The following is a 44,531-nucleotide window of genomic DNA, read 5'->3' as shown; positions in this document are numbered from 1 at the left end:
CAATCCTGGTGCGTACTCCTCAGGGACAAGTATATTCCTCCAGTGTCTACACAGTAACAGGAGCACCAACCATAACATCTTTTACGCCTGCCTCGGGTCCTGTGGGCACGGTGGTAACGGTTACGGGCAGCAATTTTACCGGAGCCACCCAGGTGTATGTGGGCAACGGCATGGCCACCGCCTTTACTGTGGTTAGCGATACCGAGCTTAAAGTCACTGTGCCGGCGCTGGCTTCAACAGGTGCAATCCTGGTGCGTACTCCTCAGGGACAAGTATATTCCTCCAGTGTCTACACAGTCGATATGCCTAAAATTACTCTCAGTGCAAGTCAGCTTACTTTCACTTCTGAGCCAAATAAATCGGTTACACAGCAATATGTAGTAGAAGCTAAAAATCTGGAAGACAATAAAGTTGCGCTTAGTGTTTCTGGAGCTGGGGAATATACTATTTCAGCATCTGAAACAGGTACATTTGCCAAGTCGCTTGTGCTTACAGATAATATCTCTAATAAAACTCTGGCACCAACCTCAATCTGGGTTAAATATTCACCAACAACTGCAAATTCTGCTCTTGATGGTTCCATTGCTCATTCTAGCCTAAGAGCGAACACTGAGAGTTTGACGTTACAGGCAGTGCCGAAACCGCTACCAGTTGAGTTAGTATCTTTTAGCGCCGGCAATCATTCGGATGCTATAATGCTGAACTGGGTTACAGCTTCAGAAAAAGATAACGACTACTTCGATATTGAGGTCGCACATAATCTGAAAACGGGCTTTGAGAAAGTAGGAACAGTAAAAAGTAAAGTAATCAATAGTTCTGTTACTACTAAGTATACTTATAAGCATTACACGGAAGGTGGCGGAACACGCTATTACCGCTTAAAGCAGGTAGATTTGGATGGCACATCTACTTATAGCAAAATTGTAGCGATAAACATTGCTGCAGTTCATGCTGAAGAAATAACCATCGCTCCTAACCCACTAAACTATAACTCCAAAGTATACATTTCAGCCATAAATGCTAGCAAAGGCAAATTAAGATTAACTTCCGTAAAAGGTAGTCTGGTATACTCGAAAGAAGTGCAGGTACGGGCAGGGCAGAATGAAATACAGTTGCCTGTTTATGATAAATTACAAAGCGGCTTGTATATTCTGACGGTAGAACTGGAAGACAAACTACATCAAATAAAGGTAATAAAGCAGTAGCCTACTTAAGCTTATACCAAAGGCCCGACACCTGATAAAGTGCCGGGCCTTTGTGCTTTTGGGGTGGTTTAAGTTATACTTTTTTGGCGGCCAATCTGCAGGCAGAGGCAACACCGTATATAAACTTCTGAAACATTGGTTTATTCCCAAGCATACTTTAATTTTGGACATTAAATAAAGCACAAAAGTGATGCAAAAAGATACAGCTATATTTGACCTAATTGCTAAAGAAAAAGCCCGCCAGATGCATGGTATTGAACTGATAGCCTCTGAAAACTTTGTTTCGGAGCAGGTAATGCGTGCAATGGGCAGCGAAATGACCAACAAGTATGCGGAGGGCTTGCCTGGCAAGCGCTACTATGGAGGTTGTGAAATAGTAGATCAGGCGGAGCAATTAGCTATAGATCGTGCAAAGGAACTTTTTGGAGCTGAATGGGTAAACGTGCAGCCACATTCGGGTGCACAGGCAAACGCAGCTGTTATGCTGGCAGTATTGCAGCCTGGCGATAAAATCCTAGGCTTTGATCTGTCGCATGGTGGCCACTTAACGCATGGTTCGCCGGTTAACTTCTCCGGAAAGCTTTACAAGCCATCTTTCTATGGTGTAGAGCAGGAAACAGGCCTTATCGATTTTGATAAAGTAGTGGAAACTGCACGACGTGAGCGTCCGAAGTTAATAATCTGTGGTGCATCGGCTTATAGCCGCGACTGGGATTATAAGAAATTACGCGCGGCAGCTGACGAAGTGGGAGCCTTGTTGATGGCTGATATTTCTCACCCATCCGGTTTAATTGCCCGTGGATTATTAAACAACCCGTTTGAGCATTGCCATATTGTAACCACTACAACCCACAAAACACTGCGTGGCCCTAGAGGTGGTATGATCATGATGGGCAAAGATTTTGAAAACCCGTTCGGCCTGAAAACTCCAAAAGGCGAAACACGCATGATGTCGTCTGTGCTGGATGGCGCCGTATTCCCGGGTACGCAGGGTGGTCCGCTGGAGCACGTTATAGCTGCTAAGGCTGTTGCATACTTTGAGGCCCTGTCAGATGATTACTTGGTTTATGTTAAGCAGGTACAGCAAAATGCACAGGCAATGGCCAAAGCATTTCTGGAGCGTGGCTATAACATTATCTCAGGCGGTACCGACAACCACATGATGCTGATTGACCTTCGCTCAAAAGGCTTGACAGGTAAGCTGGCTGAGAACACACTGGTTAAAGCAGATATCACCATTAATAAGAACATGGTGCCTTTCGATGATAAATCTCCGTTTGTAACATCTGGAATGCGTGTAGGTACTGCTGCCATTACAACTAGAGGCTTTAAAGAAAACGATATGGCCCGTATTGTTGAGCTGATGGATGACGTATTGACAAACCATGACAACGACAGCAAACTTGAGACAGTGCGTAAAGAAGTAAACAACTGGATGCAGCAGTATCCGCTGTTTGCATACTAATCTAAACATACATAACATTATACCCTTTTGATGGACCAACCATATTTAGAAGAGGCGCAGCAGAACGAGATGTCCTTTGTGGATCATCTTGAGGAGTTGAGGTGGCATATCATCAGGGCTTTAGGCTCAATTGCTGTTTTTTCAGTAATTGCTTTTTTAGCTAAGGGCTTTGTTTTTCATGATATCATACTTGCCCCATCAAGGCCGGATTTCTTTAGTTACCGGATGATGTGCGAGCTGGGTAATAAATTAGGTACTGAAGCGCTCTGTATCGATAAAATGACCTTTTCGATTCAGAGCCGCCAGATGAGCGGGCAGTTAACGATGCACATGATGGTATCGTTTATACTTGGCCTGGCTTGCGCTTTTCCGTATGCATTCTGGGAGATATGGCGTTTTGTAAAACCGGGGCTATACCCACAGGAGCAGAAAAGCTCTAGAGGCGCAGTGTTTTTTGTATCTATACTTTTCCTGATGGGGTTATTATTTGGTTATTATGTAGCCTCTCCTATCTCAATCAACTTCCTGGCCGGTTACCAGGTTGATCCGTCTATTGTAAACGAGTTCGACCTGACCTCATACGTATCTACACTTACAACTATGTGCCTATCATGCGCATTAATGTTTGAGATGCCCGTTATCGTATACTTCCTTACAAAAGCCGGATTGCTATCGCCAGAGATAATGAAGGTTTATCGCAAGCATGCCATTGTAATTATACTTGTGATTGCAGCCATTATCACGCCTCCGGATGTAGTAAGCCAGTTATTGATAGGAATGCCGCTGATGCTGCTCTATGAGGTAAGTATAAGTGTGTCGAGCTCGATACGCAAAAGTGATCTAAAGAAATTAAACCAGAATAACGCATAAAACTATGGCTTACAAAATTGCTATTGGAGGAGACCATGCTGGTTTTACCTATAAAAACCTGATCAAAGAAATACTGGCAGAAGGTGGGCACGATGTAAAAGATTTCGGGCCATTTTCTGATGCATCGGTAGATTACCCTGACCATGTGCACCCGCTGGCAAAATCAATTGTGAACAAGGAAGCTGATTTCGGAATCCTGATTTGCGGAAGCGGTAACGGCGTAGCCATGACGGCCAATAAGTATAAAGAGGTGCGTGCGGCACTTTGCTGGAAACCAGAATTAGCGAAACTGGCACGCGAGCACAACGATGCCAATATACTTTGCATACCAGCTCGTTTTGTTTCGGAAGAAGAAGCAGCAGAGATGGTAAAAGTATTTTTAACTACTGCATTTGAGGGCGGCCGCCACCAGAACCGCGTAGATAAAATAGCGGATTGCTAGAAGTATAAATTAACGATTTCTTTTGTAAACTGCCGTTGTTTGCGTTGGCTCGTATGCCGCAAAAACAGACGGCAGTTTATATTTTAACTCCTTCATTAACCCGGCTTTATCTACAATATAAGCTGGGGCTTCATTCCGGAAATTCTGGTAGATTTCGTAAACAGACTGGTATTGTTTCAGGTTGCCAAAGTGGCGCTGCGATAATTGCCAGTTTAGGTATGGTGTTGCAATTTTATTATGCTCATAATAGCTGATATCATCGCCCAAAACTAACACGGTAGAGCCGCTGATTTCGGGAGCCGGATTTTCAGGTAATAATAAAGCCGATTCGTTAACGGAAAGTATAGATGAAAGGCCCAGCCATTGCCGGTAACGCAATACTACTACACCTATTAAGAGTAACATAAAAAACACATTCAGCATCCATACTTTCCGGAAGCTATAGAAAAAGAAAACGCTGAAATAACCTAATGTCGGAAGTACAACCATAAAACTGCCCGCTGATACTTCTGTTCGGGTTAAGGCAACAAAGAGGCTTACAACCAACCAAACCACCATTAACTGCTGAAACTTAACTTGGAAAACAAGGCGTTGTGGCAGCGATGCCATGCTGAAAAGTGCCAGCGCCAAAACAAGCCCGGGTATAGCTACTATTTTAATGATATCTGCAGGCGGAACTATAAAGGTTGGTTTTAAATGCCAGGGTTGTAGCAGTTGGAACTCTAGGTAATATGAAAGAGCGCCCGTGTACAGGTAATAGGTCATTAACACTATAAACGGAAAAGCAAAGCCGCAAAGCATCAGTAAAAAACTTCTGAAAGTGCTGGATGCAAAGAAAATAATAGCAAATGCACCAACCAGCAGAAATAAGGTGAGCGGCAGGTAGCTGAGTGCTGCCAGGCCAAGTATAAATCCACCTATAAACAAACGGCTGTTATCCAACCCCTCCCGCGCCATAGTTACCAGGTAAGGCAGCGAAAGTATAATAAAAGTATTGCCTATAAGTAAGGGCGTCAGCATATCCGACTCCATCGTTATACTTCCCATAACCAGGTATAACAGTGCCGGAATATAATTCTTGCTGGCGTAAACCTGGTAGCGGTTTAAGGTAGCATTAAAAATAAGCGCCTGGGCCAATAGCAAAGCTGCCGCTATAAGCCGGTAAGCCAGATACGACCTGCCAGTTAGCAAATCTATTATCCAGTAAAAAAAGGCCGACAGCGGTGCAGTATTGTCATATACATCGCGGTACATCGCAAATCCATCGGCCATTCGCTCGCCCACCAGCATAAATAACAGCTCTGGCCGGGTGGCAGGAATACCCAAAAGTATAAGCGGTAATCGTATAGCTAAGTATAAAAAAATTAGCAGGATCAGTCGGGAAGGCAGTATGCTTCTGAAGTAACTAATCAAGTGAAGACGGGGTTAGAAAAAAGTATAAACCTAAAAGCCCTAAAATGAGTCGGGCTCTTTTGGAGTAAAAATGCGAAATTAATATGATATTTGCATCTTCATATGGAAAGTAAAAGACAACAGAAATTTTCACGTCTCATTCAGAAGGAATTAGCAGAGATCTTCCAAAAGGAAGTTCCGCACCTTTTCGGGGGGGCTTATATATCCGTGAGTGTGGTACGAGTGTCGCCGGATATGGGTGTAGCTAAAGTATACCTTAGCGTAATGATGGCCCAAAACAACGAGGCGCTGCTATTAGAGGTGCGTACGAATACAAAAACCATCCGCCATTTGCTGGCGCAGCGCATCAAAAAACAGGTTCGTGTTATACCTGAACTCATATTTTACCTGGACGACAGCGCTGATTACGCTGCAAACATTGATAAGCTTTTCACTGGAATAGAGATTCCGCCTGCCGATAAAGACTACAATACAGACGATTATATCGAAGATATCGATAACGACAATAAATAGCTTTAGCTTACCACCCTTATGCAGTATGACCCGATTAAGCGGGTGCTTGGTGATGTTTTCAACAAGACTCCGTTTTTGCGCCGCGTATTTTTTAACCTTTTAGACCTGCTTCTGCTGCGAACGTGGCATGTGCACAAAGAGCTTAGAAACTGGGCTGCTTCAAATAAAAACTCACAAAGCCAGATATTGGATGCCGGTGCGGGTTTTGGCCAGTATACTTATTATCTCTCCGGTATGAGCCACAAATGGAACATACTGGCAGTAGATGTAAAAGAAGAGCAGGTATCTGATAATAATAACTTCTTCAGGGCTATTGGCCGCCAGAATGTAATGTTCCGTATTGCAGACCTGGTGCAGTTCCGTCAGCCTGAAACTTTTGACCTCGTATTGTCTGTGGATGTGATGGAGCACATCCTGGAAGACGTAGAAGTGTTCAAAAACTTCCATGCTTCCATGCATCCGGGTGCCATGTTGCTTATCTCTACTCCTTCCGACCAGGGTGGCTCTGATGTGCACGGCGATGGCGAAGCTTCTTTTATAGAGGAGCACGTACGCGATGGCTACAACATCCAGGAGATTCAGGATAAACTATATTCGGCTGGTTTCAGTAAGGTAGATGCACGTTATTCGTATGGCAAACCGGGGCAGATATCCTGGCGCTTATCCATGAAATACCCGTTGCTGATGCTGGGAGTATCTAAAATTTTCTTCCTGTTGCTGCCGTTCTACTACCTGCTTACTTTCCCGGTTTGTCTGGTGCTTAACTGGCTCGATGTAAATGGTAATCACCCATCCGGTACCGGACTGATTGTGAAAGCCTGGAAGTAATTCAGTTGTTAGAAAGATGATTGTTAAATTGCTGTTTCAGCATGATAAACACTCGCAATTAACAACAGTACCATTAACAATTAACAATCAGTAAATATCAATTAATGAATGTACCTTTTCTGATAGCGAAACGATATTTTTTCTCCAGAAAGAAGAGGAACATCATTAGCATTATCTCCAATATTGCTATGATTGGGGTAGCCGTTGGCTCCATGGCCCTGATTATTGTATTATCGGTTTTTAATGGCCTGGAAGACCTGATCCGTGAAATTTACAGCAGTTTCGATCCAAACCTGAAGATATCAGTTGTTGAAGGCAAATCTTTCGAAACGGACACCGAGTTTATGAACCGCATTCGGCGCACGCCCGGTGTGGCTGTAGTTTCTGAAGTAATAGAAGACAACGCCCTGCTACGTTACAACGACCGCCAGATGGTGGTAAAAGTAAAAGGCGTAAGCGAAAACTTCTTCCAGCAGAATGAAATTGATTCCGCCGTGGTGGCCGGCCACAGCCAGCTTATTATGAATGGTACATACTATGCCCTAGTGGGCCGTGGTGTGCAGTATCAGCTATCCATCAGGCCGAACAGCCAGTTTGTGCCACTTCAGTTTCTATACCCGCGCAATACCAAATTTAACCCTCTTAACCCGGAAGGGGCATTTAACAGCAAGAATATTACGCCTGGTGGTGTATTTGCCATTGAGCGGCAGTACGACGATGCCTATGTTTTTGTGCCCCTTAACTTTGCCGAAGAATTGCTGGAGTATGGCCGCCGCCGTACCTCGCTGGAAGTGAAGGTAGAAGAAGGCTACCGCGTAGAAACTGTAAAGCGTGCGTTGCAGGAAGTGCTCGGGAAAAAATTTAAAGTGCAGAACAGCGACGAACAGCATACCAGCCTGTTGCGTGCCGTTAAAGTAGAGAAACTTTTCGTGTTCATCACCTTTGCCTTTATACTTCTTATTGCCTCGCTTAATATCTTCTTCTCGCTTTCGATGTTAGTTATCGATAAGAAGAAAGACATTGCCATACTTGCCTCTATGGGCGCAACAGCTACTACTATCCGCAATATTTTCTTGTTTGAAGGGGCGTTGGTTGCATTTATTGGCGCAGCCTATGGTTTATCGATGGGGATGCTGGTATGCAACCTGCAGCAAACATTCGGGCTAGTATCTATGGGTATGGCCACATCGGTAGTAGATTCTTATCCTGTTAAAATGGAGATCGAAGATTTTGTACTGACAGGGGTTGCCATTATTGTAATTACACTGCTGGTATCCATCAGGCCGGCACGCAAGGCCGCCGCCATGTCTGTTACCGAAAACATATAACAGATTCATACTTCATATTTTCCTCTTCCTATACTTTCTTGCAATGCCGGCAGCATAATTTTGCTGCCGGATCAGATGCCGCTTTTGTACCTGAACAGACTATTGCAGGTAGTAGCTGTTTTTAGCCCGAAAATTTAGCCAAACAACGCAGAAAACCCGATAGAAGTAGCTCTTTAAGGGTAGGATTTTAGCAGCTTTAGGACTAAATTTGAAGTCCTAAAAAAATGTCTTCGGCATGAAAGTATACACCACACAGCCTTTTCAGGCAGTATACTCGTTGTTTGAACACGAGTACCTGGGTTATCTGTTTGAGTCTTTTGTGGTGCAGGTGAACAGCAAAGGCCAGTTAACCTTGCAGCACCAGAATATTTCTGCCAAAAACGCCCAGGAGTTTGCCGCCAGGTTTGATGCCAACGACCTTAAGCTTATTTCGCTCATCGACCAGATTCAGCAGGATGCTGTGCTGAAGAAGTTCTCCACCAAAAAAGTTTCTGCCGCCGATTTTTTCCTGAAAGTATACGACCCTGAAAAAGGCGACAAAACGCTGCAGGAAAGTATAAGCCATTACATCCAGAGCCGTATGGGCAAGATTCTGGAATTGCTGCGCGGCAAGCAAACCTTTATTATGGGTAAGGACGGCGAACCAACCTGGAAGAAGATCGGCATTGCACCGGAAAAGGCTACAGTATTATTCCATTTCAGGCGCAACGAAGACAATACCCATTATTTTCCGACATTAAAGTATGCAGGCGATAAACTGGAGTTTCAGTACCGCGATGCAGCCCTGATTTGCTATGAGCCAGCCTGGCTGATGGTAAGCAACGTGATCTATAGCTTTGCGCAACCGATTGATGGTAAAAAGCTGCAGCCTTTCCTGAACAAGAAGTTTATTGCCATCCCACGCTCTGTAGAAGAAAATTATTACCGCAAGTTTGTAGCGCCGCTGGTAGAGTCGTTTGATGTATATGCCAAGGGCTTCGATATAAACTCAGAGAAGTATAAGCCATCGCCCTACCTCACTTTTACAGAAGTTAAGAGCGCTAGCGACGCACCTGCCATATTCGCTGGCACAGATGCTAAAGCTGTAGTTTCTGATAAAATACTTTTTGACCTCTCGTTCAAGTATGGCGATTTTATGGTGTCAACGCAGGAGGCCAAGCGCGTGAGTGTGAGTGTAGAGAAAACCCAGGACTCCTATATTTTTCATCGCCTTATCCGGGATGTCAATCATGAAAAAGAGTTTGTAAAAGAGCTGTCGAAGCGGGCGCTGGAAGTAAAGAACGGGCAGGCTGTACTGGATAAAAATGCTGCTTTTAGCTGGCTTGGCAATAACCTGCAGGAGTTGGAGCAACTTGGCTTTACAGTGCAGCAATCTGAAATGAGCGGCAAAAACTACTTTATCGGGGAGATATCAGTAAATGTAGGCATCACAGAAAACAACGATTGGTTTGATATTTACGGTACCGTGCGCTTCGGCGAGTTCGAGATTCCGTTTATCAAGCTGAAGAACCACATACTTACCAAAAACAACGAGTATAAACTGCCAAACGGGCAAATCGCTATTATTCCGGAAGAGTGGTTTACGCAGTACATAGAGCTTTTTGCTTTTTCAGAAGGCGAAGATGCGCTTACGCTGAAGAAGCACCACATGGCTTTGGTAAACGATTTGCAGAACGGTAACCTGGCCACCGTAACCATGAGCCGCAAGCTGGAAAAGCTGCGTGAGTTTGAAACAATAGAAGATAAACCGCTGCCAGTTGGCTTCCGGGGCGAGCTGCGGCCTTACCAGAAAGCGGGCTATAACTGGCTGCACTTTGTAAAAGACTATAAATTTGGTGGCTGCCTAGCCGATGACATGGGTTTAGGTAAAACTGTGCAAACATTGGCCATGCTGCAGCACCGCAAGGAGAACGGCGCCGAGGCTGCATCTTTGCTGGTAATGCCAACTTCGCTGATCTACAACTGGCTGAATGAGGCTGCTAAGTTTACCCCGGACCTGCGTGTGCTCACCTATACGGGTACCTACCGCGATAAAAACGTAGACCAGTTTAAGGATTACGACTTAGTGCTTACCTCCTATGGCATAGTGCGCCTGGATGCGGAGCTGCTGAAAAGCTATTACTTCGATTATATTATCCTGGATGAGTCGCAGGCTATAAAAAACCCGGATTCTACCACTTCGCGAGCGGTACGTGAGCTTAAATCGAGGCACAGGCTTATACTTACCGGCACGCCTGTAGAGAACAGTACCATGGATCTTTGGTCGCAGATGTCGTTCATAAACCCCGGCTTACTTGGCAACAAACACTTCTTCCGCAACGAGTTCCTGAAACCGATTGAGAAGAACAAAGATGAGCATAAAACCCGCAAGCTGCATGCGCTCATCAAGCCGTTTATACTTCGCAGGCATAAATCGCAGGTGGCCAAAGAGCTTCCTGAAAAGATTGAGCATACCACGCTGTGCCGCATGACGGAGGAGCAGGAGCATGCTTATGAAGAAACGAAATCATACTACCGTAATAAGATCCTGACGAACCTGGAAGAGCACGGTCCTGGCAATACGCAGTTCATGTTATTACAGGGCCTCACGAAACTCCGCCAGATAGCCAATCACCCCCTCATGACCGACCCGGGCTACGAAGGAGAATCAGGTAAGCTGAAGGAAGTTCTGCGCATGACTAAAAACGTAGTAGGTAAAGGGCATAAGGTGTTGATATTTAGTCAGTTTGTGAAGCACTTGGAGATTATAAGACAAGCCCTGGATGAGCGCGAAATAACCTATACTTACCTGGATGGCAACACAAAAGACCGGCAGCAACAGGTAGAGCGTTTCCAGACCGATGAAAGTATACGCGTGTTCCTGATCTCGCTGAAGGCTGGTGGCGTAGGGCTAAACCTAACTGCTGCGGATTATGTGTTTATACTTGACCCATGGTGGAACCCGGCTGTAGAGGCGCAGGCCGTAGACAGAGCGCACCGCATCGGGCAGCAGAATACGGTATTTACCTATAAATTCATTACCAAAGATTCTGTAGAAGAAAAGATCCTGGCCCTGCAAAGCCGCAAAATACAGCTTGTTACAGACCTGATCAGTACCGATGAAACCATTATCAAAAGCCTGAGCAGAGAAGATATTGATAACCTGTTGAGTTAAAAGCTTTGTTGTTGATTGTTACTTGATAATTGCTGATCAGTAACAAGTATAAAATATAACCGCCGCTGCAAGTATAACTGCAGCGGCTTTTCTTTTGCCGTAAGTATAACTTTAGCTTCAGAAAGAGGTTATACTTTATATTAGTAGTATGTGTAGCACTCATATAGCTTACCCTATAGTTATACCAGCGCCAGGACCAGCAATAAATAATTTAACAAGCAGCAATTGAATCGTGCAGATCCATCTTAAAACTAACGTTAGCCAAAACTACCTGCAGGTTTTTAATGCTTTTGATGAGCAATTGTTTCGGAAACTGGCGCCTCCTTACCCTAAATTAAAACTGAACAGGTTTGATGGCTCTGAGCCCGGCGATGTAGTGGAAGTAGAACTGCAGACAGGTATAAAATCCTTTAAATGGACAAGCCTGATAACCGACCGAAGTATAACTGATACCGAAGCTTATTTTGTAGACGAAGGCCAGATCCTGCCTCCCCCGCTAAAACTATGGCACCACAAACATTTGGTAACAGAGTATGGCGCAGGTTCCACCATTCACGACATCATCACTTATAACACTGGTAACAAATGGCTTGATTTGTTGCTTTACCCGCTTATGCTGGCGCAGTTTAGTATGCGGAAACCGGTTTACAGGAGGGTATTCGGCAAAGTATAAACCTTTCTGCCCTATTTCAGTTTAGCACACAGGAAGTATAAATCCGTAACTTAAAGCATGGCAAAGGCAGTAGTTATTGGCGCAGGCATTGGCGGTATTGCAGCAAGTATAAGGCTGGCTGTAAAAGGCTATGATGTTACTGTATTTGAAGCTAATGAAAGCTTTGGCGGCAAAATGCACGAGTTCTGGCTGGGCGAGTATAGGTTTGATGCCGGGCCTTCGCTGTTTACCTTGCCGCATTTGGTTGATGAGCTATTCATACTTGCCAACCGAAACCCAGAAGACTATTTTACCTATACCCGCCTTAACCCGATAACGCATTATTTCTGGCCTGATGGCAGTAAGTTAAAAGCCTACGCCGACCCTGAACAGTTTGCCCGCGAAGCTGAGCAGCAACTGGGTGTGCCGCAGCAAACAGTACTAAATGCCCTGCATAAAAGTGCCCGGCTCTACAACGGTACCGCCGATACATTTCTGCACAAATCGTTGCACAAGGCAGGTACTTACCTAAGCCCGGATGTATTAAAAGCATTGGGTTGTCTCAGCGACCTCGGCCTTACTACGACCATGCATACTGCCAATGCGCAACAGTTTTCGGACCCCCGCTTTGTTCAGCTGCTCGACAGGTTTGCTACTTATAACGGTTCCGATCCTTACCAGGCTCCGGGCACCCTAAACCTCATTCCGCACTTAGAACACAATATAGGCGCTTTTTACCCTAAAGGCGGAATTTATGCCATAGCCAGCAGTTTGGTAAAACTTGCTGAAGAACTGGGCGTGGTATTCAAGTATAAGCAACAAGTAGAGCGCATTATTACCAAAGGCAGCCAAGCGGTTGGCGTGCAGACTGCAAATGGCAAGTATGAGTCGGGAATTGTGGTAAGCAACATGGATATAGTACCTACCTACCGGAAGCTGATGCCTGACAAACCTGCGCCGGAGGCTACCTTGCAGCAACCACGCTCCAGCTCTGCGCTGATTTACTACTGGGGAATAAAGCGGGAATTTCCGGAGCTGCATGTGCATAACATCTTCTTCAGCCAGAACTATAAAGAAGAGTTCGAGCACATTTTCAAGTATAAAACCATAGGCCCCGACCCTACGGTATATATCAACATCACGTCCAAAGCGGAAAAAGATGACGCGCCGGCAAACGCGGAAAACTGGTTTGTGATGGTAAATGTGCCGCATAACCAGGGCCAGAACTGGGAAGAACTGGTAACTACTACGCGCGAAGCTATACTTAATAAACTAAGCAAAAGCCTGAAAACCGATATTGCCTCTTTAATAGAACACGAACAGGTATTAGACCCCTTGCTGATCGAAAGCCGGACATCTTCTTACGCAGGCGCACTTTATGGCAGCAGCTCCAACAACCGCATGGCTGCTTTTCTGCGGCACCCTAACTTCAGCTCTAAAATTAAAGGCTTATACTTTTGCGGAGGCAGTGTGCACCCCGGTGGCGGCATCCCGTTATGTCTGTTATCGGCTAAAATTGTAGGCGAGCTTGCTCCCAAAGTATCAACACCTGAGAAAGTATAAACTGTAATGCCCGAAACAACACAAAAAGCTCCTATGCCTCCGGCTATACTACTGCGCTATCAAAGTTATACTTTGCCTGCGGCTATAGCAGTGCTGGTTATTTTCCATGGGGTTGGTTTCTGGGGTTTGTTGTTCAGCAATAACCCGGGTTATTTTCAGGAGCTTACGCCGCTTAATTTGCTGCTTACCAATTTGCTCCTATTCAGCTTTCACCGGCAGTGGAATGGCGCTTTTATACTTTTTGCAGTAGTTGTGGCAGCAGTTGGTTTCCTGGCGGAGGTGGTGGGCGTGCACACTGGCCTGCTATTCGGCAACTATACTTATGGCGCCGCGCTTGGCCTGAAGCTTTGGAATGTGCCCCTGCTGATAGGGCTAAACTGGCTGATGCTGGTATACGTTACCGGTCACCTGGTAAATCTTACAAAGTTACATTGGCTGCTTAAAGCTATACTTGGAGCTATGCTTATGGTGCTGCTGGATTTCTTTATAGAGCCTGTGGCCATGAAGTATGATTTCTGGAGCTGGCAGGGTAATACTATTCCATTCAGTAATTATGCTGGCTGGATGGCGCTGGCTTTTTTGTTACAGGTATACTTTCAGCAAGCATCTTTCCGCAAGCAAAATAAGCTCTCCGCCTATGTATATGCCGTGCAGTTGCTTTTTTTTATAGGACTGTATCTTTTTTTGTAAAAGCTTGCTTGTGCTTCAGTAAAAGTTCTTGTATCAGCAGATTATATGCAATACTTTTACAGGTGTTTCAATTAGGTACGCGTAACACTTTACGGTTATTTATTACGTAATGTAGTTGGCACCCCGATAAGAGACAATGAGACGGACAGGCAAGATGACTTTTTTAGAAACCATTTTAGGGGAAATACTTCAGATTTTTAAGCGGGAAGGTATAGAGGCAAACTCGGAGGCTGATATCATTAAGAAGCTTGATATCCGGTCATCGACTTTCCATGAGCTGTTTGCTGATAAAGCTGATATGGTGCGGCAGGTTACCATTTTTGATATTGAGCAACAGAAACAGGAACAGGCCCGCATGCTGGCGAAAGCGGTTAACCCTGTAGAAGAAATCATGATGCTTTTGCAGGACGGAATTCAGAAGATGAAGGAGATTAACCCGGTGTATATTTTAGATATGCAACGCTACCCTGAAGCCTGGCAGTTAAGTATGGAGCATGTAAGCACCAATAACCAGATCGTAAATGCTGAAATCTTAAACCGGGGTATACTGGAAGGTTATTTCAGAAGAGATATTAACCTGCAGCTTGTTACCAAAATTATCCTGGAGCAGTTTTTAATGATGATAAACCCTGCGGTTTTCCCTCCTCAGAAGTATAACCTGTCGGAAGTGTTCCGGAGCATTTACCTATACTATGTGCGGGGCATTTGCACCGATGCCGGCGGTAAAATGGCAGAAGAGTATTTCTCCAGAAACAACCTGTAATATAAAAGCAAAGGCCCGAAGTATAAACTGCTTCGGGCCTTTGCTTTTATAGCTGTACGTTAAGTTATTAGCTAATAGAAACGCGTACTTTTTTGGTATACTCACGCAGTGCTGTTTTAAAATCAGACTCTTCGTCCTGCATGTGGTTCAGTATCCAAACGGCGGCTAACACGTGTGTCAGTTGTTCGCCTTCGTCGTCTCCGGCAACTTCTATAGCAAGTTGCTGCTCTTCAATAATAGCTGCCTCAGCGGCAACCAGGTCTTCTAATGTGTAATTTTCGACTAATTGTTTAATCGCAGGTATTTTCATATCAGTTTTTAAGCAAGTTTATGAATCAAATCAAGTACAGCCTCTTCTTTGCTGGCTGCCACCGTATCTACCAGTTTACCGCTTTTAAAAATAGCGAAGAACGGTAGGTTTGTTACTCCGGCAACTTTACGGGCTTCCGGGTTCTTTTCAGCGTTAACATCCACAAAAGCGACATTTGCAAACTGATCGGTATCAGACAAACGTTTGAACTTTGGGGCAAACAAACGGCAACTACCGCACCAATCGGCATAGTATTTTACTACCACATTCTGGTTAGAATTAATTACGCTTGTAAAATCGTTGTCAGTTGCTTGTATAACGGCCATAATTTTAAATCTTATAATTGGAAAAATGGTTCAAAGTTAAAATATGCTTTACTCTTACTGGCAGCAAAATTAAAGGTTTCAGGCCAGAATATCGTGTTTCAGGTATATAGAAAGTATAACAGCTGCCTTGGGCAAATGTTACCGGCGCCTTCTTTTTTTAGGCTGATCGTTTAAAAAAGTTACCAATTCTTTCTTGTTAAAGGTAATGTGCCACATGCCACGCAGCTCACCCAGTTTATAGTTTATGGCTGCATCGGCGGGGTATTTTTGCTTAATCTTTTCATAAGCTGCAGAAGTTATTTCGTTACCAACAGTACCGTGGCATTGCAGGCAGTTTTGATTGCGGATGTAAATGGGCGAAGTATAAAGCAGCTCGTTTTGGTTCAGGGCTACTACCTGCGGCTCCTTTAGCTGGCCTTTTTCATACTTGGCAAGTATGGCAGCTATAGTTGCATCTGGTTTATTTTGTGGGTTGCGCAGGCGGGTGCCGGTGCGGTGCGGTGTGCCCCCGAATTTATGGGCCAGTTCCTGCACTTCGGTATAGTTTTCGGGCTGGCAGTAAGGTATAGCTGTAGCCACGCCGCCTTGTTGCAGGCCTGCCTGTAGTTTTGCATCCAGCTGCTGCTGCGCCACTGTTACCACCGAGTCGCCGGCTTTTTGGGCCGCCGCCAGTATGTCTTTTTGCGTAAGGCGTTTTATCTTGTGGCGTTCAAGTTCACGGGCTATTTCCTTGCCTCCTTCAATGGGTTTTACTTTTACATCGCACCCTGAAACTATAAGGGCAGCGGTAAAGGTTATGTAGGTGAGCAAATTGCGCGGTTTGAACATCTTTTTATTCATATTTGTATTAAAGAAACTATACGCCAATTTAGTATCTTTGCACTTTAAAACCATAACGGAACAATGTTAGATAAATTAGAAGCCATAAATCAGCGATTTGAGGAAGTTAGCCAACTGCTTATCCAGCCTGACGTGGCCAGCGACATGAAGAAATTCAAGGCGTTGAACAAGGAGTACAAAGATCTTGACAAGATAGTAGTTGAATATAAGAAGTACCTGAACATACTTAGTAACATCGATAGCGCAAAGCAGGTTATCGCTACTGAAAAAGACGAGGACTTCCGCGAGATGGCAAAAGAGGAGCTTGACTCCCTGTTTCCGCAGCGTGAAGCCATGGAAGATCACTTAAAAGAACTCCTGATCCCGAAAGATCCGAATGATAGCAAAGACATTATCATGGAGATCCGTGCGGGTGCGGGTGGCGATGAGGCTTCTATTTTTGCCGGCGACCTTTACCGTATGTACAGCCGCTTTGCTGAAAAGATGGGCTGGCGCACCGAACTGATTGATGCCACAGAAGGTACATCGGGCGGTTACAAAGAAATTATCGTAGGCATGTCGGGCGAAGATGTGTACGGTAAACTGAAGTTCGAATCGGGTGTACACCGCGTGCAGCGTGTACCAGCTACCGAAACGCAGGGCCGTATTCATACTTCAGTAGCTTCGGTGGTAGTATTGCCGGAAGTAGAGGAGTTTGACATCGAGCTTGATATGAACGATATCCGCAAGGATCTTTTCTGTTCTTCGGGCCCGGGTGGTCAGTCGGTAAACACGACTTACTCAGCCGTTCGTTTAACGCACATCCCAACAGGCCTTGTGGCGCAGTGCCAGGATCAGAAATCGCAGCTCAAAAACTTCGATAAAGCGCTTGCGGTACTTCGTTCGCGTATTTACGAGCAGGAACTTGCCAAGAAACTGGAAGCCGAAGGTGCACAGCGTAAGAGCATGGTAGGCGGCGGCGACCGTTCGGATAAGATCCGTACGTACAACTACCCGCAAGGCCGTGTTACTGATCACCGTATTGGTTACACTGTTTACAACCTGCCTGCCGTAATGGATGGCGGTATTGATGATTTTGTGGAAGAACTGCGTATCGCTGAAAACGCTGAGAGGCTGAAAGAAGGCGCTACAGCTTAATTCTAAAAGTATAAACTATAGCATCAGGAATGTAGTAAGGGACAAAATCCCAAAGCTGCATTCCTGATTTTGTTTACACATTTCGCACTGATTGTTTATCTTGTTGAAGTATAAACCTAACGTATACTCTCCGCTGAAATTTCTAAGCTACATATGGCCCCTGTTGTTATTGTTGTCGGCACTGGCTTGCAAACCAGATGATGAAATAATAACCACAGACCCGGAGGCAAAGCTGGAGTTTTCAGGCGATACCGTTTTGTTTGATACTGTTTTTGTAACCCAGGGCAGCATTACCAAGCGTCTGAAAGTATACAACCCTAACAAAAAAGCAGTCCGAATCAGCGATATTACCCTAGCCGGCACAAGCTCCTCGCCTTATAAACTCACTATAAATGGCATAGAAAGCCCCCTGGCAAACAACATTGAGCTACGCGGAAAGGATAGTATTTACATACTTGTAAAAGTAACCGTAAACCCTTCCGATGTAAATCTCCCCTTTTTGGTAGCAGATTCTATACTTTTTAACACCAACGGCAACAGGCAGCAGGTAAAGCTGGTAGCTTACGGGCAGAATGCCTATTTCCACCGCAAAGTAGCCATTGGCACCACTACCTGGCCAAACGATAAGCCTCATGTATTGCTGGATACTGTGCTGGTGCAGGAAGGCGCTACTTTAACTATACAGAAAGGTACGCGCGTGTTTGCAGCCAGCAAAGCCGTATTGCTTGTAAATGGACGACTGCTGGTAGAAGGCACACCAACCGAGCGGGTAAGTTTTAGTGGTTACCGCCGCGAACCACTTTATACCGAAGCCCCGGGCCAGTGGGAAGGCATCAGAATACTTACCAAAAGCGAAAACAGCAGTATAAAGTATGCTGATATCAACAATACGGTTTATGGTTTGCGCATTGGCAACCCGGGTAAGGCCGGTACTTTAGTAGAAGGCTGCACCGTGGCTTATACTTTTATGGATGGCATTGTGAGTTATACTTCGGATGTGAAATTGGTAAATACATTGATCCGCAACTTCGGACAGTATGGTTTTGGTGGCCTGGGCGGCGGAAATTACGAGGTGTTATATTCTACCATTGTGAGCTACAGTAACCAGTTGCCCCGCGAAACGCCAGCCTTTGTAGTGGCAGATTTTATACCTGGCACCGACATTAAGAATCAGCCAACCAGCCTTCGGTTAATTAACTCGATCGTATACAGCGATAGTTTCCGGGATGAAGTATTGCTGGAAGCAGGCGCAGCTGCCCATCTGGAAATTACAAACAACATGCTACGCACCGAGAAGTATAAAACCAGCCTTAACGCAAACGGCAACAAGCTGAACATAGAGCCAAAATTCAAAGCTATAGGTAAGCTTGATTTCTCTTTGGATACTCTTTCGCCGGCCAGCTCCGCAGCCAGGTTTTTACCAGAAATTACAACCGATATCAAAGGCAAAAAGCGCAGCGCAACTACCCCGGATATAGGTGCCTATGAGCGAAGTATAGATTGAGGCCTTTGGAATTTTGAATAACTGACTTTTGAATGAGTGAATATATCCTGTAGTTTATACTTGTATATGTAAGAGGATAGGCTGGCAAAGGGTATCAGTCATGGTTTAAGCTTCTCTGTTATTCTGTCCTTGTTAGCATTGCTATTTAAGGCCGTATTGCTTGCTGGAGAAAATACGCAGCAAGGGCTAGCATGAGTTAATTTATACTTCATTTATTGAGTTATTCAATTATTCAAAATTCAGTTATTAAAAAAGTATGTGGTTTCAGAAAGAACTAAGGTTGCCGGCTGTTAAACGTGGTTTTCACCTGATCACTGATCTGCTGGAATCGCAACTGCCGGAGCTGGAGGACATAAAAACAGGCTTAGCGCATATTTTTATCAAGCACACCTCGGCAAGTTTAACCATAAGCGAAAACGCAGACCCAACCGTACGGCAGGATTTTGAAAGTCATTTTAACCGCATGGTACCCGAAAATGCTTCTTACTACCGCCATACTTCCGAAGGCCCCGATGATATGCCGGCCCACCTGAAAGCAGCTATACTTGGCACATCGGTAACTATACCAATCACCAATGGCAGGTTTAACTTAGGTACATGGCAGGGCGTTTATTTATGCGAGCACCGCAACCACGCATCTAAGCGCTGGGTGGTAGTTACGCTGCAGGGAGAGTAAATTTAATTTTGAATTAATGAAGGCTGAATAACTGAATAAGAGGTATAGTTTACTTCGATTAGCCGCTTACTTCAGGATGCTAATCTTCTTGAGTTCAGTGCCATTGGTACTTTCGATGTGCAGGAAGTATATACCGGCAGGCAGATGGCGGGTATCAAACCTTATGATGCGGCTACGTACTTCCTCATCCAAAACAGCAACACCTAAATTATTCAGCAGTTGCACCTTTCTTACCAGTACTTTGGCAGGCTGTTCAATTGTTATAAAATCAACGGCAGGATTCGGGTACACTGCCAGGTCATCCACGGTTACGTGTATGTAATCTTCTTTTACTTCTGTGCTGCTGAGGTTGCCATTAGAGATAGTTAAACTGACATTATACTTGCCGGGTTTTGTATACCTGACTACCGGATTTCTTTCAGTCGAAGTAGCAGGCGTGCCTCCTTCAAACTCCCATAACCACGAGGTAGGGCGCACGCCCAGCGAGGCATCAGAATAGCGAACAGAAGTACCTGCTATAACCAGTGTGTCGCGCTCATTAAAAGCTCTAAACTCAGACCGAAGTGTATTACTGCAAACTACAGAATTAAAGATGGAGGAGCGTGAGGTATTTAAAACTGCTTTCATATAATTGGCCTGGCCAAATGTGAACAGGTTCATGCAGGCATCGTTGCTGTAATCCATGTAGTTTTGCCACATATTGCCGTACGGGCTGTTATCGCACGATTGCACAATACCATCCGGGCAGCCCACTGTTTCCTGTTCTTGATTTGGTGTATCGGTAATGCCGTCGGAGTCGGTGCAGGTAGCGCCACCCCCGCCCCAGATGTGGCGCAAGCCCAGCCAATGGCCCACCTCATGTGTGGCGGTTCGGCCCATGTTATAGTTAGTAACAAAGGGGTTGGCAGGCGCAGCTCCGATAGTTTTATAATGCAGTACTACGCCATCAATATCCCTGGCAGCGCCCGGAGGCGTGGCGTAACCTATAATTTGTCCGCCCTCAATGTTACAGATCCAGATATTCAGGTATTGGCTAGGGTCCCAGCCGTTAACACCGCCTTCCTTCGAGAATTTTACATCGTCGGTGGTATAGCTGAATTCTTCTTTTGTGGAGCGTGTGCGGGTAATGCCGTTGGTTGGTTCGCCATCTGGGTTGGTGGTAGCGAGGCAAAACTCTATCTCGGCATCAGCGGCAAAAGGAAGGAAGTATGAAGGGGTCTGTCCTGCATCGGCATTTTGTCTTCTGAAATCATCGTTCAGTACCCGCAACTGCGATAGCACCTGTGCATCTGAAATGTTCTCTGCAGCAGAGTTGTATACTACATGGAAAACTACCGGAACCGTAATTACTGCCGACCGCAGGTTCTGCCCCTGCTGTGGCCTGCTTAGTTCCTGTTGAATAACCTGCTCTGCCTCTGATTGCCTTTTGCTAAAGCCGGCATCTTTCTGTTTTAGCAGCTCGATATAAGCAGTTGTAGCGCAGGCTCGCCCTTTATCAGAATTTATACTTTGGCCCAGGCAGGCTGCAGCAAAGTATAAACTGAAAAGAAAGGCAAGTATAAACCTGTGCATAAAACCGGCAACTAAACAAGTATAATTGAGAAGCTTATCATGTTTATTCAGCAAAAATCAGAAGAAGTATAGCAGTCTGCTGAGCTGGTTAATGCTCCTGAATAATAGCCGTAACGTTATAATGCAGCGAGTCGCCGAACACAAGCTTTTGTACCCCGTTGATCTGGTAACCGGTAATGTTGCCGGTAGCAGGGTTTGTGCTTAACGTTACTTTACGTTTAGAGTAAAACAGCATGTTCTCCTCCAGCAGCACTGCCTCCATACCTTGTAATTTCTGCTCCCGGTTTGTTTGCAGGGTAAGGTGTTGTACAGGTGCTTCGGCTTCGGCAGTTTTGGTATAAGTATAAGCTGTTAGGTTATTACCAAACGGCTGCTTTTCTTCTGTATAGTACTCGCGCAACGAAGGTTTTGAAATATCTACGTCCTGAAAAATGGCAAGCTCATCTTCCCAGTCAACTTCAGAAGTTTTTATAGTTTCGGCAGCCTTGTCTTCGGTTTTAGCCCGCTTAATAACAGTTGGCTTTTCGGCCTGCAGGCGTTTTGCCTGTGCCTGCAGGTAAGCAGCCAGGTTATATGCAGCACCTGCTGCATTTCCTGAAGCAGGCGGTGTTGGCCGCTCGCAGGCAACAGCAAACCCTAAAAGGCCAAACAGTGCTATAAATTTATACTTACTCAAGCTATATCTCATTAAGTATAAGCGATTTGCCCGTCATTTCTACAGGTCGCTCAATGCCCATCAGTTCCAGTATAGTTGGCGCTATATCACCTAGTTTGCCTTCTGCTAAAGTGCCCTTAAAATCGTTGCTTACCAACACGCAAGGCACCAAGTTAGTAGTGTGTGCCGTGTTTGGGGTGCCATCCGGGTTTATCATGTAATCGGCGTTGCCATGGTCTGCAATCACAATAGTGTCGTAGCCGCTTTCGAGTGCGGCAGCAACTACCGTCTGGGCGCAGGAGTCTACCACTTCGCATGCTTTAACGGCTGCTTCAAATACACCGGTGTGGCCTACCATATCAGGGTTGGCAAAATTAAGGCAAATAAAATCAGCGGTCTTGTTATGCAGTTCCGGTACTATAGTATCACGAATTTCGTAAGCGCTCATTTCCGGTTGCAGGTCATAAGTGGCAACTTTTGGCGAAGGGCACAACAGACGTCTTTCACCTTCGAAAACTTCTTCGCGGCCACCCGAGAAAAAGAAAGTTACATGCGGGTACTTCTCGGTTTCGGCAATACGGATCTGCTTTTTGCCCGCTTTTGCTATTACTTCGCCCAGCGTGTTGTTCAGGTTGTCTTTATCGAAAATAGGCTCTACACCTACAAAAGTATCGTCGTAGTTGGTGAGGGTAATGTAACGCAGGTTCAGTTTGTGCATGTTCTGCTCCGCAAAATCATGCTGGGTTAGGGCCTGTGTAATTTCGCGCCCGCGGTCGGTGCGGAAGTTAAAGCAGATAACCACATCCCCTTCTTTAATAACCGCAATTGGCTCCTGCTGGTCGTTTACTTTTACAATTGGCTTAATAAACTCATCGGTTACGCCCTCGTTGTAAGAATCCAGAACCGATTTTATAAGATTTTGCGATGGCGTTCCGATGCCGTTTACCATCAGGTCGTAAGCCAGTTTTACTCGCTCCCAGCGGTTATCGCGGTCCATGGCATAGTAGCGGCCAACTATAGACGCGATGGTGCCGGTTGTGTTCTCGAGGTGTTTTTCCAGGTCGTTAATATACTTTACGCCGCCTTTAGGGTCGGTATCACGGCCATCGGTAAAAGCATGAATGTATACCTGCTTCAGCCCTTCGTCGTTTGCGGCGGAGCAGATCGCTTTCAGGTGATTTATATGCGAGTGTACGCCTCCGTCAGACAAGAGCCCGATAAGGTGCACATCTTTATGTTCTTCTTTTGCAAAGGCAAGTGCATTGGCCAGTACGGGCATCTGCGCCAGTTTATGTTCGGCAATAGATTTGTTAATGCGTACCAGGTCCTGGTAAACTACGCGGCCGGCGCCTATGTTCATGTGGCCAACTTCGGAGTTCCCCATCTGCCCGTCGGGTAAACCTACCGCCTCGCCAGATGCCTGCAGTTTGGTATGCGGGTACTTCTGAAGTATAGAATCGTAAAAGGGAGTATACGCTTTATTTATAGCAGAAACAGACAGGTCAGTGGCAATGCCCCAACCATCTAAAATCATTAAAAGTACCTTCTTATTCATGCTGCAAATATAACTATAAACTTCCAAAGCCTGCTTAAGCCAGCCGGGCAAAAGCTTTCTGAATACAATGCCTGGAAAGTATGGCAACAGCCGGAAACTAACACAAACGAATCAACGTTGGCTATAGTATAAAGTTCTGTATGTATATATTTAGAGAATCCTATTAACTTTAACGTCTCAAGTGTACATCAGGGAGTTGGCATAGTTTTGGCTATTACCAGTGCAAGATTACAAACATCACTTATGAAAAAATTTAAACACATTACCATCGTATTTTCCTTGTTGTTGGCTGCGGCGTTTTTATCGGTGGGCCAGGCTGTTGCACAAGGCGATGTTATGGGTAACGTAAAATCAGCCATCAAAATTGGTTCTTCAAAAGACCTTGCCCGCAACTTTAACAGCGTGGTGGAGCTTACACTGGATGGGCGCGAGGCCACAAGTTACAGCAGCACCCAGGCAGAGTTCGTGATGAAGAACTTTTTCAATAAAAACGCACCTGTTGATTTCTCTTACAGCCACCAGGGCGCTTCCGACAAAGGGCAGCGTTATGCCATCGGTACCTATACTTCTAAAGGTGGTACGTATACTGTTCTTGTACGCATGAAGGAGTCGAAAGGCAAATTTCTGATACAATCGATGAACTTTATAAAAGATTAAGCAGATAATAATGAGATTTTTAAAAAGGCTCGGAGTATATCCCGAGCCTTTTTTTATTTTTGCACTGTGAAACCGACATACCTTACCGAACAAAGCATTAGCGAGTTTATATCGCGTGCCTTAGCCGAAGACATCGGCGACGGAGACCACTCTTCGCTGGCCTCTATTCCGGCCGATGCCCAGAACCAGGCGCGCTTGCTTGTGAAAGGCGATGGCATACTGGCGGGCGTGGAGCTGGCTGGTTATATTTTTAAAGCCGTAGACCCGGAACTGCAGCTGGATGTACTGTTGCAGGATGGTGCCCAGGTAAAGTATGGCGATGTAGCCCTGACCGTAAAAGGAAAGGCACAATCTATACTTACAGCCGAGCGCCTGGTGTTAAACTGCATGCAGCGCATGAGTGGCATTGCTACCTTTACGCACCAGCTTAACCAGCTGATAGCCGGTACTGGCGCCAAACTGCTGGATACCCGCAAAACCACGCCAAACTTCCGTATTATGGAGAAATGGGCAGTGCTGATTGGTGGCGGCGTGAACCATAGGTTCGGCCTCTTCGACATGATCATCCTGAAAGATAACCATGTGGATTACGCCGGCGGCATTCGCGAAGCTATTACAGCAACGCAGCGCTACCTGCAGGAAAAAGGCAAAGACCTGAAGATTGAAGTAGAAACCCGTACCTTGGATGAAGTGCGTGAGGCTTTGGAAACAGGTGGTATTCACCGCATTATGCTGGACAACATGAGCCCGGAAATAATGCGCGAAGCTGTAGCCATGATTGCTGGCCGTTACGAGACAGAAGCTTCCGGTGGTATTACAGATGCAACTATACGTGCCGTAGCTGAGTGTGGTGTAGACTATATTTCGGTGGGCGCGCTCACACATTCCATCAAAAGTATGGACCTAAGCCTGAAAGCATATTAATTTAAAGTACCTTTGCCAAAAGTTTTAAGGCAATTGCTGAAGCTACCTGGCATTCCATCTGCAGCCAGGGCATGAGGGGAAATTTTGCAGAGGATTTAGTATTGAATTTTTATTAGTTTATGCAGCAACCAAATCAACGCGGTTTTAGGCAGCCACAAGGTTCGTCCCCGATGGCAATCCGCACAAAAAAGTATCAGTTCGACAAGAAGCTTTACACGAACTTAGCGCTTACACAAGTATGGCGCAAAGACTGGTGGCAGGCAATTATTCCGCTGGCACTTTTTTTAATACCGGCATTATTCAGTTTTTCGTGGTGGTGGGTAGCCATTGCTATTATTGTAACCATACTTTTTGTGCTGTTGCGCTCGGCCCAGGTAATGGGTGTAACGCAAATGGAACAAGGCAATCCGTTGTTCGAGAAGATGACGTATGAAATTGACCAGCGCCAGATCCTGATGAAACGCAACGACCGTGAAGGCATGGCTCTAACCTGGAACATGATACAATCTGCGCGTAAAAAAGACGATGCCTTTATGTTGTGGTTGCAGCCGCCAACACAAGAGCAAATGCCTACCGGCTGGAAAGGCTGGCTGGCACGTACTTTCCAGGTGCCGGTTTTTATTAACCTGCCCTACCGTATATTTAACAGCCCGAACGATATTAAGCTGATGGAATCGATGCTGCGCCGCAAGAACCTGCTGGCATAAGCACCTGATAACCTTTAACCTGTAACCGGGCGTAAGCAAAGAAATGATGCCTTTAATTTAAAGTATAAGGCGCAACTATAAGAAGTATAAACACAACAAAGATGAATAAGAACGTATTAGCAGTTTTTGCCGCCGTGTGCGGGTTATTTATGGTTTCTTGCTCTACTCCTTCTGATCAAAGACCAGAGGAGAAAGTTTCAGTTGATACGGTAGCGCCGGGAACGCGTAATACCAACAACATCGAAACTGAACACGCACCAATGGGCCATGAAAATGAGGATGAAGCCATGATCAATCATGTGCAGACTGGTGGCGTACATGCTGAAGAAAACAAGGCAAACGAAGCTGACAGCGTAAGCAAGCCAGGCAACACTGCACCTAAAGCAGACAGCGTAAAGCACTAAGCCTGCCCGCTTAAGAAAAAGCCTGCCGTTGCCATAGCAGCGGCAGGCTTTTTTATGACGTTATTTTCAGGAATCAATAATATAGAGCATTTATTACCCAAGCCGTTTAACTGCGCGTATAAGCAGTTTCAAAATAAAGCCTATATTTGCAACATTATTGCTTTTACCCTTAATATGGCACAACAGGAAGATTGGTTTAGTACCTGGTTCGACTCTCCGTACTACCACATACTTTATAACAACCGCAACGAAGACGAGGCGCAGTTGTTTATAGATAACCTGCTGGCTTACCTCCATCCTAAACCTGAACACAAAATACTGGACCTGGCCTGTGGCAAAGGGCGTCATTCGGTGCAGCTCAACCAAAGGGGCTTCGATGTTACCGGCATCGATCTTTCGGAGCAAAGTATAGCCTATGCCAAACAGTTCGAAAATGAGCATTTGCATTTTGAGGTGCACGACATGCGGCAGGTATACAAACCAGAGGAATTTGATTTTGTGCTCAACCTTTTTACCAGTTTCGGGTATTTCGAGAACGAAACCGAAAATGTGGTAGCCCTTTGTGCCGTAGCCAAAACATTAAAGCATGGCGGCAAGCTGGTAATTGATTTTATGAACACCGACCTGACCATTGCCAACCTAGTGGCACACGAAGAAAAAGAGGTGTGCGGCATTAAATTTAATATCAGCAGGGGTGTTGAGAATGGCTTTATAGTTAAAAAGATCTGCTTTACAGATAAAGGGCAGGATTATGCTTTTGAGGAACGTGTGCGGGCACTACGCGAAGAAGACTTTATGGAGTATTTTGGAATGGCGCAGTTGCGGCTTGTAGAAATCTTCGGCGATTACAACCTTGCCCCATATAACCGCGAAAGCAGCGAACGAATGATCTTTGTACTTAAAAAATAGATAGGTACATGATCACAGCTATACTTGTCCTGTTCTTTACGGTTGTACTTTCCAGTTTCCTGGTTAAGGCTTTTCCGCCACACAACAATAAATGGCTGAAGCTGGCTTTGGCATTCAGCGGGGCTTACCTGTTCAGTATCACTATCATTCATCTGTTGCCAGATATGCTGCTGGGGAGCAGCAAGCCACATACTGTTGGCTATTGGGTGTTGGGTGGTTTTTTTCTGCAGCTGTTGCTGGAGCAATTTTCGGAGGGTGTAGAGCATGGGCACATACACTTACACAAACATGACCATGCAGGCCCCATGCCATTTCTGCTGCTGGGGTCGTTATTTCTGCATTCTTTTCTGGAAGGAAGTATACTGATAGATAACGAGAACAGGCATTTGCACCAGGGGCATGAGCAGGACAATTTTTACCTGGTACTCATGGGAGTTGCAATCCACCACGTGCCGGCAGCATTTGCCCTGATGTCGGTGCTGATGTCGCGGCTGGGTAGTTTCAATAAAGCCTTTATGTGGTTACTGATATTTGCAGTAGGTTCGCCGCTGGGTATTATTGTAAGTAACACCGTTTTAGCATCAGGGCCGGATAGCACACTTTATAATGCCCTTACCGGCCTGGTGGTAGGTAATTTCCTTCATATTTCTACTACCATACTTTTCGAAACCAGCCCTGATCACCATTTCAACCGAAATAAACTGATGGCCACTTTTCTGGGGCTGTTCCTGGCGCTTGTAAGCAATTTTATCTAAAATTTATACTTGCCGGGCTTGTAAGTATTTTTCCTCTTGCGGCACTGCCTATACTTTTGTAACTTCCTTTGGTTACAACAATGGCATTTATGGCTCCGCAACCTAAAGTTTATACTTCTTTAAAAGAATTTTAACCTTACTATTTATCTGAACATCAGCATACAACAAGCCGGGTGCTGCATTTTGCAGGGACGGGGCTTTTATTGCTTATTGCCCTAGCGACCATAATATGGAAGCAGTATAGTTGGCTATGGCTAGTGCCGCTGGTAGGGTATGGTTTTGCTTGGGTGGGGCACTTCTTTTTTGAGCGTAACAAGCCTGCCACTTTTAAATACCCGTTTTATAGTTTGGCTTCGGATTTTATGCTGTTCTTTGATATACTGCGCGGAAAGCAAGGCTTTAAGAGCAAAGCAGCTGAATAGCAAACAGGTATAAAGTATAAGGCAGGAAGTAAAACAGGAATTAGATAATTGTAGAAAGCAGTGTAGCCACAATTACCTTTACCGCATTCATTAACGGATCGGTGCCGTGAAAAGTGTCAGAATCATCTTCGCTTTCTTCAGAACCCGTAATGTCCTTAAAAGAAAACGACGATTTGTTCAGGTCTGAAGCATTTACAGGAGCTTTTTCCTGAGGTTTTACCGGTGCTTTTGCCTTTGTTGTGGTTTTGCTTTTATTCTGAGCAGTTACTGAAGTTTGTTGCTCGGTCTGGTTATTAGGCGAGGTGGTAGTTGTGCAGCCATTATTACTAGCTTGTACGGCAGGCGCAGTAGCCATGCTAAAGAGCATAGTAGCTGCTAAAGGCAATACAAAGCGAATATGTAGGCGCAGTTTAATCACAATCAAATGTACTATCCTGAATTTGAAAATACAATAATTACTTAGGATATTTTAGGGAAACCTCTAACTACGTGTGTAAACGATGTGTACACCGGGGCAAGTATAGAATTAGTGTAAAAGTTTAAAGTTTATTTACCAGCTGCAGGCCGTATAACCTTGACTTTTACAGGCACTACGCCGGCATTAATATAGCCCAGCTTGCGGGCCGCAGCTTCTGATAGATCGACTACACGGCCTTTGGCATACGGGCCTCTGTCAGTGATTTTAACTTTAACAGTTTTATGTGTTTGCAGGCTGGTAACTTTAACTTTAGTACCAAGCGGCAAAGTACGGTGGGCTGCTGTTAGCTTATGTCGCTTATAAGGTTCTCCGTTAGCCATTTTGCGGCCCTGCAATTTTCTGCTATAATAGGAAGCTTTACCCTCTTCGGTGTAGCCACGCTGCCCATGCGATGGCGCTGTGCTGGTGCATGATGCCAGCAAAAATATACTTATGATTATTGCTACAAAGTATGGAAATCGCAGGTGAACAAATGATTTGTGAAGTATAGATAATAACATAGATCAGGCTTTTACGAAATAGTAACGTTTTTAGGAGCCAGGAATTGCCTGATGGTTTGTGCAAGTATACCTGGACTAACCGCTTCAAGCGGGTGTCGGGTATCTGGTAATACCAGCAGGCTTGCATTGGCTAATTGCCTGTATGTCCAGATCGTTTCTTCGGGCGTTACCATATTGTCACGATCGCCTACTGCTACTAACACGGGAACCTGTATTTGCGCCAGTAACGAGGCAGTAAGGGCCGGACTATCTCCGAGATGCCGCATCATTTCAGCAGTTTTCAGCATAACGTCCTGCCACCGCTGTGGTGCATGGCGCTGAGCAAGTGTCTGCGCAAAGTGCGGTACTTTTTCCTGTATCTTTTCTGGGTTCAGCATTTTACCTTCTTTCTCAGCCGCCTCCGCCGACCAGGCAAATTTTGTAGCCAGCGTAAAAATGCTCTTAACCCGCTCCGGATATTGCAAGGCAAAGTATAAAGCAGCGTACCCGCCCATACTATAACCGAAAATATGAGCTCTTTCCAGTTGTTCCTGCTCCATCAGTTGCAGAATATTCTGGGCAAAAAGTGGCATAGCAAAAGGCGATTCTGGTAACGGTTTGCCACCATGGCCGCTAAAATCCAAGGTATAAATCCGGTAGTTTGCCTCTAGCTCATTTTTTAAAGGTGCAAGCGTAGCTGCAGAGCCCAGAGCTCCGTGCAAAAGTATAAGGTTTTCCATTTTCAGGAGGTAGCCTGTGAATAATAGTTTGTTGGCAGCTTTATAGGGTATTTTACTGCTTTATCTGGTAGTTGTAAAGTTCGATGGCCTGGGTGAGTTTATCTTTCTGGAAAAGTTGCAACACAAACGGGATGGCGGCTACCCCAACGCCCGCATACACAGCCGGTGATAAACTGCCATTACTGTTGTTGCTGGAACTGTATACTCCAAAAGCCGCGATACCGGCCCCTAAAACAGATAAACCTGTAGTCAGAAAGCGTTCGCTTTTATAACGCTTCAGCATTACCATACTCGATGCATTGTCGGATAGCGCTTCCTGCAGGTTACCATAGTTAAAAGACTGTAGCGGGCCATCATCTTTCGAGAAAAAGTATACCCTGCGGCGCGACGGAGCACCCATACCATACCCATAAGGCGAGTAACCCATGTTGTAATAATCGTAGGTAGTGGTATAGTACTTAGAAATGCGCGGGCCATGAAGTATACGCTTGGCAAAGGCATTGGCGCGGCTGCCGTAACCTACACGTGCATAATAACCATCAGCATTCTGGTAAGCTTTCACAGCATCCAGCCTGAATTGCATCGAGTCGTTGAGCAGAAAATAATCCTGCTTAAAGATTGGGGTCTTAAACTTAAGCTTATCAGCGTATACTATCTGGCCATTCTGTAATTGCACATAGTAGCGGCCCTGCTGGTTTGGTTCGTTCTGTGCATTGGCCTGCAGGCAAAAAACCACAGCAAACAGCAGTAACGTCAGTATCTTTTTCATAGGTTATACTTGGTTAAGTTAAAGCGCTTTATACTTAATTATATCAATAGAACTTAGAAATACAATTTAGTTAAAAAGCAGAAACAGCATAGGTACTAAACCCAGCAATGCCAGGTATACCCAGCGCATAAGCTGCTTACGGTGCCTGGCAGGCACATAGTTACTTACCAGCGCAAGGGCACCCAAAAGGCAAATAATATATAACAGGATAAATGTTACTGCTTTTACCCAATTGGGCACTATCGTATTTTCTGGTTGTATTTGGTTGGTCATGCCCATACCTGAAAGCAGGCTGCTCAGGCTAAGGTACACTACTACCTCAAAAAGTATAAACAGCAGCCAGCCATACAGGCCGGTTATCTTGTTTCTGCTTTCCATAAGCTACAGGCTTTTGTAAAAATGCAGGCTCTTGATATGAAAGCCTTCTCTAAAATAAAACTTATGGGCCGCACTATTGGTAACGTACGCATCCAGCATTATTGTGTCGCAGTTAAGCCGCTGTGCTTCAGTATGCATCCAGTCAGAGAGCAGTTTTCCAATTCCTTCAGACCGGTAGGCCTCGTCTACTACAAAATTATCAACCTCAAGGTATTTGCCGCTGTATAACTTGGCGCTAACCCAGAAACCTGATAAGCCAACACAGCTGTTTCCTATAAAAGCGCCCACCATACGGTAGCCATTGGGCAGCATTTGTTGCAGCAGTTCCCGGTAGCGGCTTTCTGCCATGCTGGGGTTAAGCTGAAGTATAAGATGGTACTGTAACAGCATATTTTCCAGGCCTGTAATCTCCTCAATTCTTATACTCATCTGGTTTGGTGCAAATTTCTTATTATCAGCATGTTATGCCTTGTTCTGTTTCTGTGCCAGTAGCCTGTACTTTACAATAAATGTACTGCTTTTAGAGGTATTTTTATACTTAGAGAAGTTACTAAATTAAGCAATCTATATATAACTATCTGTAAAACAATAGTATAACTTTAAGAAGAAAGTGATTGTATCTCTGACGGATTTGAAACATTCTGGGCTGTGAGTGCCGTTAAAATATAAATAAGATGTTGGGGTATGAGGCTATTGAAGAATATTAAATTAGATACATATAACTTTTATGAAGATAAGAACAGGAAGATTTTCAGCATTGGCTACGAGGATCTGACTACGCTTATCTTCTATCAGGATACGAATAACAATTATACGTTAGTGGTCGCAAAAGACGACGATCCGCCGTTGATTCTTGAAAAAAAAATATCACGAGCGGAAGCATTCAGAATAATGAACACCCGGCCCTGAAAAGCCGGGTTTTTTATTGCCCTGCTTTTTAGGCCATAGCGCCAGGTATAAGCTGCCCATATATCTTTGTTTAGTTTAAAAGTATAAAGTATAGATTGAACTATAGCATGTTTTAAGCCTTCTGCTATAAAATAGTGCAAGTGTTGCGGCACTTTTTTTGCCAATATTTTGCTCTAGCAATAAGTAGCCAAAGATTAAGATTATGCTGGAGCAAGACACCACCATGACAGACGTAAACCAGGTGCAACACATGTTTTTGCACGTGGAGAGCAGCGACGCCATTTGCGTACTAAATGTAGCCGGGCATCCGTACCGCCTGCGCGAGTTAATATTTATGATGATTGAGAACGGTTGTCGCGTTATGCAAACCACCGCCGATCAGTACAATATTTTTTCGTTCGATAAAGAATCGGTGGAAGTATACGATTTCTTAACCTCTATTATAAAAGCGAAGTTTATTTAAACAGCAGCACTATAAAACAGAAAAGGCTACTGAAACCAGTAGCCTTTTCTGTTTTATAGTTGTTTTATCTCGATTTCTTTGGGCCTGATGGCGGCATCGTGGTACGGTAGTTTTACGTGCAGTTGGCCCTCTTCATACACGGCCTCAATGCGGCTTATATCTACCTGTGGCGGCAACAGGAAAACCTGGGTAAACATTGGTACGGTTAAGTCAGCACTATTCTGGTTTTGCAGCAGTGAGAAAATGGTAAGCTGGTTATTTTGCAATACAACCTTAAAAGCCTCCGGGTTTACACCCGCTGCCCATACCTGTATTACAGCTCCTTTTTTATACTTCTTAATATCAACATAAGTCTCACTGATACCGCCACCTATTGTATTAAACAGGTTTATCTGGTTGGCAATACTGCGTAAAAACTCTCTATCTTTTATCAGTTTCATGTCTGTCTCCTCTTTCTTTATAAACCAATTAAAGCAAACAGAATGCCAGTTAACTCTAGCTTAAAGCTACAGACATTATGACTTACCCTGTAAGTAGAAAAAATGCGCTTAAGGCCATTCTGTCAGGGTTTTGTGGTGTTTTTTTCATGCTAAAGCTTTAGGGCCGGCTTATACTTGTTCTAGTTTATTCATACTACCACGGTTGCCGGCTTTATCAACTAAAGTATAATTAGCCCGTATGGACTTCTAGCGTAAAACAAACACTATAAAACTATGAAAAAAGCTATATTCTGCATGGCATGTGCTACCATCGGTTTGCTAAGCGCCTGCAACGATATGAACAAGAAAACGGAGGAATCGAAAAACGAAGCAACTGAAGCAACCGCTGATACCGCTGTTGCTTTCGAAAATCAGGCTTCTCCGGACTCTGCCGCAGATGGTTCTATAGTTGATGTTGATGCCAGTGGCGATGCAGACTGGAACGATATAGACATGAACGTACCTACTGTAAACTGGCCCGAGTTTAAAGACACTGATGTTGAAGTACGAGGTAACGATAAATACAGCGTGTATGCTTTAGGCGAGAACGTTTTATTCGACACCGATAAATCTGATATCAAAAAAAGTGCAGAGCCAAACCTGCAGAAGATTAGTTCTTCTATTATGCAGCGCAGCAAAGATGGTAAGGTTAGAATATATGGCTATACCGATGCTCAGGGTAGTGCCGGCTATAACAAAGAGCTAGCCGAGAAACGTGCCGAAGCTGTTAAAAACTGGCTTCAGAAAAATGGTAAGATCGATGCTTCACGTATATCGATGCACCCGGTTGGCGAGGCTAAACCTTTAGAAACAAACGCTACAGCACAGGGCCGCCAGCAAAACCGCCGTGTAGAAATTGTGGTTAGAAATACAAAGTAGTAAAAACACTGCTATAGCAAGAAGCCACTGTATGTTGCAGTGGCTTTTTGTTTATCCATGTTTCTGCCCAATGTTGTTTAGTATGCCATTTCGGGCTACGGGAAGAATCTGGTGCAGCTATCCGTGGAATTACTATTTGTTAACTCCTTGATTGATAAAAATATATGTGTTTACTCAGCAACAACTAACAAGTTCACTAAAGTATAACTGCCTCAGGTATAGTGCTAAAGTGCAATTTTAGTGGCTGAGCTTTAAGTATAATGTTTAACTTTGCAACCTGCTATTAATTTACAGGCAAAATTTACGCTATGGTTTTTACTTACTTCCAGAATCATGTGGTTACCATCCTTTACGACGATGAATTACAATTGGGAACTGCTATTTGGAATGGGTTTTTGAGTAGCGAAGAATTTAAAGAAGCCGTTTCTGCATGCCTCCAGTTAATGGAAGAGTATAAAGCTCTGAGGTGGCTGGGCGATAATCGCAAACTAAGAGCCATCAGGCAGTCAGATCAGGAGTGGTTTGTAGAGTACGCTTTCCCGAGGCTGGCTGCCGGTACGCTTAGACGTAATGCTACTGTAGTGTCTGAAGATGTGTTTAATAAAATGGCAGTTGAACAATTGATTAAGCGCGCAGATAACTTAGGTGATATGGTAATCAAAGAATTCGATAGTGTAGAAGATGCAATTGCCTGGCTTAATGAGCCAATCTCTTTCCAGGACAAGGAATAGCCCCACCTGTTTATATTTTATCTGAGTTTCCAGTTTTACCAATACGCTTATAATGCAAGTATACTTTAAGAATAATTTTGTTAGCATTTACTATAATAAAGAATCTCGTTTAGGGAAAGCAGTATGGAATGGGCATTTAGAAGGCGCTGAACTAAGAGAAGCTTTTCTGCTTTGCCTTGAACTGATTGACCGTTTTATGCTTACCCGCTGGCTGGCCGACGACCGCCTGATGAAATCCATAGAGCCTGCCGACCTGGAGTGGAGCAAGCAGAATTACATTCCCCGGATAGGCAATAGCTCGTTGCTGCGTTTTGCCCGCCTTCCCTCTCAGTTCCAGAAAAATCTTGAAGCCGTAAATGCAATGATAGAACAAAGCCATACCTTAAAGACCAAAGTTGTGCCACTCGATTTCACTGATGAGCAGGAAGCGATGGATTGGCTGATGGAGCCGTTGGAGGTTTAGCAAGTATAAAGTATAGATTTTAAAAAAGGCACCTGAAATATAAATCAGGTGCCTTTTGTTTTATGGTAAAGCCCTGGCGGCGTTCGCTCCTGCTAGGTCTTAGTTTGCAAATTATGCTACAAGCCCTCTATTATTAAGACAAAGGTTGCTATTCATAATATCAGGCATAAAAAGATGATAAAGTAGATCAATCAATTGTTTCTCATTCTCTATAGACTTTGTTGTAAATTGAAATATTTCTTTTTGATAACAGTCTTTTAATTCATTAGCAACTTCTTCCGGATTAAGAGAGCAAACAATTACCTCCGTGCCTATTCGATTGAAATGCTGGCTTATCAATTCTTTTAGATGCGGCTCATTTCTAAAAGAGTTACCAATTATAACTAACCGATTATAACCTTTTAATCTTTCTGTGAGAGCTCTATAGTATATAGATAGCACTTGGTCCTCTAAAATTTCTTTCTCCTTTAAGAATGGGTTATTAAATACTAAAACAGGCTCTTCATTAAAGATATCACCTGTTAATTTATATGTACTGCTCCCTCTCTTTGTAAACTTATAAGAGCCATGTAAATGCACCATACACCTTTTTACATTTCTAAGCATATATTCATTTAATTTTAGGTGCCCTTCAATATTACTTCGTCCAAAGCAATCAGGATAAATGAAATTTGTACCATTGATTCTTACTGGTGATGTTAAGAGAGTATCTAGTATACCGTCATAGTTAGTAGTGCAAATAAATAACTCCTCTACTTCATTATAGTTCAACATGTTATCGAAGCCAATTCCAAAACATGGAAATAGCTTGCGTATGACTTTGTTTCCTGATATATCTTCAAAACGTTTAAAGTCTGATGCGACTTCTCTCAAGCTATTTTTTCGAGCAGTGTCAACTCTTCCTGCTAACTCTTCTATTTTGTCTTTAGGTATTACTTCTTTAAAAAATTCTTCATTAGATAGTTCATTGAGTAAACATAATATTTGCTCGTCACATAGGTTAGGATGAGACCGCTTAATTTTAGGAAACGCATCTTTAAATCTCTCCCATAGACCCGCAACATCATTGATGTTATTTGATATTGTTGCTAGGTCAGTTTTAAGATCTTTGGGTTTATTAACTTCCGGATAATTTCTTACCAAACTTGCTAACAGCTTATTGAAGCCGTTGCCGAACAATACAATTGATTTCAATTTTTTTATTATAACATTTTGGGCTAAAAGTATCAACAACAGGATTGCATCCACTAACAGGGTGTTAGCAGTAACATAGGATACACGTGCTTCGGGTAAAAAATAAGGAGGACACTAAGCCCTCCTTATTCAGTTAGTTACGATCCGCAAGCTTCGCAAGCGTCTGGGTTGTCAAGGCTACACGCCATATCGCTGCGGTTCTGGTCCTGGTTATAAACCGGCTCCAGGGTTTCAGTGGCTTGTTTCTCTACTGTAAACTTAATGGCATCTACAGCGGCTTTGGTGCGCAGGTAGTACATACCTGTTTTCAGGCCTTTCTTCCAGGCATGGAAGTGCATAGAGGTCAGCTTACCAAAGTTCACGTTCTGCACGTGCAGGTTCAGCGACTGGCTCTGGCAGATGTAAGCTCCACGGTCGGCACTCATATCTATAACCGTACGTTGGCTTATCTCCCATACTGTTTTATACAGGTCTTTGATATTCTGCGGGATGTTCGGGATATCCTGAACAGAACCGTTGGCAGCGATGATCGCATTTTTCATGTTATCATTCCACAAGCCCAGGTTGATCAGGTCTTTCAGCAGGTGTTTGTTTACCACCATAAACTCGCCAGAAAGTACGCGGCGCAGGTAAATGTTAGAAGTATAAGGCTCAAACGATTCGTTGTTACCTAGGATCTGCGCAGTAGATGCAGTTGGCATAGGCGCTAGTAAAAGCGAGTTACGCACACCGTGCTCCATAACCTCTTTGCGAAGTTCTTCCCAGTCCCAACGGCCGCTATCTGGCGTTACATTCCACATATCAAACTGGAAGATGCCTTTTGATAACGGAGAACCTTTAAATGTTTCGTATGGTCCATTCTTCTTTGCCAGGTCTTTAGAAGCTGTCATCGAAGCAAAATAGATCGTCTCGAAAATATCTTTATTCAAGCCTTTTGCCTCTTCGCTTTCGAATGGCATGCGCAACGCAATAAAAGTATCGGCAAGGCCCTGTACACCCAAACCAATAGGCCTGTGGCGCATGTTAGAGTTCTTGGCCTCTTCTACAGGGTAATAGTTAATATCAATAACCTTGTTCAGGTTTTTAGTTACATGGTATGTTACATCAAACAGCTTCTGGTGGTCGAATACCTTATGGCCGTTCTCTTCTTTTACATAGCGTGGCAATGCCAGCGATGCCAGGTTACAAACCGCAACCTCATTCTCGTCGGTGTACTCCATGATTTCGGTGCACAGGTTCGAGCTCTTTATAGTACCCAGGTTCTGCTGGTTTGATTTGCGGTTAGCAGCATCTTTGTACAGCATGTATGGCGTACCTGTTTCTATCTGCGACTCCAGTATATGGAACCACAGATCCTGCGCTTTTACTGTTTTGCGGGCACGGCCTTCGCGCTCATACTTCTCGTACAGGCGTTCAAAGTCCTGTCCCCAGCATTCAGCCAAACCAGGTGCTTCGTTCGGGCAGAACAGGCTCCATTCGCCGTTTTCTTCCACGCGCTTCATAAACAGGTCTGGCGTCCACATAGCATAGAACAAGTCGCGGGCGCGGTTCTCTTCTTTACCATGGTTCTTTTTCAGATCCAGGAATTCAAAGATATCGGCGTGCCACGGCTCCAGGTAAATAGCGAAAGCACCTTTGCGCTTGCCACCACCCTGGTCTACGTAGCGGGCTGTGTCGTTAAACACTTTCAGCATAGGTATAATGCCGTTAGAAGTACCGTTGGTACCTTTAATGTATGAGCCCGTTGCTCTTATGTTATGAATACTAAGGCCTATACCTCCAGCGCTTTGCGAAATCTGGGCACATTGCTTCAGCGTATCGTAAATTCCTGGTATACTATCGTCTTTCATGGCCAGCAGGAAGCACGACGAAAGCTGTGGCTTTGGTGTACCGGCGTTAAATAAGGTTGGCGTAGCGTGTGTAAACCACTTCTCCGACATCAGGTTGTAAGTCTCGATGGCAGACTCGATATCTTCTTTATGTATACCTACAGCAACACGCATCAGCATATGCTGCGGGCGTTCTACTATTTTACCATCCAGGCGCAGCAGGTACGAGCGCTCCAGTGTTTTATAACCAAAGTAATCGTAGTTGTAGTCGCGGTCATAAATGATAGAAGAATCAAGCGTGGCAGCATGTTTACGGATAATCTCATATACATCTTTTGCCAGTAATGATGCATTAGCGCCTGTTTTAGGGTCCTCGTAAGTATAAAGGCGCTTCATGGTATTAGAGAACGACTTGCTGGTAACCTTATGCAGGTTAGAGATAGCAACGCGTGCTGCCAGTACTGCATAGTCCGGGTGCTTGGTCGTAAGTGAAGCTGCCGTTTCTGCTGCCAGGTTATCCAACTCAACAGTAGTAACACCATCGTAAATACCATCGATCACTTTCTTTGCTACTTCAATCGGCGATACATAATCCATGTGTAAACCATAGCACAGTTTTTCGATGCGTGCTGTGATCTTATCGAATTTGACGGACTCGCGTCTACCGTCTCGTTTAACTACTAACATAGTGTATATACATTAAGCGAGGTTAAAGGCCCCGGGTTATCAACAGGTATAAAATTATATGATATGCCACTACCAGGGCAGTGGGCTGAAACATGCTAATATATTCATAAGGCAATACGTAAATACCCACGTAAGCCGTTGAAATACTATACTTTATAGGTAAAGCCTAATGCTTTTACTTGTGATGAGGCCTGTAGCCCCTTATTGATAGCAATTGCCAGCTATGGTTCCGTAACCTGAAGCGGTCGCTTCTGCCTTTACAGGTGGTGCCGGAAGTATAAAGGTATAAACCAGTAAGGGAAAAGGTAGGATGTCTTTCCCCTTTGGTCTTATAAACTTAAGAACTAAAATCTGATCTTAAAAGTCTTCGTCGAGTGAAAATACATTTTTATCAGAACCGCCTAAAACACCGGCTTTCTGGTATTCGCCCACGCGCTTTTCGAAGAAGTTTGTCTTACCCTGCAGCGAAATCATTTCCATGAAATCGAATGGGTTGGTGGCGTTGTATACTTTGCTGTAGCCGAGCGCTACTAACAGGCGGTCAGCCACGAACTCGATGTACTGGCTCATCAGCTTGGCGTTCATCCCGATCAGGTCTACCGGCAGGGCGTCGGTAACAAATTCCTGTTCTATACTTACTGCGTCCTTAATTATTTCGTGTACACGAGCCTCAGTCAGCTTATTTTGCAGCATAGAGTATAGCAGGCAGGCAAAATCGCAGTGCAGGCCTTCGTCTCTTGAGATAAGCTCGTTAGAGAAAGTAAGGCCAGGCATTAAGCCACGCTTCTTCATCCAGAAGATAGAGCAGAACGAACCGGAGAAGAAAATGCCTTCCACGGCAGCAAATGCTATCAGGCGTTCCACAAAGTTTTCGCTGTTGATCCATTTAATGGCCCACTCTCCTTTTTTCTTCACGCATGGCACCGTCTCCAGCGCATTAAAAAGGTGGTCTTTCTCGCTTTGCTTCTTTATATAAGTATCAATCAGCAGAGAGTAGGTTTCAGAGTGGATGTTCTCCATCATGATCTGGAAACCATAAAAGCAGCGCGCTTCCGGTATCTGCACCTCCTGCATAAAGTTTACGGCCAGGTTCTCATTCACGATGCCATCCGAAGCAGCAAAGAAGGCCAGAACATGGCTGATGAAATGGCGTTCGCCGTCATTCAGGTTTTCCCAGTCTTTCAGGTCCTGGCTCAGGTCGATCTCTTCAGCGGTCCAGAAACTGGCTTCAGCCTTTTTATACATCTGCCATACCTCATCATGCTGAATTGGGAACAGTACAAAGCGGTTTGGGTTCTCTTGTAGTATTGGCTCCATAAACTTGTAAATAAGCGTTTTATTGGTTGAAGGGGTAAGCAATAAGCTTAGAAAACACCCCAGATAAATTTAAGCATTGCACGGGTGTCTGCATAACGCCCGGCAATATTGTGAGTTCAAATATAGAGAATTGAACTTGAAATAGGTATCCAAAGTTGTTCAATTTCTCCACAAATTGTTAAGCAGCTAATGGTCAGGTTTTTATGCTGTAATCCACAGTGTTATAAACATAGTTGATAACTTATATAGTTGTGTTAAAATATTGTTATTTATCTATTAATTCGATGTTAAATACAGTAAAATAGAGTTTAAAATGGCCTTTAGAGCTTATGCGGGCATAGGCAGGGTGTGTAAAGTATAATTTTGTGGTAACACAGCGGGGTAGGGTTTTGGTTGATGAGGTGGTTTGATGTGCAATTTGTGGATAAGATGATTTTTTGAATTTAAGGATAAATGCCTTTATTTTAGCTTGTTAGAACAAAGTTTTGAGGTCTTTTGGAAATGGTGTGTAGATTTCAACAATGTTTTCCACATAAGTGTGGAGGAAGCTGTGAAATTATGGAATGAATTAAAAAGCAATGGTTTGCATATTAAAAATAAGTCCCTTACTTTTGCAAACTTAAATTTTCATAAATATACATTGAAGCTGATGTACGCAATTGTAGAAATCGCAGGTCAACAGACCAAAGTAGAGAGCGGTAAGTTCATCTACGCTAACAAGCTTTCCGGCAATGATGGTGACGCCGTTGAGTTCGCCAATGTTCTTCTTACTGATGATAACGGCACTATTACTTTAGGTGCTCCTTTCGTTAGCGGTGTTAAAGTGGTTGGTAAAATCCTTGGCAACGTGAAAGGCGATAAAGTAATCGTTTTCAAAAAGAAGAGAAGAAAAGGCTATCGTAAGAAGAATGGTCACCGCCAGCAGTATACGAAAGTCCTGATCGAGAGCATTGGATAAGCAGTAAGAAGAAATTAATCGTAAAATCTTTTCGGGCTTAGTTTACTAACCCGGAGTAAATAGTTAAAAAAATGGCACACAAAAAAGGAGCTGGTAGTTCTAATAACGGCCGCGAGTCACACTCTAAACGACTTGGTGTTAAGATTTACGGTGGCCAGGATATCATCGCTGGTAACATCATTGTAAGACAAAGAGGTACTGCACACCACCCGGGTAAAAACGTGGGTATTGGCAAAGACCACACACTGTTTGCACTTGTTGATGGTGTAGTTGAGTTCAAGAAAGGTGTTAAGAACCGTTCATTCGTTTCTGTAGTACCTAACGTAACTGCAGAAGCTTAATTTTAAGCTTTGCTGATACAAAAAGGGATGCCGTAAGGTATCCCTTTTTTATTTTAAGAAAATATAAAATCTGCCGCAACCCGGCACCGGGTGTGGCGTATATATAATCAGATAGTTTGATTTGCCCTCAAAAGCAGAACAGACTAAGTAGGAAAAGGACACCACAAGTGTCCTTTTCTGTTTTTATGCCTACCCCAACCCGTACCTAAAATAAAGAATATTTCGTATTCTATGGATATCTGTATAAATTGCAGCTTCTTATCAAGAAAGACCGAGGGAAGGGCCCGATGACGTCTTAGCAACCTTGTACCAGCTTGGTGCTAATTCCCTTCTTAGCTATACTATAGTTGAGAGAAGATAAGAGAGTATATCCTTCCTTAGGGTGTCCTTCTTGATAAGCGAACGCAGAAGACTTACGAGAAGAAAGACCCCGAACATGACCAAAACACATCCGATTTACCAGCTACTGAAAGAGCGCGTACTTGTGCTTGACGGCGCCATGGGCACCATGATCCAGCGTTACCAATTGCAGGAAGCAGATTTCCGTGGCGAGCGCTTCAAAGATCATCCATCCGACCTGAAAGGCAACAACGACCTGCTTTCCATTACCCGCCCGGATATCATTAAAGCCATACATACTGAGTATCTGGAAGCTGGCGCTGATATCATCGAGACCAACACTTTTAGTGGTACAAGTATAGCTATGGCCGATTATGCGCTGGAGCATATCGTGTATGAACTGAACTATGAGTCGGCTAAGATTGCCCGTGAAGCTGCAAATGAAATAGAAGCCAAAGATCCTTCGCATAAACGTTTTGTAGCGGGCGCGATTGGCCCAACTAACCGTACAGCTTCGCTTTCACCGGATGTAAATAACCCTGGTTACCGTGCCATAACATTTGACCAACTGGTAGAAGCTTATTATGAGCAGGTGCGTGGTTTAGTGGATGGTGGTTCTGACTTGCTGTTAGTAGAAACTGTTTTTGATACGCTAAACTGTAAAGCTGCCCTTTTTGCGATACAGCAATTTGTAAATGATGGTGGCAAAGAGCTTCCGATCATGGTGTCCGGAACTATAACCGATGCCAGTGGCCGTACCTTATCTGGGCAGACGGTAGAGGCTTTCTATAATTCCATCTCGCATGCCCCTATACTTAGTATAGGTTTTAACTGTGCTTTAGGTGCACGTCAGCTGAAAACACACATCCAGGAGCTATCCCGCATTTCAGACTGTTATATCAGCGCTTACCCGAATGCCGGCTTGCCAAATGCTTTTGGCGGCTACGATGAGACAGCCCAGCAGATGGGTGTTATAGTTGAAGAGTATTTAAAGGAAGGGCTGGTAAATATATTGGGTGGTTGTTGTGGCACTACGCCCGTACATACCAAAGTAATTGCAGACCTGGTGCGAAAGTATAAACCGCACGTTCCTACCCCTGTTGCCCCACTCCCACGTTACAGCGGCCTCGAGCCCCTAACCATCACCCCCGAAAGCCTTTTTGTAAATGTCGGCGAACGCACCAATGTAACCGGCTCCAAAATGTTCTCACGGCTTATCGTTAACGGCCAGTTTGAAGAAGCCCTAGCAGTTGCGCGTCAGCAGGTAGAAGGTGGTGCGCAGATAATAGACGTGAACATGGATGAAGGCATGCTTGACTCAGAGCAGGCCATGACCAATTTCCTTAACCTGATCGCTTCTGAGCCGGATATTTCCAAACTGCCGATCATGATCGACTCTTCGAAATGGAGCGTGATAGAAGCCGGGTTGAAATGTGTGCAGGGTAAATCTATAGTTAACTCCATCAGCTTAAAAGAAGGCGAAGAAGCCTTTAAAAAGTTGGCCCGCAAAGTGCGCCAGTATGGTGCCGCCGTAGTGGTAATGGCTTTTGACGAGCAGGGCCAGGCTGATACGCTGGAGCGCAGAAAAGAGATATGTGAAAGATCGTACCGCATTCTGGTTGATGAAGTAGGTTTCCCGCCGCAGGACATCATTTTCGACCCGAACATACTGGCGATTGCCACAGGTATAGAAGAGCACAACAACTATGCGGTAGATTATATCGAAGTTGTAAAATGGATAAAAGCGAACCTGCCACATGCGCTGATCAGTGGCGGTGTAAGCAACCTTTCCTTCTCTTTCCGTGGCAATGATATAGTACGTGAAGCCATGCACACGGTGTTTTTATACTATGCCGTACAGGCGGGTATGGACATGGGTATTGTGAATGCAGGTATGCTGGGCGTGTACAGCGAAATACCAACTGAGCTGCGCGACCTGATCGAGGACGTGATCTTTAACCGCCACCCGGATGCTACTGAAAAACTGGTAACCTATGCCGAAACTATAAAAGGCAAAGGCAAAACTGCCACGGCTGCCGACACTGCCTGGCGCGAAGCCCCCGTAGAAGAGCGTCTGAAACATTCTTTGGTAAAAGGTATAGTTGATTTTATAGAAGAAGACACCGAAGAAGCACGCCAGCAAGCAACCAAAACATTGGATGTGATCGAGGGTCCACTGATGGCAGGTATGTCGGTGGTGGGTGATTTGTTTGGTGCTGGTAAAATGTTTTTGCCACAAGTGGTGAAGAGTGCCCGCGTTATGAAGAAGTCGGTAGCGTACCTGTTGCCGTTCATGGAACAGGAGAAACTGGCCGGCGATACTTCTAAATCTACAGCAGGTACCATCCTGATGGCTACTGTAAAAGGCGACGTGCACGACATCGGTAAAAACATTGTGGGTGTGGTACTGGCTTGTAACAACTACGAGGTAATTGATCTAGGCGTAATGGTGCAGCTGGATAAGATCCTGTCAGAAGCCGAAGCACATAAAGTAGATATCATTGGCTTGAGCGGTCTGATCACGCCTTCACTGGATGAAATGGTGTATGTGGCACAGGAAATGGAACGCCGTGGCATGAAGATTCCACTGCTGATTGGTGGAGCTACAACTTCGCGCGTACATACAGCCGTGAAAATTGCGCCAAAGTATAGTGGTCCGGTAGTGCACGTGCACGACGCTTCCAGAAGTGTAACGGTGGTGAGTAGCCTGCTGAGCAGCGAACGCGACAGCTATATTGCCGAGATAAAAGCAGAGTATGAGAAGCTGCGCGAAGACCACCTGAGCCGCACCAAAGACCGTGCGTTTGCAACTATAGCAGAAGCCCGCGCCAACAAGTATAAAGTTGATTGGAACACTAC

The 44,531-nt window shown here is 44.6% G+C and carries 46 protein-coding genes, 1 pseudogene and 1 riboswitch (1 of these 48 cut by a window edge); of the genes and pseudogenes, 29 read left to right on the top strand and 18 right to left on the bottom strand.

Annotated features, from left to right (window positions below; genetic code table 11):
* The 4 genes from LWP20_RS00935 to rpiB all read left to right on the top strand — a co-directional run.
* Positions 1-1,205 (top strand): IPT/TIG domain-containing protein (locus LWP20_RS00935; protein WP_242926232.1); only part of this gene is annotated, 1,205 nt, incomplete at its 5' end.
* A 190-nt stretch (positions 1,206-1,395) separates the two neighbouring features.
* A complete protein-coding gene (glyA, locus tag LWP20_RS00930) occupies positions 1,396-2,670 on the top strand; it encodes a serine hydroxymethyltransferase (RefSeq protein WP_242926231.1) in 1,275 nt (424 codons plus the stop codon).
* A 30-nt stretch (positions 2,671-2,700) separates the two neighbouring features.
* Complete coding sequence (gene tatC / locus LWP20_RS00925; protein ID WP_242926230.1) at positions 2,701-3,540, top strand: twin-arginine translocase subunit TatC; 840 nt, start codon at positions 2,701-2,703, stop codon at positions 3,538-3,540.
* A gap of 4 nt (positions 3,541-3,544) precedes the next feature.
* Entirely contained in the window at positions 3,545-3,982 is a 438-nt protein-coding gene (gene rpiB / locus LWP20_RS00920; RefSeq protein WP_242926229.1) for a ribose 5-phosphate isomerase B, read from the top strand.
* A 9-nt stretch (positions 3,983-3,991) separates the two neighbouring features.
* Here the strand turns inward: rpiB and LWP20_RS00915 are convergent, their stop codons facing one another.
* A complete protein-coding gene (locus LWP20_RS00915) occupies positions 3,992-5,308 on the bottom strand; it encodes a hypothetical protein (protein WP_242926228.1) in 1,317 nt (438 codons plus the stop codon).
* A 189-nt stretch (positions 5,309-5,497) separates the two neighbouring features.
* Here LWP20_RS00915 and rbfA point away from each other — a divergent pair, with 189 nt between their 5' ends.
* The 8 genes from rbfA to LWP20_RS00875 all read left to right on the top strand — a co-directional run bounded on the left by rbfA (position 5,498) and on the right by LWP20_RS00875 (position 14,886).
* Entirely contained in the window at positions 5,498-5,908 is a 411-nt protein-coding gene (rbfA, locus tag LWP20_RS00910; RefSeq protein ID WP_242926227.1) for a 30S ribosome-binding factor RbfA, read from the top strand.
* 18 nt (positions 5,909-5,926) lie between these two features.
* Positions 5,927-6,736: a class I SAM-dependent methyltransferase gene (locus tag LWP20_RS00905; RefSeq protein ID WP_242926226.1), complete on the top strand. Its 810-nt coding sequence runs from the start codon at positions 5,927-5,929 to the stop codon at positions 6,734-6,736.
* A gap of 104 nt (positions 6,737-6,840) precedes the next feature.
* Complete coding sequence (locus LWP20_RS00900) at positions 6,841-8,064, top strand: ABC transporter permease (protein ID WP_242926225.1); 1,224 nt, start codon at positions 6,841-6,843, stop codon at positions 8,062-8,064.
* 235 nt (positions 8,065-8,299) lie between these two features.
* Positions 8,300-11,218 (top strand): DEAD/DEAH box helicase, encoded by a 2,919-nt coding sequence (locus LWP20_RS00895; protein WP_242926224.1) that lies wholly within the window; start codon positions 8,300-8,302, stop codon positions 11,216-11,218.
* 232 nt (positions 11,219-11,450) lie between these two features.
* Complete coding sequence (locus LWP20_RS00890; RefSeq protein ID WP_242926223.1) at positions 11,451-11,891, top strand: SRPBCC family protein; 441 nt, start codon at positions 11,451-11,453, stop codon at positions 11,889-11,891.
* Between the two features lie 57 nt (positions 11,892-11,948).
* Complete coding sequence (crtD, locus tag LWP20_RS00885) at positions 11,949-13,433, top strand: 1-hydroxycarotenoid 3,4-desaturase CrtD (protein ID WP_242926222.1); 1,485 nt, start codon at positions 11,949-11,951, stop codon at positions 13,431-13,433.
* A gap of 6 nt (positions 13,434-13,439) precedes the next feature.
* Positions 13,440-14,123: a carotenoid biosynthesis protein gene (locus tag LWP20_RS00880; protein WP_242926221.1), complete on the top strand. Its 684-nt coding sequence runs from the start codon at positions 13,440-13,442 to the stop codon at positions 14,121-14,123.
* Between the two features lie 154 nt (positions 14,124-14,277).
* Positions 14,278-14,886, top strand: coding sequence for a TetR/AcrR family transcriptional regulator (locus LWP20_RS00875; protein WP_242926220.1), 609 nt, complete (start codon positions 14,278-14,280; stop codon positions 14,884-14,886).
* Between the two features lie 67 nt (positions 14,887-14,953).
* On the opposite strand, the gene LWP20_RS00870 is transcribed toward LWP20_RS00875, so the two are convergent.
* The 3 genes from LWP20_RS00870 to LWP20_RS00860 form a co-directional block, all read right to left on the bottom strand.
* A complete protein-coding gene (locus LWP20_RS00870) occupies positions 14,954-15,196 on the bottom strand; it encodes a DUF6952 family protein (RefSeq protein WP_242926219.1) in 243 nt (80 codons plus the stop codon).
* Between the two features lie 8 nt (positions 15,197-15,204).
* The gene (locus LWP20_RS00865; RefSeq protein ID WP_242926218.1) at positions 15,205-15,522 is read right to left on the bottom strand and encodes a thioredoxin family protein; all 318 of its coding nucleotides are present in this window, start codon (positions 15,520-15,522) and stop codon (positions 15,205-15,207) included.
* Between the two features lie 138 nt (positions 15,523-15,660).
* Positions 15,661-16,350, bottom strand: a complete 690-nt coding sequence (locus LWP20_RS00860; RefSeq protein WP_242926217.1) for a Tll0287-like domain-containing protein — start codon at positions 16,348-16,350, stop codon at positions 15,661-15,663.
* A gap of 75 nt (positions 16,351-16,425) precedes the next feature.
* Here LWP20_RS00860 and prfA point away from each other — a divergent pair, with 75 nt between their 5' ends.
* From prfA to LWP20_RS00845, 3 genes are all read left to right on the top strand, one after another.
* Complete coding sequence (gene prfA / locus LWP20_RS00855; protein WP_242926216.1) at positions 16,426-17,499, top strand: peptide chain release factor 1; 1,074 nt, start codon at positions 16,426-16,428, stop codon at positions 17,497-17,499.
* Between the two features lie 100 nt (positions 17,500-17,599).
* Positions 17,600-19,003, top strand: a complete 1,404-nt coding sequence (locus LWP20_RS00850; protein WP_242926215.1) for a hypothetical protein — start codon at positions 17,600-17,602, stop codon at positions 19,001-19,003.
* 256 nt (positions 19,004-19,259) lie between these two features.
* The gene (locus LWP20_RS00845) at positions 19,260-19,679 is read left to right on the top strand and encodes a secondary thiamine-phosphate synthase enzyme YjbQ (protein WP_242926214.1); all 420 of its coding nucleotides are present in this window, start codon (positions 19,260-19,262) and stop codon (positions 19,677-19,679) included.
* 66 nt (positions 19,680-19,745) lie between these two features.
* Here the strand turns inward: LWP20_RS00845 and LWP20_RS00840 are convergent, their stop codons facing one another.
* The 3 genes from LWP20_RS00840 to gpmI are packed head-to-tail and all read right to left on the bottom strand — an operon-like array spanning position 19,746 to position 23,461.
* Entirely contained in the window at positions 19,746-21,305 is a 1,560-nt protein-coding gene (locus tag LWP20_RS00840) for a M43 family zinc metalloprotease (RefSeq protein WP_242926213.1), read from the bottom strand.
* Positions 21,306-21,339: 34 nt separating this feature from the next.
* Positions 21,340-21,927, bottom strand: a complete 588-nt coding sequence (locus LWP20_RS00835; RefSeq protein ID WP_242926212.1) for a hypothetical protein — start codon at positions 21,925-21,927, stop codon at positions 21,340-21,342.
* Position 21,928: 1 nt separating this feature from the next.
* Positions 21,929-23,461: a 2,3-bisphosphoglycerate-independent phosphoglycerate mutase gene (gpmI, locus tag LWP20_RS00830; protein WP_242926211.1), complete on the bottom strand. Its 1,533-nt coding sequence runs from the start codon at positions 23,459-23,461 to the stop codon at positions 21,929-21,931.
* Positions 23,462-23,704: 243 nt separating this feature from the next.
* Between gpmI and LWP20_RS00825 the strand changes: the two genes are divergently transcribed.
* The 7 genes and pseudogenes from LWP20_RS00825 to LWP20_RS00795 all read left to right on the top strand — a co-directional run.
* Positions 23,705-24,118 carry a DUF4783 domain-containing protein gene (locus LWP20_RS00825; RefSeq protein ID WP_242926210.1) on the top strand — a complete coding sequence of 138 codons (414 nt, stop codon included), beginning with the start codon at positions 23,705-23,707 and terminating at the stop codon, positions 24,116-24,118.
* Positions 24,119-24,184: 66 nt separating this feature from the next.
* A complete protein-coding gene (nadC, locus tag LWP20_RS00820) occupies positions 24,185-25,042 on the top strand; it encodes a carboxylating nicotinate-nucleotide diphosphorylase (RefSeq protein ID WP_242926209.1) in 858 nt (285 codons plus the stop codon).
* A 170-nt stretch (positions 25,043-25,212) separates the two neighbouring features.
* Positions 25,213-25,749 (top strand): hypothetical protein, encoded by a 537-nt coding sequence (locus LWP20_RS00815; RefSeq protein ID WP_242926208.1) that lies wholly within the window; start codon positions 25,213-25,215, stop codon positions 25,747-25,749.
* Positions 25,750-25,850: 101 nt separating this feature from the next.
* Positions 25,851-26,153, top strand: coding sequence for a hypothetical protein (locus tag LWP20_RS00810; protein ID WP_242926207.1), 303 nt, complete (start codon positions 25,851-25,853; stop codon positions 26,151-26,153).
* 174 nt (positions 26,154-26,327) lie between these two features.
* The gene (locus LWP20_RS00805; RefSeq protein ID WP_242926206.1) at positions 26,328-27,062 is read left to right on the top strand and encodes an SAM-dependent methyltransferase; all 735 of its coding nucleotides are present in this window, start codon (positions 26,328-26,330) and stop codon (positions 27,060-27,062) included.
* A gap of 8 nt (positions 27,063-27,070) precedes the next feature.
* A complete protein-coding gene (locus LWP20_RS00800) occupies positions 27,071-27,817 on the top strand; it encodes a ZIP family metal transporter (RefSeq protein WP_242926205.1) in 747 nt (248 codons plus the stop codon).
* A 146-nt stretch (positions 27,818-27,963) separates the two neighbouring features.
* Positions 27,964-28,239: pseudogene (locus tag LWP20_RS00795) on the top strand (Mpo1-like protein); the annotation flags it as partial.
* Between the two features lie 40 nt (positions 28,240-28,279).
* Here the strand turns inward: LWP20_RS00795 and LWP20_RS00790 are convergent.
* The 7 genes from LWP20_RS00790 to LWP20_RS00760 form a co-directional block, all read right to left on the bottom strand.
* A complete protein-coding gene (locus LWP20_RS00790) occupies positions 28,280-28,594 on the bottom strand; it encodes a hypothetical protein (protein WP_242926203.1) in 315 nt (104 codons plus the stop codon).
* Between the two features lie 191 nt (positions 28,595-28,785).
* Entirely contained in the window at positions 28,786-29,217 is a 432-nt protein-coding gene (locus tag LWP20_RS00785) for a septal ring lytic transglycosylase RlpA family protein (protein WP_242926202.1), read from the bottom strand.
* An 11-nt stretch (positions 29,218-29,228) separates the two neighbouring features.
* Positions 29,229-29,936 (bottom strand): alpha/beta fold hydrolase, encoded by a 708-nt coding sequence (locus LWP20_RS00780; protein WP_242926201.1) that lies wholly within the window; start codon positions 29,934-29,936, stop codon positions 29,229-29,231.
* Between the two features lie 52 nt (positions 29,937-29,988).
* Positions 29,989-30,705, bottom strand: a complete 717-nt coding sequence (locus tag LWP20_RS00775; RefSeq protein WP_242926200.1) for a hypothetical protein — start codon at positions 30,703-30,705, stop codon at positions 29,989-29,991.
* A gap of 66 nt (positions 30,706-30,771) precedes the next feature.
* Complete coding sequence (locus LWP20_RS00770) at positions 30,772-31,083, bottom strand: hypothetical protein (protein ID WP_242926199.1); 312 nt, start codon at positions 31,081-31,083, stop codon at positions 30,772-30,774.
* 3 nt (positions 31,084-31,086) lie between these two features.
* Positions 31,087-31,512 carry a GNAT family N-acetyltransferase gene (locus LWP20_RS00765; RefSeq protein ID WP_242926198.1) on the bottom strand — a complete coding sequence of 142 codons (426 nt, stop codon included), beginning with the start codon at positions 31,510-31,512 and terminating at the stop codon, positions 31,087-31,089.
* 380 nt (positions 31,513-31,892) lie between these two features.
* On the bottom strand, positions 31,893-32,132 hold the full coding sequence (locus LWP20_RS00760) for a hypothetical protein (protein WP_242926197.1): 240 nt from the start codon (positions 32,130-32,132) through the stop codon (positions 31,893-31,895).
* Between the two features lie 62 nt (positions 32,133-32,194).
* On the opposite strand from LWP20_RS00760, the gene LWP20_RS00755 reads away from it, so the two are divergent.
* On the top strand, positions 32,195-32,455 hold the full coding sequence (locus LWP20_RS00755) for a hypothetical protein (RefSeq protein WP_242926196.1): 261 nt from the start codon (positions 32,195-32,197) through the stop codon (positions 32,453-32,455).
* A 53-nt stretch (positions 32,456-32,508) separates the two neighbouring features.
* On the opposite strand, the gene LWP20_RS00750 is transcribed toward LWP20_RS00755, so the two are convergent.
* On the bottom strand, positions 32,509-32,895 hold the full coding sequence (locus LWP20_RS00750; RefSeq protein ID WP_242926195.1) for an Hsp20/alpha crystallin family protein: 387 nt from the start codon (positions 32,893-32,895) through the stop codon (positions 32,509-32,511).
* Between the two features lie 273 nt (positions 32,896-33,168).
* Between LWP20_RS00750 and LWP20_RS00745 the strand changes: the two genes are divergently transcribed.
* From LWP20_RS00745 to LWP20_RS00735, 3 genes are all read left to right on the top strand, one after another.
* Positions 33,169-33,813: an OmpA family protein gene (locus tag LWP20_RS00745; RefSeq protein WP_242926194.1), complete on the top strand. Its 645-nt coding sequence runs from the start codon at positions 33,169-33,171 to the stop codon at positions 33,811-33,813.
* A gap of 308 nt (positions 33,814-34,121) precedes the next feature.
* Positions 34,122-34,544: an STAS/SEC14 domain-containing protein gene (locus tag LWP20_RS00740; RefSeq protein WP_242926193.1), complete on the top strand. Its 423-nt coding sequence runs from the start codon at positions 34,122-34,124 to the stop codon at positions 34,542-34,544.
* A gap of 52 nt (positions 34,545-34,596) precedes the next feature.
* A complete protein-coding gene (locus tag LWP20_RS00735; protein WP_242926192.1) occupies positions 34,597-35,007 on the top strand; it encodes a hypothetical protein in 411 nt (136 codons plus the stop codon).
* Between the two features lie 111 nt (positions 35,008-35,118).
* On the opposite strand, the gene LWP20_RS00730 is transcribed toward LWP20_RS00735, so the two are convergent.
* The 3 genes from LWP20_RS00730 to LWP20_RS00720 all read right to left on the bottom strand — a co-directional run bounded on the left by LWP20_RS00730 (position 35,119) and on the right by LWP20_RS00720 (position 40,034).
* Positions 35,119-36,255, bottom strand: coding sequence for a hypothetical protein (locus LWP20_RS00730; protein WP_242926191.1), 1,137 nt, complete (start codon positions 36,253-36,255; stop codon positions 35,119-35,121).
* An 83-nt stretch (positions 36,256-36,338) separates the two neighbouring features.
* The gene (locus LWP20_RS00725; RefSeq protein WP_242926190.1) at positions 36,339-38,717 is read right to left on the bottom strand and encodes a ribonucleoside-diphosphate reductase subunit alpha; all 2,379 of its coding nucleotides are present in this window, start codon (positions 38,715-38,717) and stop codon (positions 36,339-36,341) included.
* A 357-nt stretch (positions 38,718-39,074) separates the two neighbouring features.
* Positions 39,075-40,034: a ribonucleoside-diphosphate reductase small subunit gene (locus tag LWP20_RS00720; protein ID WP_242926189.1), complete on the bottom strand. Its 960-nt coding sequence runs from the start codon at positions 40,032-40,034 to the stop codon at positions 39,075-39,077.
* Positions 40,035-40,683: 649 nt separating this feature from the next.
* Here LWP20_RS00720 and rplU point away from each other — a divergent pair.
* The 3 genes from rplU to metH form a co-directional block, all read left to right on the top strand.
* Complete coding sequence (rplU, locus tag LWP20_RS00715; RefSeq protein ID WP_242926235.1) at positions 40,684-40,992, top strand: 50S ribosomal protein L21; 309 nt, start codon at positions 40,684-40,686, stop codon at positions 40,990-40,992.
* Between the two features lie 71 nt (positions 40,993-41,063).
* Positions 41,064-41,333 carry a 50S ribosomal protein L27 gene (gene rpmA, locus LWP20_RS00710; protein WP_242926188.1) on the top strand — a complete coding sequence of 90 codons (270 nt, stop codon included), beginning with the start codon at positions 41,064-41,066 and terminating at the stop codon, positions 41,331-41,333.
* A gap of 255 nt (positions 41,334-41,588) precedes the next feature.
* A riboswitch (SAM riboswitch) is annotated at positions 41,589-41,697 on the top strand.
* Positions 41,698-41,769: 72 nt separating this feature from the next.
* Positions 41,770-44,531 carry the 5' portion of a methionine synthase gene (gene metH / locus LWP20_RS00705; RefSeq protein ID WP_242926187.1) on the top strand. The gene runs 952 nt beyond the window's last position, so only the first 2,762 of its 3,714 coding nucleotides appear in the window; its start codon is at positions 41,770-41,772; its stop codon lies off the right edge, out of view.

The organism is Pontibacter vulgaris, assembly GCF_022758145.1.
GTDB classification, from domain to species: Bacteria; Bacteroidota; Bacteroidia; order Cytophagales; family Hymenobacteraceae; genus Pontibacter; species Pontibacter vulgaris.
The sequence above is the reverse complement of the archived record's forward strand: the minus strand, read 5'-3'. Positions and strand labels throughout refer to the sequence as shown.

Bases quoted from the DNA above. Each gene is read 5' to 3' on its own strand.
- glyA (WP_242926231.1), top strand. From the start codon at position 1,396: ATGCAAAAAGATACAGCTATATTTGACCTAATTGCTAAAGAAAAAGCC.
- tatC (WP_242926230.1), top strand. From the start codon at position 2,701: ATGGACCAACCATATTTAGAAGAGGCGCAGCAGAACGAGATGTCCTTT.
- rpiB (WP_242926229.1), top strand. From the start codon at position 3,545: ATGGCTTACAAAATTGCTATTGGAGGAGACCATGCTGGTTTTACCTAT.
- rbfA (WP_242926227.1), top strand. From the start codon at position 5,498: ATGGAAAGTAAAAGACAACAGAAATTTTCACGTCTCATTCAGAAGGAA.
- LWP20_RS00905 (WP_242926226.1), top strand. From the start codon at position 5,927: ATGCAGTATGACCCGATTAAGCGGGTGCTTGGTGATGTTTTCAACAAG.
- LWP20_RS00900 (WP_242926225.1), top strand. From the start codon at position 6,841: ATGAATGTACCTTTTCTGATAGCGAAACGATATTTTTTCTCCAGAAAG.
- LWP20_RS00895 (WP_242926224.1), top strand. From the start codon at position 8,300: ATGAAAGTATACACCACACAGCCTTTTCAGGCAGTATACTCGTTGTTT.
- crtD (WP_242926222.1), top strand. From the start codon at position 11,949: ATGGCAAAGGCAGTAGTTATTGGCGCAGGCATTGGCGGTATTGCAGCA.
- LWP20_RS00880 (WP_242926221.1), top strand. From the start codon at position 13,440: ATGCCCGAAACAACACAAAAAGCTCCTATGCCTCCGGCTATACTACTG.
- LWP20_RS00875 (WP_242926220.1), top strand. From the start codon at position 14,278: ATGACTTTTTTAGAAACCATTTTAGGGGAAATACTTCAGATTTTTAAG.
- LWP20_RS00870 (WP_242926219.1), bottom strand. From the start codon at position 15,196: ATGAAAATACCTGCGATTAAACAATTAGTCGAAAATTACACATTAGAA.
- LWP20_RS00865 (WP_242926218.1), bottom strand. From the start codon at position 15,522: ATGGCCGTTATACAAGCAACTGACAACGATTTTACAAGCGTAATTAAT.
- LWP20_RS00860 (WP_242926217.1), bottom strand. From the start codon at position 16,350: ATGTTCAAACCGCGCAATTTGCTCACCTACATAACCTTTACCGCTGCC.
- prfA (WP_242926216.1), top strand. From the start codon at position 16,426: ATGTTAGATAAATTAGAAGCCATAAATCAGCGATTTGAGGAAGTTAGC.
- LWP20_RS00845 (WP_242926214.1), top strand. From the start codon at position 19,260: ATGTGGTTTCAGAAAGAACTAAGGTTGCCGGCTGTTAAACGTGGTTTT.
- gpmI (WP_242926211.1), bottom strand. From the start codon at position 23,461: ATGAATAAGAAGGTACTTTTAATGATTTTAGATGGTTGGGGCATTGCC.
- LWP20_RS00825 (WP_242926210.1), top strand. From the start codon at position 23,705: ATGAAAAAATTTAAACACATTACCATCGTATTTTCCTTGTTGTTGGCT.
- LWP20_RS00815 (WP_242926208.1), top strand. From the start codon at position 25,213: ATGGCAATCCGCACAAAAAAGTATCAGTTCGACAAGAAGCTTTACACG.
- LWP20_RS00810 (WP_242926207.1), top strand. From the start codon at position 25,851: ATGAATAAGAACGTATTAGCAGTTTTTGCCGCCGTGTGCGGGTTATTT.
- LWP20_RS00805 (WP_242926206.1), top strand. From the start codon at position 26,328: ATGGCACAACAGGAAGATTGGTTTAGTACCTGGTTCGACTCTCCGTAC.
- LWP20_RS00800 (WP_242926205.1), top strand. From the start codon at position 27,071: ATGATCACAGCTATACTTGTCCTGTTCTTTACGGTTGTACTTTCCAGT.
- LWP20_RS00790 (WP_242926203.1), bottom strand. From the start codon at position 28,594: ATGGCTACTGCGCCTGCCGTACAAGCTAGTAATAATGGCTGCACAACT.
- LWP20_RS00785 (WP_242926202.1), bottom strand. From the start codon at position 29,217: ATGTTATTATCTATACTTCACAAATCATTTGTTCACCTGCGATTTCCA.
- LWP20_RS00780 (WP_242926201.1), bottom strand. From the start codon at position 29,936: ATGGAAAACCTTATACTTTTGCACGGAGCTCTGGGCTCTGCAGCTACG.
- LWP20_RS00775 (WP_242926200.1), bottom strand. From the start codon at position 30,705: ATGAAAAAGATACTGACGTTACTGCTGTTTGCTGTGGTTTTTTGCCTG.
- LWP20_RS00770 (WP_242926199.1), bottom strand. From the start codon at position 31,083: ATGGAAAGCAGAAACAAGATAACCGGCCTGTATGGCTGGCTGCTGTTT.
- LWP20_RS00765 (WP_242926198.1), bottom strand. From the start codon at position 31,512: ATGAGTATAAGAATTGAGGAGATTACAGGCCTGGAAAATATGCTGTTA.
- LWP20_RS00755 (WP_242926196.1), top strand. From the start codon at position 32,195: ATGCTGGAGCAAGACACCACCATGACAGACGTAAACCAGGTGCAACAC.
- LWP20_RS00750 (WP_242926195.1), bottom strand. From the start codon at position 32,895: ATGAAACTGATAAAAGATAGAGAGTTTTTACGCAGTATTGCCAACCAG.
- LWP20_RS00745 (WP_242926194.1), top strand. From the start codon at position 33,169: ATGAAAAAAGCTATATTCTGCATGGCATGTGCTACCATCGGTTTGCTA.
- LWP20_RS00740 (WP_242926193.1), top strand. From the start codon at position 34,122: ATGGTTTTTACTTACTTCCAGAATCATGTGGTTACCATCCTTTACGAC.
- LWP20_RS00735 (WP_242926192.1), top strand. From the start codon at position 34,597: ATGCAAGTATACTTTAAGAATAATTTTGTTAGCATTTACTATAATAAA.
- LWP20_RS00725 (WP_242926190.1), bottom strand. From the start codon at position 38,717: ATGTTAGTAGTTAAACGAGACGGTAGACGCGAGTCCGTCAAATTCGAT.
- LWP20_RS00720 (WP_242926189.1), bottom strand. From the start codon at position 40,034: ATGGAGCCAATACTACAAGAGAACCCAAACCGCTTTGTACTGTTCCCA.
- rplU (WP_242926235.1), top strand. From the start codon at position 40,684: ATGTACGCAATTGTAGAAATCGCAGGTCAACAGACCAAAGTAGAGAGC.
- rpmA (WP_242926188.1), top strand. From the start codon at position 41,064: ATGGCACACAAAAAAGGAGCTGGTAGTTCTAATAACGGCCGCGAGTCA.